The 45,060-nt window shown below is 57.3% G+C and carries 42 protein-coding genes and 2 tRNA genes (1 of these 44 running past the window's edge); 13 read left to right on the top strand and 31 right to left on the bottom strand.

The window, feature by feature from the left end:
• From LD28_RS0115245 to LD28_RS0115210, 8 genes are all read left to right on the top strand, one after another.
• A partial coding sequence (locus LD28_RS0115245; protein WP_033137795.1) for an STAS domain-containing protein occupies positions 1-186 on the top strand: 186 nt, incomplete at its 5' end.
• A 22-nt stretch (positions 187-208) separates the two neighbouring features.
• Entirely contained in the window at positions 209-2,419 is a 2,211-nt protein-coding gene (locus LD28_RS0115240; RefSeq protein ID WP_033137791.1) for a chemotaxis protein CheA, read from the top strand.
• 10 nt (positions 2,420-2,429) lie between these two features.
• The gene (locus LD28_RS0115235) at positions 2,430-4,355 is read left to right on the top strand and encodes a methyl-accepting chemotaxis protein (protein WP_033137790.1); all 1,926 of its coding nucleotides are present in this window, start codon (positions 2,430-2,432) and stop codon (positions 4,353-4,355) included.
• A gap of 12 nt (positions 4,356-4,367) precedes the next feature.
• The gene (locus LD28_RS0115230; protein WP_033137789.1) at positions 4,368-4,937 is read left to right on the top strand and encodes a chemotaxis protein CheW; all 570 of its coding nucleotides are present in this window, start codon (positions 4,368-4,370) and stop codon (positions 4,935-4,937) included.
• Positions 4,938-4,980: 43 nt separating this feature from the next.
• A complete protein-coding gene (locus tag LD28_RS0115225; protein WP_033137788.1) occupies positions 4,981-6,738 on the top strand; it encodes a methyl-accepting chemotaxis protein in 1,758 nt (585 codons plus the stop codon).
• Positions 6,739-6,797: 59 nt separating this feature from the next.
• On the top strand, positions 6,798-7,601 hold the full coding sequence (locus tag LD28_RS0115220) for a CheR family methyltransferase (RefSeq protein ID WP_033137787.1): 804 nt from the start codon (positions 6,798-6,800) through the stop codon (positions 7,599-7,601).
• 4 nt (positions 7,602-7,605) lie between these two features.
• Positions 7,606-8,097, top strand: coding sequence for a chemoreceptor glutamine deamidase CheD (gene cheD, locus LD28_RS0115215; protein WP_033137786.1), 492 nt, complete (start codon positions 7,606-7,608; stop codon positions 8,095-8,097).
• Positions 8,094-9,152 (top strand): protein-glutamate methylesterase/protein-glutamine glutaminase, encoded by a 1,059-nt coding sequence (locus LD28_RS0115210; protein ID WP_033137785.1) that lies wholly within the window; start codon positions 8,094-8,096, stop codon positions 9,150-9,152. The genes cheD and LD28_RS0115210 overlap by 4 nt, the downstream gene beginning before the upstream one ends.
• A 95-nt stretch (positions 9,153-9,247) precedes the next feature.
• Here LD28_RS0115210 and pnp read toward each other — a convergent pair whose 3' ends face one another.
• The 15 genes from pnp to rlmE all read right to left on the bottom strand — a co-directional run bounded on the left by pnp (position 9,248) and on the right by rlmE (position 24,644).
• The gene (gene pnp / locus LD28_RS0115205; protein WP_033137784.1) at positions 9,248-11,395 is read right to left on the bottom strand and encodes a polyribonucleotide nucleotidyltransferase; all 2,148 of its coding nucleotides are present in this window, start codon (positions 11,393-11,395) and stop codon (positions 9,248-9,250) included.
• Between the two features lie 168 nt (positions 11,396-11,563).
• Entirely contained in the window at positions 11,564-11,833 is a 270-nt protein-coding gene (rpsO, locus tag LD28_RS0115200; protein ID WP_005298162.1) for a 30S ribosomal protein S15, read from the bottom strand.
• 144 nt (positions 11,834-11,977) lie between these two features.
• Positions 11,978-12,928 carry a tRNA pseudouridine(55) synthase TruB gene (truB, locus tag LD28_RS0115195; RefSeq protein WP_033137783.1) on the bottom strand — a complete coding sequence of 317 codons (951 nt, stop codon included), beginning with the start codon at positions 12,926-12,928 and terminating at the stop codon, positions 11,978-11,980.
• A gap of 1 nt (position 12,929) precedes the next feature.
• Positions 12,930-13,367, bottom strand: coding sequence for a 30S ribosome-binding factor RbfA (gene rbfA, locus LD28_RS0115190; protein WP_033137782.1), 438 nt, complete (start codon positions 13,365-13,367; stop codon positions 12,930-12,932).
• 55 nt (positions 13,368-13,422) lie between these two features.
• The gene (gene infB, locus LD28_RS0115185) at positions 13,423-16,119 is read right to left on the bottom strand and encodes a translation initiation factor IF-2 (RefSeq protein ID WP_033137781.1); all 2,697 of its coding nucleotides are present in this window, start codon (positions 16,117-16,119) and stop codon (positions 13,423-13,425) included.
• A gap of 20 nt (positions 16,120-16,139) precedes the next feature.
• Positions 16,140-17,642: a transcription termination factor NusA gene (nusA, locus tag LD28_RS0115180; protein ID WP_033137780.1), complete on the bottom strand. Its 1,503-nt coding sequence runs from the start codon at positions 17,640-17,642 to the stop codon at positions 16,140-16,142.
• 14 nt (positions 17,643-17,656) lie between these two features.
• The gene (rimP, locus tag LD28_RS0115175; RefSeq protein ID WP_033137779.1) at positions 17,657-18,115 is read right to left on the bottom strand and encodes a ribosome maturation factor RimP; all 459 of its coding nucleotides are present in this window, start codon (positions 18,113-18,115) and stop codon (positions 17,657-17,659) included.
• Positions 18,116-18,281: 166 nt separating this feature from the next.
• Positions 18,282-18,358 (bottom strand) — tRNA-Met (locus tag LD28_RS0115170).
• A 92-nt stretch (positions 18,359-18,450) separates the two neighbouring features.
• Positions 18,451-18,535 (bottom strand) — tRNA-Leu (locus tag LD28_RS0115165).
• Positions 18,536-18,544: 9 nt separating this feature from the next.
• Complete coding sequence (gene secG, locus LD28_RS0115160) at positions 18,545-18,871, bottom strand: preprotein translocase subunit SecG (protein WP_033137778.1); 327 nt, start codon at positions 18,869-18,871, stop codon at positions 18,545-18,547.
• Positions 18,872-19,636 (bottom strand): triose-phosphate isomerase, encoded by a 765-nt coding sequence (gene tpiA / locus LD28_RS0115155; RefSeq protein WP_033137777.1) that lies wholly within the window; start codon positions 19,634-19,636, stop codon positions 18,872-18,874. It lies immediately after the preceding gene.
• 131 nt (positions 19,637-19,767) lie between these two features.
• A complete protein-coding gene (gene glmM, locus LD28_RS0115150; protein ID WP_033137776.1) occupies positions 19,768-21,102 on the bottom strand; it encodes a phosphoglucosamine mutase in 1,335 nt (444 codons plus the stop codon).
• A 15-nt stretch (positions 21,103-21,117) separates the two neighbouring features.
• On the bottom strand, positions 21,118-21,963 hold the full coding sequence (folP, locus tag LD28_RS0115145; RefSeq protein ID WP_033137775.1) for a dihydropteroate synthase: 846 nt from the start codon (positions 21,961-21,963) through the stop codon (positions 21,118-21,120).
• A 59-nt stretch (positions 21,964-22,022) separates the two neighbouring features.
• Positions 22,023-23,969, bottom strand: coding sequence for an ATP-dependent zinc metalloprotease FtsH (ftsH, locus tag LD28_RS0115140; protein ID WP_033137774.1), 1,947 nt, complete (start codon positions 23,967-23,969; stop codon positions 22,023-22,025).
• Positions 23,970-24,014: 45 nt separating this feature from the next.
• Entirely contained in the window at positions 24,015-24,644 is a 630-nt protein-coding gene (rlmE, locus tag LD28_RS0115135) for a 23S rRNA (uridine(2552)-2'-O)-methyltransferase RlmE (RefSeq protein ID WP_033137773.1), read from the bottom strand.
• Between the two features lie 97 nt (positions 24,645-24,741).
• Between rlmE and yhbY the strand changes: the two genes are divergently transcribed.
• The gene (gene yhbY, locus LD28_RS0115130) at positions 24,742-25,038 is read left to right on the top strand and encodes a ribosome assembly RNA-binding protein YhbY (RefSeq protein ID WP_005338829.1); all 297 of its coding nucleotides are present in this window, start codon (positions 24,742-24,744) and stop codon (positions 25,036-25,038) included.
• A gap of 103 nt (positions 25,039-25,141) precedes the next feature.
• On the top strand, positions 25,142-25,723 hold the full coding sequence (locus tag LD28_RS0115125; protein WP_033137772.1) for a hypothetical protein: 582 nt from the start codon (positions 25,142-25,144) through the stop codon (positions 25,721-25,723).
• Between the two features lie 76 nt (positions 25,724-25,799).
• Here the strand turns inward: LD28_RS0115125 and greA are convergent, their stop codons facing one another.
• The 3 genes from greA to pomA form a co-directional block, all read right to left on the bottom strand.
• A complete protein-coding gene (greA, locus tag LD28_RS0115120) occupies positions 25,800-26,276 on the bottom strand; it encodes a transcription elongation factor GreA (RefSeq protein ID WP_033137771.1) in 477 nt (158 codons plus the stop codon).
• 156 nt (positions 26,277-26,432) lie between these two features.
• Complete coding sequence (locus LD28_RS0115115) at positions 26,433-27,317, bottom strand: flagellar motor protein MotB (protein WP_033137770.1); 885 nt, start codon at positions 27,315-27,317, stop codon at positions 26,433-26,435.
• 8 nt (positions 27,318-27,325) lie between these two features.
• A complete protein-coding gene (pomA, locus tag LD28_RS0115110) occupies positions 27,326-28,084 on the bottom strand; it encodes a flagellar motor protein PomA (RefSeq protein ID WP_033137769.1) in 759 nt (252 codons plus the stop codon).
• A gap of 211 nt (positions 28,085-28,295) precedes the next feature.
• Between pomA and xseB the strand changes: the two genes are divergently transcribed.
• From xseB to dxs, 3 genes are read left to right on the top strand one after another with little or no spacing between them, the layout of a single operon-like run.
• On the top strand, positions 28,296-28,547 hold the full coding sequence (gene xseB, locus LD28_RS0115105; RefSeq protein WP_033137768.1) for an exodeoxyribonuclease VII small subunit: 252 nt from the start codon (positions 28,296-28,298) through the stop codon (positions 28,545-28,547).
• Positions 28,548-29,438: a (2E,6E)-farnesyl diphosphate synthase gene (ispA, locus tag LD28_RS0115100; RefSeq protein WP_033137767.1), complete on the top strand. Its 891-nt coding sequence runs from the start codon at positions 28,548-28,550 to the stop codon at positions 29,436-29,438.
• A gap of 21 nt (positions 29,439-29,459) precedes the next feature.
• Entirely contained in the window at positions 29,460-31,328 is a 1,869-nt protein-coding gene (dxs, locus tag LD28_RS0115095) for a 1-deoxy-D-xylulose-5-phosphate synthase (RefSeq protein WP_033137766.1), read from the top strand.
• A gap of 76 nt (positions 31,329-31,404) precedes the next feature.
• Here dxs and LD28_RS0115090 read toward each other — a convergent pair whose 3' ends face one another.
• The 13 genes from LD28_RS0115090 to glyA form a co-directional block, all read right to left on the bottom strand.
• Complete coding sequence (locus LD28_RS0115090) at positions 31,405-32,346, bottom strand: ABC transporter permease (protein WP_019445927.1); 942 nt, start codon at positions 32,344-32,346, stop codon at positions 31,405-31,407.
• A 4-nt stretch (positions 32,347-32,350) separates the two neighbouring features.
• Positions 32,351-33,325: an ABC transporter permease gene (locus LD28_RS0115085; RefSeq protein ID WP_005343520.1), complete on the bottom strand. Its 975-nt coding sequence runs from the start codon at positions 33,323-33,325 to the stop codon at positions 32,351-32,353.
• Between the two features lie 99 nt (positions 33,326-33,424).
• Positions 33,425-34,981 carry an ABC transporter substrate-binding protein gene (locus LD28_RS0115080; protein WP_033137765.1) on the bottom strand — a complete coding sequence of 519 codons (1,557 nt, stop codon included), beginning with the start codon at positions 34,979-34,981 and terminating at the stop codon, positions 33,425-33,427.
• A gap of 70 nt (positions 34,982-35,051) precedes the next feature.
• Positions 35,052-36,776, bottom strand: coding sequence for a dipeptide ABC transporter ATP-binding protein (locus LD28_RS0115075; protein WP_033137764.1), 1,725 nt, complete (start codon positions 36,774-36,776; stop codon positions 35,052-35,054).
• Positions 36,777-37,263: 487 nt separating this feature from the next.
• Positions 37,264-37,758, bottom strand: coding sequence for a phosphatidylglycerophosphatase A family protein (locus tag LD28_RS0115070; RefSeq protein ID WP_033137763.1), 495 nt, complete (start codon positions 37,756-37,758; stop codon positions 37,264-37,266).
• Positions 37,755-38,714, bottom strand: a complete 960-nt coding sequence (gene thiL / locus LD28_RS0115065) for a thiamine-phosphate kinase (protein ID WP_033137794.1) — start codon at positions 38,712-38,714, stop codon at positions 37,755-37,757. The genes LD28_RS0115070 and thiL overlap by 4 nt, the downstream gene beginning before the upstream one ends.
• Before the next feature lie 57 nt (positions 38,715-38,771).
• Complete coding sequence (gene nusB / locus LD28_RS0115060) at positions 38,772-39,185, bottom strand: transcription antitermination factor NusB (protein ID WP_033137762.1); 414 nt, start codon at positions 39,183-39,185, stop codon at positions 38,772-38,774.
• Between the two features lie 14 nt (positions 39,186-39,199).
• Positions 39,200-39,670 carry a 6,7-dimethyl-8-ribityllumazine synthase gene (gene ribH / locus LD28_RS0115055; protein ID WP_005338866.1) on the bottom strand — a complete coding sequence of 157 codons (471 nt, stop codon included), beginning with the start codon at positions 39,668-39,670 and terminating at the stop codon, positions 39,200-39,202.
• A 247-nt stretch (positions 39,671-39,917) separates the two neighbouring features.
• A complete protein-coding gene (ribBA, locus tag LD28_RS0115050; RefSeq protein WP_033137761.1) occupies positions 39,918-41,027 on the bottom strand; it encodes a bifunctional 3,4-dihydroxy-2-butanone-4-phosphate synthase/GTP cyclohydrolase II in 1,110 nt (369 codons plus the stop codon).
• Between the two features lie 136 nt (positions 41,028-41,163).
• The gene (locus tag LD28_RS0115045) at positions 41,164-41,817 is read right to left on the bottom strand and encodes a riboflavin synthase (protein ID WP_033137760.1); all 654 of its coding nucleotides are present in this window, start codon (positions 41,815-41,817) and stop codon (positions 41,164-41,166) included.
• Between the two features lie 55 nt (positions 41,818-41,872).
• Entirely contained in the window at positions 41,873-42,982 is a 1,110-nt protein-coding gene (gene ribD / locus LD28_RS0115040) for a bifunctional diaminohydroxyphosphoribosylaminopyrimidine deaminase/5-amino-6-(5-phosphoribosylamino)uracil reductase RibD (protein WP_033137759.1), read from the bottom strand.
• Between the two features lie 325 nt (positions 42,983-43,307).
• Positions 43,308-43,757 carry a transcriptional regulator NrdR gene (nrdR, locus tag LD28_RS0115035; RefSeq protein WP_005338880.1) on the bottom strand — a complete coding sequence of 150 codons (450 nt, stop codon included), beginning with the start codon at positions 43,755-43,757 and terminating at the stop codon, positions 43,308-43,310.
• A 151-nt stretch (positions 43,758-43,908) separates the two neighbouring features.
• On the bottom strand, positions 43,909-45,060 hold the 3' portion of the coding sequence (gene glyA, locus LD28_RS0115030; RefSeq protein WP_033137758.1) for a serine hydroxymethyltransferase. 102 nt of this gene lie beyond the right edge of the window; 1,152 of the gene's 1,254 nt are visible here — the last part of the coding sequence; the start codon falls outside the window, past its right edge; the stop codon is at positions 43,909-43,911.

Here is a 45,060-nt window from a genome sequence, read left to right as displayed (position 1 = left end):
GCTGTATCCGAGATAGACAGCGCAGGGCTGCAATTATTGCTGGTGGCAAAAAAAACGGCACTGCAGCAAGGCTCCTCCCTGGCGCTGGTCTGGCACAGCAACGCCGTGTTGGAACTGCTGGAGCTGTGCCAGCTCTCGGCCTTTTTTGGCGACCCCACCCTCATCACCCATGGCGAACGGCCCTGAGCCACCATGACAAGGAGTCACCGTGAGCATCGATCTTGAACAGGCTTTGCAAACCTATATCGCCGAGGCGCGCGAGTTGCTCGAAGAGATGGAGTCTACCCTGCTCTCACTGGAGGCTGACCCTGACAATAGCGAGCTGATTGGCGCCATCTTCCGCGCGGCTCATACCATCAAGGGCTCTGCTGGCCTGTTTGGCTTGCAGCCAATCGTGGGGTTTACCCATATCGTCGAAGACTTGCTAGACCAGCTCCGCAATCAGCGGCTCCCCGTTACGTCGCCCCTGATCAAGGATCTGCTGGAGAGCTGCGATCACATCCAGATGCTGATCAGCGTCGTTGCAGAACAGGGAGGAGTACTGAGCGATAGCGATGCCAACCAGGATGAACGACTGAGGCTCGCCCTCACCCGTCACCAGTGCGTCCCCCATGCCACGCTGCCTGATACAGTGCACATACCTGAACCCAAGATCGAAAAAGAGGGAGGCATGACCAGCTCCGCCTCCTTGTGGCATATCTCCCTGCGTTTTGGCCCCGATGTGCTGCGCAACGGCATGGATCCGGCCGCATTTCTGCGCTATCTCGGCACACTCGGCACCATCAGCTCAGTGGAGACCATCCATCAAGCGATACCTGATTGGGATCAGTTCGATCCGGAAAATTGCTACCTCGGCTACGAAATAGACTTTGACTCTCAGGCAGACAAGGCTGCCATCAGCGATGTCTTTGAATTTGTCAGAGATGATTGCCAAATCATCATTTTGCCGCCCAATAGCAAGATCACCGAGTTCATCAACCTCATCAACTCGCTGCCAGAAGATAACGTCATGCTGGGGCAGTTGCTGGTCAATACAGGCGCCCTGACAGCCGAAGAGCTGGCCAACGGTCTGCAGACACAGCAAGCGACCCCCGCAGAGCAGGCTCCCAAACTCGGGGAAATCCTGATTGCGCAGGGCGCCGTCAACGAAGCCGTTGTCGATGCAGCACTAAAAAAACAGAACCAGACCAAGGAGAGCAAGAATAAAGAGGGTCGCTACGTCAGGGTGCATGCAGACAAACTGGATGATTTGATCAATCTGGTCGGTGAGCTGGTGGTAGCCAGCTCAGGGGCCAACCTGCTGGCCCAGCGCACCCGAGAGAGTCAGCTACAGGAAGCCACCTCGGTCATTGCCATGCTGGTGGAAGAGATCCGCGACAGTGCCCTGCGCCTGCGAATGGTGCCCATCGGCGATACCTTCAACCGCTTCCAACGGGTGGTGCGCGATGTCAGCCAGGAGCTCAACAAGGATATAACCCTGGTGATCTCCGGAGCCGAGACCGAACTGGACAAGTCTGTGGTAGAGAAGATCGGCGACCCGCTGATGCATCTGGTCAGAAACTCGATGGATCACGGCATCGAATCAGCAGAACAACGGCTGCAGGCAGGCAAACCCCCCCGCGGTACCTTGAATCTCAATGCCTATCACGACTCCAACAGCATCGTCATCGAAATTCGGGATGATGGTGCAGGCCTCAACAAAGCCAGGATCCAGCAAAAAGCCATCGAGCGTGGTTTGATCAGCGCCACTACGATGCTGACAGATCAGGAGATATACAACCTGATCTTCGAACCGGGTTTTTCCACCGCCGAGGCTATCACCAACCTCTCCGGTCGCGGGGTAGGCATGGATGTCGTCAAACGGAACATAACCGCCCTGCGCGGCACAGTCGATCTCGACAGTATCCCGGGAAAAGGGACCCGCGTGCAGATCCGCTTGCCTCTTACCCTCGCTATCATCGATGGCTTTCTGGTGCGGGTTTGCGATACCCACTATGTCATTCCACTCGATATGGTGATCGAGTGCGTTGAATTAACCCAGAGTGCGCTGGCCGACACTCTGGGCCGCAATTACATCAATTTGCGTGGAGAGGTGCTGCCCTTTATTCGCCTGCAACACTACTTCGATACCCATGGCTGCAAGGGACGTCGCGAGAATATCGTTGTGGTCAGTCATGCGGGCAAAAAGTCAGGTCTGGTAGTCGATGAACTGCTGGGCGAATTTCAGACCGTTATCAAACCGCTAGGGAAATTATTTCAGCGCCTGCAGGGGATTAGTGGCTCCACCATTCTGGGAGGTGGCGAAGTTGCGCTTATTCTCGATATTCCCTCATTAATCCAGCACGCGATAATTCAGGAGTCCGGACAGCTAAACCGGTTGACCGTATCGCGCAACCAGCCTCAATCCAGTATCAACTGAGGGGTCCATCATGTTTAAAAACTCCACCATCAAACTGCGCCTCATCGTTCTGCTCTGCATGCTCTGCCTGCTACTACTGGCTGTTGGCGGCCTTGGTTTATATAACATGCAGAGCAGCAACACCGGACTGCAGCGCGTATATAACGACCGGGTGGTGCCCCTCAAACAACTGAAGACGATCTCTGACAGCTATGCTGTTTCGATCATTGATAACCTCAACAAGGTCAATGCTGGCCTGATCCCGGCAGAAGAGGCCCTGAGCCAGATCAAACAGGCCCAGCAGCAAATTAAGCTGGAATGGCAACAATATCAGTCAACCACCCTGACCAAAGAGGAACAACGGTTATCTGGCGAAGCCAGCTCATTGTTCAATGCGGCCAATGAGGATATAGGAAGACTGGAAAAATTCCTGGCAACCCAGCACGGCACGATTACCGGCATGGTGAATAATTTTGATGGTGCGCTCTATGGCTCCATCGATCCGATAGGAAACAAGATCACCGAGCTGGTCAACCTGCAACTGGATGTGGCCAAATCGGAATATACCGCAGCACAATCCTGGTATGACGTCATGCTGATCACGATGGCAGCCGTCATTGTGGTGGGTATGGTACTCGCAGCCTGGTTTGGCACCATGCTGATTAAGAGCATCATCACTCCAATTGAGCAGGCCCTGCGCGTTGCCAATAGTCTGGCCGCTGGCAACCTGGACGTTTCAATCCAGATTGAATCCAACGACGAAGCCGGTCAGCTCCTGATGGCCATGGATAATATGGTCAAAAAACTGGGGGCATTAATTACCGATATAGAAACTCTGGTCACCGCAGCCGTTGAGCAGGGCGATTTTAGCCACAAGATCGCGCTGGAAAATCGTCAGGGCTATATCAAGCGGGTATCTGAATTGCTCAATCGCCTCTCCCATGTGACCGACACCAGTCTGGAAGATGTGATGCGCATAGCGACGTCACTCTCCCAAGGGGACCTGACCCAACGCATCGAAGCACCCTACCCCGGCATTTTTGGCCAAACCAAAGATGGCCTAAACCAAACCATCACAGCACTGACCAATATCATCGAAGAGGTCCGCAACGCAGCGGATAACCTGACCAACGCCTCCAATCAGGTGAGCAACACGGCGCAGGCGCTGAGCCAAGCCACCAGTGAACAGGCTGCTAGCGTAGAGGAGACCAGCGCCTCTATCGAGCAGATGAGCGCCAGCATCAACCAGAATACCGAGAACGCCAAGATCACTGACAGTATGGCCAGCAACTCTGTGCTAGAGGCTAGCGAGGGCGGGCAATCAGTGCAGCAAACGGTCACTGCCATGCAGCAAATCGCCAAAAAAGTCAGCATCATTGATGACATCGCCTATCAGACCAACCTGCTGGCCCTCAACGCCGCCATTGAAGCCGCCCGCGCCGGAGAGCATGGCAAAGGCTTTGCCGTAGTCGCAGCCGAGGTGAGAAAACTGGCGGAGCGCAGCCAAATCGCCGCTCAGGAGATTGGCGAACTTTCTTCTGACAGTGTCAGCAAAGCGGAGCGTGCTGGCAGCTTGCTGGAAAGGATTGTGCCCTCTATTCGCAAGACCTCGGATCTGGTGCAGGAGATTAATGCGGCCTCCGGGGAGCAGGCCTGTGCGGCCAACCAGATCAGTCTGGCAATGAGCCAACTCAATCAAGTAACACAGCAAAACGCGGCCAGTAGTGAAGAGCTGGCAGCTACCGCTGAGGAGATGAGTTCGCAAGCCAGCGAACTGCAGCAGACCATGGCCTTTTTCGCTCTGGAGAAAAATGCGGTGGTCAACAGCAGATCCCATGAGGCAGGTCATAAGCCCCCCCCTCCCAGAGGGGGCTTTATCGCCCCCCCACAGCGGGCTAACCAACAGCAGCAACCATCAACACAATCCATTGATAAAGCGGAATTTGTCCGTTTCTAACCGGAGGCGCGCATGCAAACATCCACCGACATCACGGTGCCATCAGTAGCCGCTGACGAGAGCAGTGGCGAAGCCCAATACCTGACATTTCTGATCAATAACGAAATGTTTGCCATCAATATCTTGGGGGTCAAAGAGATCATCGAGTACGGCAATATCACTCCGATCCCGATGATGCCAAGTTTTATCCGTGGGGTAATAAACCTGAGGGGGGCTGTAGTGTCAGTGGTTGATCTTAACGCCCGCTTTGGCAATTCCCCTTCAGTCATCACCCGCCGCAGCTGTATCGTCATCATAGAAGGGATGGCACAACAGGGCGATGAACCAGCAGGCCAGGATATTGGCGTTGTGGTGGACTCGGTTTCAGAAGTGCTGAGCATCCCGCAAGACGAAATTGAACCACCACCCAGCTTTGGTGCCCGCATACGGGCCGACTTTATCAGCGGGATGGGCAAGGTAAACGGTAAATTCGTCATCCTCATCGATACAGAAAAAGTCCTGTCACTCGAAGAGATGGCACAACTCAGTGAACTGGTCCCGCCACAGGCAAGGTTGCCGCAAGGCAATCTGCAGGTCTCCTGAGCAGGCCCCTACTTTCCATGACATGCAGCACAAGGATACGCTCATGACCCAATCACTCTTTGGCAAACTCTTCGGAAACGGCGCGGCCGAAGCCATGCAACATACACAGTTGCTTAAGGCTATCGAGCAGATCCAGCATGCCATTACACAAGAGCAGAGCCCGGCACCGATAGATCTTTCAACGCTGGATGGATCACTGCGAGAGATCGGCCACGCAATCAACGATGTTGTTAAACAGCTAACCGGCAAGCTGGAGAGCTGCCACAGCGAAATTCGCGCCAGTCAGGCACAGCACTATGAAAACCGCTTGGTACGCAAAGCGCTTGATTGCGCCAGCACCAACGTGATGATCGCCGATACAAACCTGGATATTATTTACATGAATGAATCGGTCACCGGGATGCTCAACCAGGCCGAAGCAGATATCAAAAAAGAGCTCTATAGCTTCAATGCCAATCAGCTGATGGGCGCCAATATCGATAGTTTTCATAAAAATCCCGGTCATCAGCGCGCCATGTTGGCCAAACTGAGCAGCACCTACCGCACCCAGATCCAGCTAGGGGGACGAACCTTCTCCCTTATTGCTAACCCAGTCTTCAACGATACTGGCGAGCGAATGGGGTCCGTTGTTGAATGGGCAGACCGGACCAAGGAGGTGATGATAGAGAAAGAGATGTCCGACATCGTGCAGGCGGTCATAAATGGTGAATTACACCGCCGCATGGAGCTGACCGGCAAGAGCGGCTTCTTTCAGGCGATGGGAGAAGGGATCAACCAGATTGCCGAAGTGATCGACGGCACTCTCAACGAGGTTATCCGGATCGTACAGTGTCTGGCGAAAGGGGATCTGACCCAGCAGATCGAAGCCGACTATCCCGGCATTTTTGGCACCACCAAGGATGCGCTCAACACAACCATCGCTTCTCTGACCAAGATTGTGACCGAGGTACGCGGTGCATCAGACAACCTATCCAGCGCGGCCGAGCAAGTGAGTGCCACCGCACAATCAATCAGTCAATCCAGCAGTGAGCAGGCCTCCAGCATGGAGGAGACAAGCGCCTCCATCGAGCAGATGAGTGCCAGCATCAACCAGAATACCGACAATGCCCAGGTCACCGATGGGATGGCCAGCAAAGCAGCAAAAGAAGCGGTGGAAGGTGGAGAAGCCGTCAAACTCACCGTCGATGCCATGAAACAGATCGCCAAGCGGATTGGCATCATTGACGACATTGCCTACCAGACCAATTTGTTAGCGCTCAATGCTGCCATCGAAGCGGCTCGCGCTGGCGATCACGGTAAAGGCTTTGCCGTCGTGGCTGCAGAGGTGCGCAAACTGGCCGAACGTAGCCAGGTCGCGGCACAGGAGATTGGTGAGCTGGCTTCCAGCAGCGTCGAAATGGCAGAAAAAGCGGGCCGCCTGCTGGATCAGATGGTGCCCTCCATCAACAAGACCTCGGATCTGGTACAGGAGATCAGTGCCGCCTCAAATGAACAATCGACGGGGGTCAGTCAAATCAACCTTGCAATGAGTCAGCTGAGCCAGGTCACGCAGCAGAACGCCTCTTGCAGCGAAGAGTTGGCAGCCACCGCCGAAGAGATGAGCAGCCAGGCCGAGCAATTGCAGCAAGCCATGGAGTTTTTCACTCTGGAAGAAGTTCGCAAGGATGGCCGAGCCCACATCACGACACGTAACTCAGGCCCCAAAGGGCGCTTCATTACCGAGGGAAACGCCTCTGGTAATGAACGACCCTCAAATCAGTCGCGACCACCACTCAACGACACCGATTTTGTCCGATTCTAGTCGCGAGGGAGAGGCATAGCCTCTCCCACTTCAGACACTACAGGTAGAGGGAAAGGATTTTGTATCAGACCCAGCTGCATGATGATGAGTTCTCCCGTTTCCAACGCTGGCTTCATCAAACGGCGGGGATCGAGCTGTCTCCCGCCAAGAAAGCGCTGGTCGCCAGCCGCCTGGCAAAACGGCTCTACCACTATGAGCTGAATAGTTATGACGATTACTTTCAGCTCATCATGAACGACCGCAGCAGCGAACTGCAACTGGCGCTCGATCTGCTCACCACCAACGAAACCTACTTTTTCAGGGAGCCCAAACACTTCGAGTTTCTGACCCGGGAAGTGCTTGCGCACTTCCCGACTGAACGCACCTTGCGGATCTGGAGTGCCGCCAGCTCCTCCGGGGAGGAGCCTTACAGTCTGGCAATGACCCTGGCGGAGAAACGCGGCATCCTCAACTGGGAGGTCGTGGCTTCGGATATCTCGTCCCGAGTGCTGGAACAGGCGACGAGTGGCCGTTACCCCATCGAGCGAGCCCACAACATTCCGTTGCCATTCTTGATGAAGTACTGCCTCAAGGGCATCGGCCTGCAGGAGGGCATCTTCATCATCGACCGCAAGCTGCGGGACAAGGTGAATTTCATGCAGATAAACCTCAATCAGGAGCTGCCTGACATCGGCATGTTTGACGTCATCTTCATCAGAAACGTGATGATCTATTTCAACAAAGAGACCAAGGGGCAAGTGTTGCAGCGGCTGGTGCCCAGACTCAAGCCAGGTGGCTATCTGCTGGTCAGCCATGCAGAGAGTTTGCATGGTTTGGATCATGGGCTGCAGCTCGTCTCTCCCTCTATTTACCAGAAGAGATAACCGCATGGCACGGGAGGTAATTCTGCAACCGGGTGAACTCTTCTTTGGCAAGGAGGATGTCGTCCTCAAAACCGTGCTGGGATCCTGCATTGCTATCACCCTGTGGCATCCGGAACAGAAGCTGGGCGGTATGTGTCACTACATGCTGCCGAGTCGAGGGCGGCCAACAACCCAGCTGGATGGCCGCTACGCCGATGAAGCCATCACCCTGTTGTTACAAGCAGTTGAGCAATACCCCGCCCCCATCGGCGAATATGAGGTCAAGCTGTTCGGGGGCGGCAACATGTTTGATGAACCACAATACGCCAAACGCGATAACAATGTGTCCACCAGAAATATTGAGGCAGCCTGGCAACTGACCCGACACCTTGGGCTTGATATCAAAGCCCATCATCTTGGCCATAGCGGCCACCGAAGTCTGATTTTTGAACTCAGCAACGGTAGTGTCTGGCTCCGCCATCATCGTCTGCCACATCAACGGGAGTCGCGAGAATGAAGCAAATCCGGGTCATGCTGGTGGATGATTCCGCCGTGGTGAGACAGGTATTGCAAGCGGTGCTGGAGCAAGAGCCCGATATCCGAGTGATTGCTACAGCATCAGATCCCCTATTTGCACTGGAAAAGCTGAAGAAAGAGTGGCCCGATGTCATCGTGCTTGATGTGGAGATGCCACGCATGGACGGCATCACTTTTCTCACCAAGATCATGACGGAGCATCCGACGCCAGTGGTGATCTGCTCCTCCCTCACCGAAAAAGGGGCCGAGACAACGTTACAGGCAATGGCTGCTGGCGCGGTGGATATCATCACCAAGCCGACCATAGGGATAAAAAGCTTTTTGCAAGAATCAGCCCACGATCTGGCCATGGCGGTGCGTGGCGCCGCCCAGGCCAACCTCAAACGCGTGGGCAAGCCCTCCTCTGTACCGGTCAGCACCAAGCTCAACGCGGATGCCATGCTGGCACCCAACCAGCACGCTATGGCACAAACCACCGAACGGCTTATCGCCATCGGCACCTCGACCGGCGGCACCCAGGCGCTGGAAGCCGTACTGACGGCCCTGCCCCGGGTCAGCCCCGGTATTGTCATCGTGCAGCACATGCCGGAGAAATTTACCGCCATGTTTGCCGACCGGCTAAACGGGGTCTGCCAGATAGAAGTGCGGGAGGCCAAAAACAATGACAGGGTGATCCCCGGGCTAGCGCTGATTGCCCCCGGGGGCAAGCATATGCTACTCAAGCGGAGCGGGGCCTACTATCACGTTGAGGTAGTCGACGGGCCGCTCATCAACCGCCATCGTCCCTCGGTGGATGTGCTGTTTCGCTCCGTCGCCAAGTATGCCGGCAAGAACGCCACCGGCATCATCATGACCGGCATGGGGGATGATGGCGCCCGGGGATTACGTGAGATGCTGGAGGCCGGCGCCAACACCTTTGCCCAGGATGAGGCTTCCTGCGTGGTCTTCGGCATGCCCAAGGAGGCGATCAAGCTGGGAGCCGCCCGCCATGTACTTCCCTTGCAAGAGATGCAGTACGCCATCCTCGGCAAGTAGGCTCGCTCGCGTTTAAACCATAAAAAAGTCCGGCTCCCCAAGGGGAGCCGGACTTTTTACATCAACCGGAACCAGTCCGGTATCAGGCGAGCAGATTACTCTGCAGCAGGCGCTTCTTCAGCGGCCGGAGCGACGTCAGCAGCAGGTGCAGCAGCTTCGGTCGGGGCGTTCGCTTCCTTGATGGAGAGACGTACACGGCCCTGACGGTCCACTTCCAGTACCTTCACCTTGACCACGTCACCGATGGTCAGGTGGTCAGCCACGTTCTGCACGCGCGCGTCGGTGATCTGGGAGATGTGTACCAGACCATCTTTGCCTGGCAGGATGTTGACGAATGCACCGAAATCGGCCAGACGGACAACTTTACCTTCATAGATGCGGTTCACTTCGATCTCGGCAGTGATGGCCTCGATGCGACGGATAGCTTCCATGGCAGCTTCGTTGGCCACGGCGGAGATACGTACAGTACCATCATCATCCAACTCAATGTTGGTGCCGGTCTCTTCGGTCAGCGCACGGATCACGGAACCACCCTTACCGATCACGTCCTTGATCTTCTCAGGATTGATCTTGATGGTGTGGATGCGCGGTGCGAAATCGGAGATCTCGGCACGCGGAGCCTGGATAGCTTCGTCCATCACTTTCAGGATGTGCAGACGAGCGCCACGAGCTTGCTTCAGGGCAATCTCCATGATCTCTTTGGTGATGCCTTCGATCTTGATGTCCATCTGCAGCGCGGTTACACCTTCGGTGGTACCGGCTACTTTGAAGTCCATATCGCCCAGGTGATCTTCGTCACCCAGGATGTCGGACAGCACGACGAAACCTTCTTCTTCCTTCACCAGACCCATGGCGATACCGGCAACGGAGGCCTTGATCGGCACACCGGCATCCATCAGCGCCAGAGAGGAACCACACACTGAGGCCATGGAGGAGGAACCGTTGGATTCGGTGATTTCAGACACCACGCGCACCACATACGGGAACTCGGCGGCGCTCGGCATCACGGCTGCAACGCCGCGCTTGGCCAGACGGCCGTGACCGATTTCACGACGCTTCGGGCTACCCATCATGCCGGTCTCACCGACGCAGTATGGCGGGAAGTTGTAGTGCAGCATGAAGCGATCAGCACGGTTGCCGGTCAGCTCGTCGATGTTCTGGGCGTCACGCTCGGTACCCAGAGTGGCAACTACGATGGCCTGAGTTTCACCACGGGTGAACAGGGCAGAACCGTGAGCACGGGGCAGAATGCCGGTACCTACGCTCAGGGCGCGGATCATTTCCGGATCGCGACCATCGATACGCGGCTCGCCACGTACTACGCGACCACGAACGATGCGGCTTTCCAGGCTGTGGAACTCTTCGCCGATCTTCTTGGCATCTTCTTCCACGCCGGAAGCGATAACTTGCTCAACCACACGGCCCTTGATGGCAGCGATGGTTTCGTAACGAACAGCCTTCTCGGTGATGCGGTAGGCTTCACCCAGTTCGGCGGTCGCCAACTCGGCAACCTTGGCTTTCAGCGCTTCGTTGACGGCAGGCGGAGTCCAGTCCCACGGCTTGGTGCCGACGGCAGCGGCAAACTCGTTGATCGCATTGATCACGGTCTGCATCTGGTCGTGACCAAATACCACGGCGCCCAGCATCACCTCTTCGGAAAGGATGGCCGCTTCGGACTCAACCATCAGTACCGCGTTGGCAGTACCGGCAACCACCAGATCCAGATCGCTCTGCGGCAGTTCGGTGGTAGTCGGGTTCAGCACATACTGACCATTCATGTAACCCACGCGAGCAGCGCCGATCGGGCCGCCAAACGGGATACCGGAGATGGCCAGTGCAGCAGAGGCACCGATCATGGCAACGATGTCGGGGGATACAGCAGGATTCACGGACATGACGGTCGCAACGACCTGAACCTCATTGAGGAAGCCTTCCGGGAACAGCGGACGAATAGGACGGTCGATCAGACGGGAGATGAGGGTCTCGCCTTCGCTCGGACGGCCTTCACGACGGAAGAAACCACCCGGGATACGACCAGCAGCATAGGTACGCTCCTGGTAATTGACGGTCAGCGGGAAGAAATCACGGCCGTGATCGGCCTCTTTCTTGCCGACTACGGTCACAAATACGCAGGTATCGTCCATGCTGACCATAACGGCCGCAGTGGCTTGACGGGCCATCACACCGGTTTCCAGAGTGACGGTGTGTTGACCGTACTGGAATGACTTTACAATAGGATTCACGTGAATTTCCTTTTTACAATTTGGCTCTTTAAATTCGCGCACAAGTATACTTGATTCGATGCAAAAGGTAAGCGGCGACGCGAATTCTGTGAGGCAGGCAACGGCTTGAAGAGCAATAAAAAAAGGGGAACCTGATGGTTCCCCTTTTTCGCGAAATCTGATGGTCGATTAACGACGCAGACCCAGCTTGGCGATCAGAGCAGCGTAACGCTGAACGTCTTTACGCTTCAGGTAGTCCAGCAGCTTACGACGCTGGGAAACCATGCGCAGCAGACCGCGACGACCGTGGTGGTCCTTGGAGTGCTCTTTGAAGTGACCTTGCAGATGGTTGATCTGGGCAGTCAGCAGGGCAACTTGCACTTCGGGGGAGCCAGTGTCGTTGGCGCAACGAGCGTTGTCAGCAACGATTTGAGCTTTGATCTCAGCATTTAGAGACATAGGTGTACTCCAGTAGAGTGTTTAAAGGTTCACAGCCAATCTCTAATTCAGCCGTGAAATGAGGGCGGTATCATAATCGTCCCCGCCCCTTTTCGCAACGATAAAGACGTGCAACGGGCAAGAGAGGATGATACCGCCTGAGGATCACTCCTCGTCGTGATAACGCACCAGTCGCTTGGGCGCGACACGGCCATCATCATCAATCTCGCCAACCCCGATAAACTCGCGCTCCGGGCCGACTGTCATGCGAACCTGACCACTTTGTGGCGCACCCGCCACCTGCACAGCCTGGCCCTGATTCACATAGGCAGCCACGACAGCCAGCATGTTCACCTCGGGCAGGGAAGCCACGGCGGTGTCCATCGGCAGCAACAGCGGATCCAGTTGCTCGCGCGGCGGGATGCTCTCGGCCTTGGCCTGCTCGAAGATGCACTCGAGCTGATCCAGGGTCAGCATCCGCTCGTACGGGTAGCTGGCGACCTGGGTACGGCGCAACTGGGTCACGTGGGCGCCGCAGCCCAGCACTTCACCCAGATCATCCACCAGAGAGCGGATGTAGGTGCCCTTGCTGCAGTGCACTTCGAGGCGCACTTCATCACCTTCAAAGCTCAGCAGTTTGAGCTCGAATACGGTGATGGGACGGGCTTCGCGCTCGATTTCGATACCTTCGCGGGCATATTCGTAAAGCGGACGGCCGTTGTGCTTGAGCGCGGAGTACATGGACGGCACCTGCATGATGGGGCCGCGGAACTGGTCCAGCGCCTCAATCAGGGTACCGACAGCCACGTTCACCGGACGGGTGGAGACCACCTCGCCATCGGAGTCGCTAGTGTTGGTACGCTCGCCCAGTTTGGCGGTTACCTCATAGCGCTTGTCCGCTTCCAGCAGATACTGGGAGAACTTGGTGGCCTCACCGAGGCAGATCGGCAGCATGCCGGTCGCCAGCGGGTCCAGGGCGCCGGTGTGACCGGCCTTGGCGGCGTTGTAGATGCGCTTGACCTTCTGCAACACATCGTTGGAGGTCAGGCCGGTCGGCTTGTCCAGCAGCAGAATGCCGTGCACATCACGGCCCTTGAAACGACGTCTTCGGGTCATCTCAGGCTTTATCCTCAGTCGTGTCATCCGGTGCGGATGCAGCTTCTTCGTCACGGCCGGATTCGGCCATGCGACGCTTGTCTTCACGCACAGTGTTGGTCACCAGGTTGGAGAGACGCATCCCCTCGACCAGGGTCTGGTCGTAGTAGAAACGCAGCTCGGGCACTACGCGCAGACGCATGGCGCTGCCCAGCAGACTACGGATGTATCCGGCTGCTTCGGTCAGACCCAGCAAGCCTTCCTTGATGCGCTCGGCATCATTTTCCAGCTGCAAGAAGGTGACGTAAATCTTGGCATAGTTGAGGTCACGGGACACTTCCACATCGGAAACAGTCACCATGCCGATACGCGGGTCTTTCACCTCGCGCTGCAGGATCAGCGCGATTTCACGCTGGATCTGCTGTCCGACCCGACGGGTCCGGCTGAATTCTCTGGCCATATTCTATCCTGCGATAAAAGGGGGCCGCGGCCCCCTATTTTGTCTAACTCTCGGCTTACAGAGTCCGTTGGATTTCAACAGTCTCGTAAACTTCGATCTGGTCGCCTTCGCGCACGTCGTTGTAGTTCTTGACCGCGATACCACACTCGTAGCCGTTGCGAACTTCGTTGACGTCATCCTTGAAGCGACGCAGGGATTCCAGCTCGCCTTCATAGATAACCACGTTGTCACGCAGAACGCGAATACGGTTGGAACGCTTGACCACACCTTCGGTAACCATACAACCGGCAACCGCGCCGAACTTCGGAGACTTGAAGACGCTACGCACTTCAGCCAGACCGATGATCTCCTGACGATACTCAGGGGCCAGCTTGCCGCTCATGGCCTGCTTCACTTCGTCGATCAGGTCATAGATGACGGAGTAGTAACGCAGATCCAGGCTCTCGGCTTCGATGACCTTGCGCGCAGAAGCGTCGGCACGGACGTTGAAACCAACCAGGATGGCGCTGGAAGCAGCAGCCAGGGTTGCGTCGGTTTCGGTGATACCACCTACGCCGGAACCCACGATCTTCACCTTCACTTCGTCGGTGGAGAGTTTGACCAGCGCATCGCAGATCGCTTCCACAGAACCCTGTACGTCGGCCTTGATCACCACGTTCACTTCGGACACTTCGCCCTCGGTCATGTTGGCGAACATGTTTTCCAGCTTGGCCTTCTGCTGGCGAGCCAGCTTGACTTCGCGGAACTTGCCCTGACGGTAGAGCGCCACTTCACGGGCTTTCTTCTCGTCACGGACAACGGTGGCTTCGTCACCGGCAGAGGGAACGCCAGACAGACCCAGAATTTCCACCGGCAGGGAGGGACCCGCTTCCTTGATCTCGCGACCCAGTTCGTCACGCATGGCGCGAACACGGCCGTACTCGAGACCACACAGGACGATGTCGCCCTGACGCAGAGTACCTTCTTGTACCAGTACGGTAGCAACCGGACCACGACCCTTGTCCAGGAAGGATTCGATCACGACGCCGTTGGCCATGCCATCGACAACCGCTTTCAGTTCCAGCACTTCAGACTGGACCAGGATGGCTTCCAGCAGATCGTCGATGCCTTCGCCAGACTTGGCAGAAACGTGCACGAACTGGCAATCTCCACCCCAATCTTCAGACATGACGTTGTAACGGGCCAGCTCGGTCTTGACGCGATCCGGATCCGCTTCAGGCTTGTCGATCTTGTTGACCGCAACAACCAGCGGTACACCGGCAGCCTTGGCGTGCTGGATTGCTTCGATGGTCTGCGGCATAACGCCGTCATCGGCAGCAACAACCAGAACCACGATATCGGTTGCCTTGGCACCACGAGCACGCATGGAGGTAAACGCAGCGTGACCCGGAGTATCCAGGAAGGTGATCATGCCACTGTCGGTTTCGACGTGGTAAGCACCGATATGCTGGGTAATACCACCGGCTTCGCCAGCAGCGACCTTGGCTTTACGAATGTAGTCGAGCAGCGAGGTCTTACCGTGGTCAACGTGACCCATGATGGTCACGACCGGAGCGCGCGGCTTGGCTTCAGAGGTCTCGTCACGATCGGACAGTACCGCCTCTTCCAGCTCGTTCTCACGACGCAGCACAACCTTGTGACCCATCTCCTCGGCGACCAGCTGAGCGGTCTCCTGGTCGATCACCTGGTTGATGGTGGCCATGGCGCCCATCTTCATCATCGCCTTGATGACTTCAACACCTTTGACGGCCATCTTGTTGGCCAGTTCGGCCACAGTGATGGTCTCGCCGATGACGACGTCGCGGTTAACCACGGCAGCCGGCTTGTTGAAGCCGTGCTTCATGGCGTTCGGAGTGGCGACCTTGCCACGCTTGCCCTTGCGGGCACGCGGGTTGCGGGAGTCGCGGTCATCTTCACGACGACCAGCCTTTTTCGGGGCTTTGACAGCTGCAGCTGCGGTACGACGGCTGGTCTCTTCTTTCCGATCCAACTCGTCTTCTGCGGCTTGCGCATGCTTGTTGGTAGTCAGATGGTAGTCGCTGCTCTCTTTGGCGCGAGCGGCTTCTTCTTCAGCCCAACGGGCCGAGTTCTGTTCCGCCATGAGACGAGCCTCTTCGGCTTTCTTCGCGGCGAGTTCTTCAGCTTTTTGCAAAGCTGTTTGTTCCTGTTGGCGCTTCAGTTCTTCTGCTTCGCGCTTGGCCATCTTTTCTGCCTCTTGCTGAGCTGTGCTACTGGCTGCTTTGGCGGGCTGTGAAGCCTGTCGAGCCTTTGATTGTGCCTCGATCCGCGCCTTTTCCTCAGCTTCACGACGAGCCTGCTCAGCCTCACGGCGAGCCTTCTCTTCAGCGTCGAGGCGAGCCTTTTCTTCGGCCTCGCGACGAGCTTTTTCTTCTGCTTCCAAACGCGCTGTTTCCTCGGCTTCCGCCTGGCGCTGTTCATCTTCCAGCGCCGAGCGTCTTACATAGGTGCGAGACTTGCGCACTTCTACCTGCACTTCCTTGTTCTTGCCGCCAGTACCCTGAACACTGATGGTGCTCTTGGTCTTGCGTTGCAAGGTCATGCGGGCAGGAGCGGCGACCTCGTCACCCCCATGCTGTTTCTTCAGGTGTGCCAGCAGAGTCTGTTTTTCAGACTCGCTGACCATGTCGTCGGCCTTGCTCTTGCTGATACCGGCATCGACAAACTGCTGGAGAAGACGATCAACCGGTGTGTCGATGTCAGTGGCAAGTTGTTTGACTGATACTTCTGCCATTCATTTTCCTCCGTTTGATCTTACTCGGACTGCTCTTCTCCGAACCAACAGATATTGCGAGCAGCCATAATGAGCTCACCTGCCTTCTCGGCAGTCAGCCCTTCAATATCAGCAAGGTCATCGATACCTTGCTCAGCCAAATCTTCCAGGGTGCCCACGCCACGGCCCGCCAGAGCGTAAGCCAGTTCGCGGCTCAGACCGTTCAGATTGAGCAGCTCTTCGGACGGCTCGACGCCATCGAAAGACTCTTCCTTGGCCAGTGCCTTGGTAGTCAGGGCATCTTTGGCGCGCTTGCGCAGCTCTTCGACCATGTCTTCATCCAGACCATCGATAGCCAGCAGCTCGTTGACCGGTACAAAGGCGATCTCTTCCAGAGTGGAGAAGCCCTCTTCCATCAGCAGACCGGCGAAATCGTCGTCGATATCCAGGGTGCTGGTGAACAGGTTCATGATGCGGTCGTTTTCGGCCTGGTGCTTGGCACGCATGTCCTCAACGGTCATCACGTTCAGTTCCCAACCGGTCAGCTGGGAGGCCAGACGCACGTTCTGACCATTGCGACCGATGGCCTGAGCCAGGTTGGCAGCTTCCACGGCGATATCCATGGTGTGGTTGTCTTCATCAACGATGATGGAGGCCACATCGGCAGGCGCCATGGCATTGATCACGTACTGGGCCGGGTTGTCATCGTACAGCACGATGTCGGCGCGCTCACCGCTCAGCTCGGCGGAGACAGCTTGCACACGGGCACCACGCATACCGATACAGGCACCGATCGGGTCGATACGACGATCGTTGGTCTTCACCGCGATCTTGGCGCGGGAACCCGGATCACGGGCAGCACCCATGATTTCGATCATCTCTTCACCGATTTCCGGTACTTCGATACGGAACAGCTCTTTCAGGAAGTCCGGGCTGGAACGGCTGACAAACAGCTGAGAACCACGGGCTTCCGGACGTACAGCGTAAAGCAGGCCACGGACGCGGTCGCCCGGACGGAAGGTTTCACGCGGCAGCATGTCATCACGGAAGATCACGGCTTCAGCATTGCTGCCCAGATCCAGAATGACGTTGTCGCGGTTGCTCTTCTTGACCACACCACTGATGATGGTGCCTTCTTTATCTTTAAACTGATCAACTACTTGTGAACGCTCGGCTTCGCGCACTTTCTGCACGATAACCTGCTTGGCGGTCTGGGTAGTGATACGGTCGAAGGTCACAGAGTCGATCTGGTCTTCAACATAGTCACCAATCTGGATGTCCGGCTGATCAATCTGCGCCGCTTCCAGGGTGATTTCAGCGTAGGCGTTTTCCATTGCAGCTTGATCTGCAATAACTACCCAACGGCGGTAAGTTTCGTAGTCACCGGTCTTGCGATCGATTTCAACCCGAACTTCAATCTCGCCTTCGTATTTCTTCTTGGTCGCAGTCGCCAGCGCGGTTTCCAGTGCCTGGAAAATCTTCTCGCGGGGTACCGCCTTCTCGTTGGATACTGCGTCAACGACCAGCAAAATCTCTTTATTCATATCCGATAGCCTCGTTAACCAAAGTTCGGCACTATGTTCGCTTTTTGGATATTGGTGAAAGCCAACACGTCGTCCTTACCATCTACTGTCAGGGTGATCATGTCGCCTTGCACAGCTTTGATTACGCCTTTGAACTTGCGGCGGTTGTTTGTTGCCATCCGAAGCGTTACCGCCGCCTCTTGGCCAACGTATTTTTCGAATTGGGCAACCTTGAACAGGGGACGATCCAGGCCTGGGGAGGACACCTCGAGGTAATACTCCTCGGTGATGGGATCTTCGACGTCCATGATGGCGCCAACCTGATGGCTGACTTCAGCACAGTTCTCGACTGTTACACCCTGCTCGCCGTCGATATAGACACGCAAGGTGGAGTGTTTACCCGCACGGATAAACTCAATACCCCAAAGTTCAAAACCCAAGGCAACGACCGGAGCCTCGAGCAGATCGGTCAAACGTTGTTCCAACGTAGCCAAAGTCACCCTCCGAAAAACAAAAAAAGGGCATAAAGCCCAGATAGAGATCGATTCAGAGTAAATTGCACATAACAAAAAGCCCCGATGTCAAATCGGGGCTTGGCGCTTTACCCTGATTGTCGCCTCGCAGCGACCGCCTTCCTGAGCGTAGGAAATGCGTGAAATTTGGTTGCGGGGGCCGGATTTGAACCGACGACCTTCGGGTTATGAGCCCGACGAGCTACCATGCTGCTCCACCCCGCGTCCGAAATCGTGCGAGATTATAGCCACTTCACTCTCTCGATACAAGACTGACTGGCTATAATACACTCGGTTTCCCGAGTTCACTGCTTAATTGGTGCCGTGGGCGGGACTCGAACCCGCACACCCTAGAGCACTACCCCCTCAAGATAGCGTGTCTACCAATTCCACCACCACGGCAAAACTCATTTACTGGGGAACGTCAGTATCTTTGTTTACTGGCGCTTTGGTCTGCTCAACCTGTTGGGTTTGTTGCAAATTTTCCCACTCACTACCCTGCTTCACCTTGTTGCTAGACAATGAGCCAAGCACCAAGCTAATCAAAAAAAACAGAGTAGCCAAAATCGCTGTTGTTCGGGTCAGGAAACTGCCTGAACCACCGGAGCCGAATACTGTGTTCGATGCCCCTGCGCCGAAGGAGGCGCCCATATCAGCCCCTTTACCTTGCTGAATCATCACCAGACCAATCAGAGCCAGTGACACCAGCAGATAAACGACTAAAAGAATCTCGTACATTTAACTTGCACCCTTTGCCGCTTCAACAATTCCTAAAAACGCATCGCTATCGAGGCTTGCTCCGCCAATCAATCCGCCATCAATGTCGGGCTGGGCAAACAAATCTCTCGCGTTGGTCGGCGTTACGCTCCCACCATAGATGATTCTAACTTTCTCACCTATTACCGGAGTATCCTCCGCCAAGCGACCACGTATAAAGGAATGAACCTCTTGTGCCTGCTCGGGTGTGGCGCATTTACCTGTACCTACAGCCCAAATCGGCTCGTAGGCGATGATAGCATTATCGAAAGCCATCGCGCCATTTTTCTCTATGACGATATCCAGTTCTTCGGCGATCACCTCAAAGGCTCTTCTCGCCTGCCTCGCCGCACCTGACTCACCTAAACAGAGGATGGGAATCAAGCCTGCCGCTCTGGCTGCCGCAAACTTCTCTGCGACGATAAAACTGGTCTCACCAAAGAGACGCCTGCGCTCGGAGTGCCCTACCAATACGTAACGACACCCTGCCTCAACCAGCATCTGACACGAGATTTCTCCTGTGTAAGCGCCAGTGTTGTGCTGACTCACATTCTGAGCCCCCAACCTTATTACTTTCTGCTCATTGAGCAGTGAAGCGGTAAAGTCGAGATGCACATGGGAAGGGCAGAGAACCACATCTGCTTTACCGTCAACGCCGTTCAGGCACCGACTCGTAAACTGCTCTAACTGCGACCTACTACCGTGCAACTTCCAGTTGGCTGCTACAAACGGCTTGCGATGTCCCATCGGCAACTCCCTTGCGAAAGCGGGGCTGATAATATCCAGAGGATGCTCAGCTGACAAGTGCTATTTTTAAATTTTTGAATCGTTTGAACAAGATACAACCAGGGCGGCTAAAAAGCCGCCCTGGTTGTTCATTAAAACGCCGATTCAACCTGTTTGGCGATGCGCTGAGCCATGTCACGCACCTGCTGCTCATGCTCACCTTCGACCATGACCCGGATCAGCGGTTCGGTACCGGATTTGCGCAACAGAACGCGGCCACGACCAGCCAACTCCTGTTCCACCTTGGCCACCTCAGCCATGACAGCATCAGCCGCCAGCGGATCCTTGCCTTCGGCAAAGCGAACATTCACCAGCACCTGCGGGAACTTGCTCATGCCGGAGCGCAGCTTGGCCAGCGGCATCTCGGCACTGCGCATGGCAGTCAGCACCTGCAAGGCGGCCACGATGCCATCACCTGTGGTGGTCTGATCCAGACAGATAATGTGGCCGGAGTTCTCGCCACCGATGCGCCAGCCCTTCTCTTCCATCATCTCCAGCACATAGCGGTCACCCACCTTGGCACGTGCAAACGGAATGCCCAGGGTCTGCAGCGCCAGCTCCAGACCCATGTTGGCCATCAGAGTGCCGACTACGCCACCTTTGAGGCGACCATTGCGCAAGGCATCGCGGGCAATGATATAGAGCACTTCATCACCGTCGATGAGATAGCCGGTATGGTCGACCATGATCAGACGGTCGCCGTCACCATCAAAAGCAACCCCCAGATCGGCCTTGCACTCCAGCACCTTGGCAACCAGCGCTTCAGGCGCAGTCGAACCGACACCATCGTTGATGTTGAGGCCATCCGGGGCACAGCCCATGGTGATCACGTCAGCGCCCAGTTCACGGAAAACCGACGGCGCAATGTGATAAGTGGCACCATGGCCACAGTCGACCACCATTTTCACCCCATCCAGATTCATGTAGGAGGGGAAGGTGCTCTTGCAGAATTCGATATAACGGCCAGCTGCATCATCAATGCGCACCGCTTTGCCAAGTTCGGCAGACTCAACGCACTTGAGCTCGTGATCCAGCTCGGCTTCGATAGCCATCTCGACATCATCAGGCAGCTTGGTGCCATCTGCGGAGAAGAACTTGATGCCGTTGTCATAGAAGGGGTTGTGGGAAGCACTGATGACGATACCGGCTTCGGCACGGAAGGTGCGAGTCAGGTAGGCAACCGCCGGAGTGGGCATGGGTCCCATCAGAATGGCTTTGAGGCCTGCAGCGGAGAGTCCCGCTTCCAGTGCAGACTCCAGCATATAGCCAGAGATGCGGGTATCTTTGCCAATCAGCACCTTTTTGGTGCCCTTCTTGGAGAGCACCTTGCCGGCAGCCCAACCCAATTTCATCACGAAATCAGGGGTGATCGGGTATTCGCCAACCTTGCCGCGCACACCATCGGTACCGAAATACTTTCTTGCCATTGTCTGTTCTCTTTATTATCTGGAAATAAAATCTTGTCCCGTCATTACCTGCCAGCCGACGCGCAATGCGTCCATGGTCTCCCGCACATCATGTACCCTGATGATGCGGGCACCATGCTGCATGCCGATAAGGGCGCATGACAGACTGCCCGCCAGACGCTCATCAACCGGACGGCCCAGCAAGTTGCCTATCATAGACTTTCGCGACATCCCCACCAATAGCGGCAAGCCATAATCCATCAGTTCCTTTTGAGCCGCCAATAGTTGATAGTTGTGAGCAAGGGTCTTGCCGAAGCCGTATCCCGGATCCAGCAACAGAGCTTCGCGCTTGATACCGGCCGCTAGACAAGCAGCAATGCGTTCCTCAAAAAAGGCGCGCACCTCCCCGACCAGATCGTCATAGTGGGGCTCGACCTGCATGGTTCTCGGCTGCCCCTGCATATGCATCAGACAAACCGGGACAGCGGCCTCGGCCGCCGCCTGAAGTGCTCCTGGCTCTTGCAACGCCCGCACATCGTTGATCAGATGGGCACCGGCCTTGCAACCCTCCCGCATCACCACCGCCTTGGAGGTATCGAGGGAGATCATCACATCCAGCTCACGGACCATCTGCTCTACGACAGGAATGACCCTGTCCAGCTCCTCCTGCTCGCTCACATCGGGCGCACCAGGGCGGGTTGACTCACCACCGATGTCGATGAGGGTCGCACCGTCAGAGACCATCTGCCGCGCATGGGCCATTGCCCGTTCAAACTGATTGAAATTGCCGCCATCGGAGAAGGAGTCGGGCGTTACATTGAGGATCCCCATCACATGGGGACGATCGAGGGAGAGGCTGAGCCCCTTGCTGGTTAACTGCATTTTCACGTCCATCTGATAAAGAAAAACCCCGGGCAAGCCCGGGGTTTGGAGAGTTACGATTATTTGGCCGGAGCGTCGTTGGCTTTGTCAATAGTGACATCCGCCACCGGTGCAGCCTCATCGGCCGGTTTGACCTCAGCAGCCACGGTGGAACCGCCTTGCGGGGTATCACCGTGCTCGTCATGCCAGTTGCTGGGAGCACGTACCTCGCGACGCGCCATCAGATCATCAATCTGTTTGGCGTCGATGGTCTCGTACTTCATCAGCGCATCTTTCATGCTGTGCAACACGTCCATGTTATCCAGCAGGATCTGCTTGGAACGGGCGTAGTTGCGATCGATAACCTGCTTGACCTCGGCATCGATGACGCGAGCGGTATCGTCGGACATGTGCTTGGCCTTGGCCATGCTGCGACCGAGGAACACCTCGCCATCTTCTTCCGCATAGAGCATTGGGCCGAGACGCTCGGACATACCCCACTGGGTCACCATCTTGCGTGCAATGTCTGTTGCCCGCTCGATGTCGTTGGAAGCACCGGTAGAGACTTTCTCGGCACCGTAGATCAGCTCTTCTGCCAGACGACCGCCATACAGGCTGGAGATCATTGACTCCAGATGCTGCTTGGAGTGGCTCCAGCGATCCTGCTCCGGCAGATACATGGTCACACCCAGCGCACGACCGCGCGGAATGATGGAGACCTTGTAAACCGGGTCATGATCCGGAACCAGACGGCCAATGATGGCGTGACCGGCTTCGTGATAGGCAGTCATCTCTTTCTCGGACTCTTTCATCACCATGGAGCGACGTTCGGCACCCATCATGATCTTGTCCTTGGCCTTCTCGAACTCGGCCATGGAGACCACACGGCGGCTCTCACGAGCAGAGAAGAGGGCCGCTTCGTTGACCAGGTTGGCCAAGTCAGCACCGGAGAAACCGGGAGTACCACGGGCAATCAGCGCCGGATTGACGTCATCCGCCAACGGAACTTTGCGCATGTGCACTTTCAGGATCTGCTCGCGACCACGGACATCCGGCAGACCGACAACAACCTGACGGTCGAAACGGCCCGGACGCAGCAGAGCCGGATCCAGTACGTCAGGACGGTTGGTGGCAGCAATGACGATGATGCCTTCATTGCCTTCGAAACCATCCATCTCGACCAGCATCTGGTTAAGAGTCTGCTCACGCTCATCGTGACCGCCGCCCAGACCGGCGCCACGCTGGCGACCGACCGCATCAATTTCATCGATGAAGATGATGCAGGGGGAGGATTTTTTGGCCTGTTCGAACATGTCACGTACCCGAGAGGCACCGACACCGACGAACATCTCCACGAAATCGGAACCGGAGATGGTGAAGAACGGCACCTTGGCCTCGCCTGCAATGGCCTTGGCCAGCAGGGTCTTACCGGTACCAGGAGGACCGACCAGCAGCACACCGGTCGGGATCTTGCCACCCAGTTTCTGGAACTTGCTCGGATCGCGCAGATAGTCGACCAGCTCCTTCACCTCATCCTTGGCTTCATCGCAACCTGCAACATCAGCAAAGGTGGTCTTGATCTGATCTTCACTCATCAGGCGAGCCTTGCTCTTGCCAAACGACATGGCACCTTTGCCACCGCCGCCCTGCATCTGACGCATGAAGAAGACCCAGACACCGATCAGCAGCAGCATCGGGAACCAAGAGATGAAGATAGAGGTCAGCAGAGACGGCTCTTCCGGCTTCTCACCCATCACTTTGACATTGTGATTGAGCATGTCGTTGAGCAGCTGGGGATCCGGCGCAGGGATGATGGTAGTGAATCGTTCACCAGTACGCTTGACGCCATTAATGACCTTACCGTCCATCCGTACTTCACGGATCTGCTCTTGGGTCACCTCTTTAACGAAGCTGGAATAGTCCAGCTGGCGACTGGTGGTATCGCTGGGGCTGAAGCTATTGAACACCGACATCAAAACGACGGCGATGACCAGCCACAGGATTAAGTTTTTCGCCATGTCACTCAAATCAGTAACCTCGCAGACTGACAGTTAACGATGAAGGTTAGGGTACTACAGTTTAAAACCGGTAGCCACAATGTAGACTTCCCGAGATCTGGCGCGGGATGAGTCTGGTTTACGAATTTTGACAGCGGAGAAAAGTTTACGAATTTCATTGAGATAGGCATCAAACCCCTCTCCCTGAAACACCTTCACCACGAAACTGCCGTCACTGCGCAATACCTGATTGCACATGTCCAGAGCCAGCTCGACCAGATACATGGCGCGAGCCTGATCCACCTGCTGGGTACCGCTCATGTTGGGCGCCATATCAGACATCACGACATCGACCTTGTCGGGACCCACTCGCTCCAGCAAGGCGCCGAGCACAGTTTCCTCCCGAAAGTCCCCTTGCAGGAAATCGACACCAGCAATGGGATCCATTGGCAAAATGTCACATGCGATGACGCGACCCGAGTCACCAACCTGTTCAACCGCGAACTGGGACCAGCCACCGGGGGCTGCCCCCAAATCCACGACGGTCATGCCGTTTTTCAGCAAGCGATCCTTGCCCTGGATCTCGTCAATCTTGAAAACAGCACGAGAACGCAGGCCCATTTTCTGGGCTTTTTTGACGTATTGATCGTCGAAATGTTCTTTTAACCAGCGAGTTGAACTGGGGGAACGTTTTTTCTGGGTCATGATAATCGACTTTAAAAAACCACAAGGGTTATTAGTATTAAGGGCTAAGTGGGGGTAGAATACGCCCCTTTCAACCCTGACTTATGAAGAAATTGCGATGATTCTCAACAATAAACAGAAACAGTACCTCAAGGGCCTTGCCCATAGCCTCAAGCCTGTCGTCCTGCTGGGTCAGCATGGTCTGACCGAAGGTGTACTGGCCGAGATCGATCTGGCACTGAACCATCACGAGCTGATCAAGGTTAAGGTTGCCTCTGAAGATCGCGAAATGAAACAACTGGTTATGGATGCTATCGTCCGTGAAACCGGTTCAATCAAGGTACAAAGCATGGGCCATGTGCTGACCATTTATCGTCAAGCCAACGAACCCAAAATCCAGCTGCCCCGCAAGTAAAAGGAAAGAGCATCGCTCTTTCCTTATTCCACTTCTTCCCGAGTCGCTTGCCAAAGTAGTCGCAAAGCCCTTAACCTGCGATGAATACTTCCGGACACGCATTATGGCTCACCATCTAATTCTGACCGACGATGAGCTGGCCATGCTGCGGGACTTGGGGAGCAATCAGGACACCCCTGTTCTGAGTGGTCACCTCGACGCCCCCATGCTTGGCTTGCTGCAAAAAGCCGAACACCTTGTACTCGAAGCCCGCTTCGCAGGCCATCAGCTACGTTTTCCTCTGACGTTTACACAAGGGGAAGCCGGCTTTGTCGAGCCCCGTCTGTCTGCACCTATCATCAGGGAGCTGGGGTTTGCGCAACCTCGCGCCTGGCGCCTCACGCAAAAAGCCAAGCTTTGTAGCGAACTGGGCCTGTTTCAGGTTCTTAGCCTCTCCCTCAACGGCATCATCGTGGAAAATTTGCCAACCGACATGGTGGCCGATACCCCCATCAACGGTGAGCTCTGCATCGAGCAAGAGATCCCTCTTCCACTGCAGGGTCGACTGGTCAGGCGCATCAAGGTCACTGCCGACCATGCCACTTGGGCGCTGAGCTTTCAGATGAGCGAGAGCAACATCGAACGACTGCGCCACTGGTTGTTCCAGCGTCATCAGGACGCCTTTACCGAGGCTTATCTCTCCTGATCGTTATCAGTAGTGATACCAACAAAGACAAACAGGGGAGCGCGAGCCCCCCTGTGTCATCATGCATGGCATTCGCTTAGATATAAGCGACTTCCAGCACTTCGTATTCCACATCGCCAGCAGGCGTCTTGACGATAGCCACATCGTCCACTTCCTTGCCAATCAGGGCTCGGGCAATCGGTGAGTTGACGGAGATGAGGTTCTGTTTGATATCAGCCTCATCGTCACCCACAATGCGGTAGATCACCTCTTCCTCTGTCTCGCTCTTGAGCAGAGTCACCGTCGCGCCAAAAATAACGCGGCCGTTGTTGGTCATCTTGGTGACATCGATCACCTGCGCATTGGAGAGCTTGGCTTCAATCTCCTGAATGCGACCTTCACAGAACCCCTGCTGCTCGCGGGCAGCATGGTATTCGGCGTTTTCCTTCAGATCGCCGTGCTCACGGGCATCGGCAATCGCTTCGATAATCTGGGGACGAAGCTCGCTCTTGAGATAATCGAGCTCTTCGCGCAGCTTCTCAGCGCCGCGAACAGTCATCGGAGTATGATTCATAGTCGAAACCTGGGTTGCTTGAAAATAGAAGCTGCGGCTATCTGCAAGGAGGCCGCAGCAATCGGTTCGGATGAGGCATCTTAATATGAAGCCAACACAAAATCCATGTCAGCCCCCTGATGCAGATCCCGCTTTATCACTCACCCTGATAAATTCTTACTTCACTTCCGGAACCGAGATCGGTGCCGAGACTGTCGGTTTTCCCTGCATGATGGAGATCTCCACCCGCCGATTCATCCGGCGATTTTCCGGGGTAGTGTTGGGCACCAATGGTTGGGAGTCTGCCATCCCCTGGACCACCAGCCTGCCCTGGTCAAAGCCCGGGACCATGATCATCTGGTGAGCGACCGCTACCGCTCGCTGGGTAGACAGCTCCCAATTGGACTGAAACAGTTCATCATGAGTGGCAATATTATCGGTGTGGCCGGAAATGGTAATTTCACCCGGCACATCGTTGAGCAGAGCCGCGACCTTGCGAATCACCGGCCAGAACTGGGGCTGCAGAAACGCCGAACCGGCAGGGAACGACGCTTTTTCCCTGATCCGGATAATGATCTGCTGTCCCAACGCCTCGATCTCGATGGCGCCATCCTTGATCTGCTCTTTCATCTGCTCGGCAAGCGTCTTGGCGAGCTCACTGGACTGCTGCTGCGCATCCTGAGCGGTATCACCCCCCGTCTGTTTGCCGTCCGTCTTGTCCTGCCCGCCCGCCTGATCCGACTCGCCGGGCAGAAATTCCAGCTCGGTCTGGGTCATATCGATAGTCTGCTGCATCACGGTATCAATCGGGGTGGGTTCAGGCCGACCAGGCCGGAACTCCTGGGCAATCACCGAGGTTCCCTTGGGAATATCCTTCACCTCCAGAATATTCTGCACTCCGAACGCCTTGTCCATGGAGCCAGCGATCTGCTTGAACTTCTGCACATCCATCTCGGCAAAGGAGAGCAGCAAAACGAAAAAGCACATCAACAACGACATCAAATCAGCGAAAGTACCCATGTAACCGGGAAGACCCGGCGGCGGGCATTTGCAATCGGACATAGTGCCCCCTATTCGGCGCCGGTACTGCGTTTGGACTGATTCAGATAGTTCTGCAGCATGGACTGGATCACCCGCGGGTTCTGGCCATCCTGAATCCCCATAATGGCATCGAGGATCAGCGTGCGGCTAAGTCGCTCCTCACCACTGCGCAGTTCCAGCTTGTCGGCGATGGGGATGGCGATCATGTTGGCCTCAATAGCGCCATACAACGTTGTCAGCAATGCCACTGCCATGGCAGGACCGATAGACTTGGGGTCACTCATGTTGGCCAGCATGGCCACCAGTCCAACCAGCGTACCTATCATCCCCATGGCCGGGCCCAGATCTCCGAGCGAGCGAAATACCTTGATGGCGATGACATGTCGCTCGGCGGTCAACTCGATATCTTTCTCCAGCACGGCACGCACCACATTGGCATCGTGACCATCCACCAGCATATCGATCCCTTTTTTCATGAAAGGATTGGGGATCTCTGCCGCCTCCAGTGCCAGAAACCCCCCTTTACGAGCCGCGTCAGCCAGTTCAACCGCTTTGGCAATCAGATCGTCGAGCTTGTCACCCTTATACATAAAGGCTTTACCCGCCACCTTGAATGCCATCAGGAACTGCCCCAGGTTAAATTTCATCATGGCGATGAAGATAGACCCCAAAATGGTGATATAGACGGAGGGCATATCCACGTACATGCTCATGGGGCCGCCCAGCAACATGCCATAAACCACCACTCCGAACCCCAGCACTATCCCTATCAGACTGCCTAGATCCACGTCCCTACTCCTGTCACCGGTTCTTATACATAGTCATAGTTTGTTGAATTTTCTGCTATTGCTACCCAAGCGGCAAGCGTCCATCCACTCAGAATGATGTCTCATTATCGACCAATTTATCGGGAGTTTGAGAGGCCGCTGTTTTTCTGCCTCCCCCCGATGGGCGGTCGATGTTAATATAAGCCGTTTTTTTCAATCCCCGAGGATGGACATGGCCAGTAAGAAAATCGACCGTATGAGTTTTGATGCCACTCTGGAAGAGCTGGAAACCATCGTTCATCAACTGGAACAAGGTTCCCTCCCCCTGGAAGAGGCGCTCAAGCAGTTCGAGCAAGGCGTTCATCTGGTACGGGCCGGTCAGCAGAAGCTGGAGCTGGCTGAACAGAAGATCCAGATCCTGCTCAGTCAAGCCGATGGCAGTGATCAGCTTGCCCCTTTCCAGCCAGAACAAGGAGAAGAGTGAGTGGCGCTGGACCATTTTTCCCGTCTGCATCGTCAACGTATTGACGAGGCACTGTCAGCACAACTTGCATCCTTGCCCGCCATGGCACCGCGTCTGCGCGATGCCATGAAATATGGCCTGCTGCTGGGTGGCAAGCGGGTGCGCCCCTTCCTGGTCTATGCCGTCGGTGAAATGCTGGGGGTAAAAAGCGACCTGCTGGATGGCCCCGCTGCCGCCGTGGAGTGCATCCACGCATACTCCCTGCTGCACGATGACCTGCCCGCCATGGATAACGACGACCTGCGTCGTGGTCAGCCAACCGTTCACAAGGCATTTGATGAAGGTACTGCCATTTTGGCCGGTGATGCGCTGCAGACCCTGGCGTTCTCCATTCTGGCTGACCACCCTATGCCCGATACACTGATGGCCAACCGGGTGCGGATGCTGAGCACCCTCGCCCGCGCCTCCGGCTATCTGGGTATGTGTGGCGGTCAGGCGCTGGATCTGCAGGCCGAAGGGCGCCAAATCTCGCTGGCCGAGCTGGAGCAGGTACACCGCCACAAGACTGGCGCGCTGATTGAGTGCGCCGTAGCGCTCGGTGCCCTCTGTAAAGTCGATATCGATGAAGCCACGCTGGCTGCGTTGCAAACGTACGCCTCCGCCATCGGGCTCGCCTTCCAGGTGCAGGATGACATCCTCGACATCACGGGCGATACCGCAACCCTGGGCAAACCGCAGGGCTCCGACCTGGCACTGGAGAAAAGTACCTATCCGGCCCTGCTCGGACTCGAACACGCCCGTGAGCTGGCTCGCGAACTGCACGGTAAAGCCTTAACAGCCCTGCAATCCCTGCCCTACAATACCGACATTCTGGAAGCGTTTGCCGATTACATCATCGAGCGAACCCACTAAACGCTGGATAACAGTAACAATATGAGCGTTGATATTAGCAATTTCCCCAACCTGGCCCTCGCGGACACTCCGGTCGAGCTGCGTTCCCTGCCCAAAGATCGGCTGCCGGTGCTGTGCAACGAGCTGCGCGAATATCTGCTGCGCTCTGTCAGCCGCTCCAGCGGACACTTTGCCTCCGGACTCGGCACTGTCGAACTGACCGTGGCCCTGCACTACGTCTACAACACTCCGTTCGATCGGCTGATCTGGGATGTGGGCCATCAGGCCTATCCCCACAAGATCCTGACCGGACGCCGTGATCGGATCCACACCATCCGTCAGAAGGATGGTCTGCACCCCTTCCCCTGGCGCGGCGAGAGCGAGTACGACGTCCTCTCCGTCGGCCACTCCAGCACCTCCATCGGTGCCGCCCTCGGCATGGCGGTCGCCGCTGAGAGCGAAGGGCTGGGTCGCAAGGTGGTTGCGGTGATCGGGGACGGCGCCATTACTGCGGGGATGGCGTTTGAAGCACTCAACCACGCTGGCGATGTCCACAAGGACATGCTGGTGATCCTCAACGACAACGAGATGTCCATCTCCGAGAACGTCGGCGCCCTCAACAACCATCTGGCCCGGGTCATGTCCGGCAAGCTCTACACCACCATCCGCGAAGGCGGCAAGAAGGTGCTGGCGGGTCTGCCGCCGGTCAAGGAGCTGGCCAAACGGGCCGAAGAACACCTCAAAGGAATGGTGGTGCCCGGCACCCTGTTCGAGGAGTTCGGCTTCAACTACATCGGCCCCATCGACGGTCACGATATCGAAGCGCTGGTCGAGACCCTGCGCAACATGCGCAACCTCAAGGGTCCGCAACTGCTGCACGTCAAGACCAAGAAGGGCAAGGGCTACGAGCCGGCGGAAAAAGACCCCATCGGTTATCACGCCGTGCCCAAGTTCAATCCGGACGAGTGCTCCCTGCCCAAGGCGAGCGGGGCCAAGCCCACCTTCTCGGCCATCTTTGGCCAGTGGCTGTGCGACATGGCCGCCAAAGACGAGAAGCTGGTCGGCATCACCCCCGCCATGCGCGAAGGCTCAGGGCTGGTGAAATTCAGCCAACAATATCCGGATCGCTACTTCGACGTGGCCATTGCCGAGCAACATGCGGTCACTTTCGCCGCCGGTCTGGCCATCGCCGACAAGAAACCGGTGGTCGCCATCTATTCGAGCTTCCTGCAGCGCGCCTACGATCAGGTGATCCACGATGTGGCGCTGCAAGATCTGCCGGTGCTGTTCGCCATCGACCGGGCCGGTCTGGTGGGGGCCGATGGCCCGACCCATCAGGGAGCGTTCGACATCAGCTTCCTGCGCACCGTGCCCAATATGGTGGTAATGACGCCGTCCGACGAGAACGAATGCCGCCAGATGCTCTATACCGGCTATCTCCATCAGGGCCCTGCCGCCGTGCGTTACCCGCGCGGCAGCAGCCTGAGCGATGCGCCCGTCTCGTCAGAGATGCAGGCGCTGGAACTCGGCAAAGGCCGCATAGTGCGAGAGGGCAAGGGCACCGCCATTCTGGCCTTTGGTACCCTGCTGCACCACGCGAAAGCGGCCGCCGAGGCGCTGGATGCCACTCTGGTGGACATGCGCTTTGTCAAACCGATGGATGAAGCACTGGTGCTGTCGCTGGCGGCCAGCCACGATCACTTCGTCACAATCGAAGACAACGCCATCATGGGCGGCGCCGGTTCGGCGGTGAACGAGCTGCTGATGCGCAACAAACAGTGCAAGCCGGTGCTAAACCTCGGCCTGCCGGATCGCTTCGTGGAACAGGGCACCCAGCAGGAGATCTATGCCCTGCTCGGTCTGGACGATGCAGGTATCCAGCGCAGTATCGAAAGCTGGCTGCAAGCCTGACCTGCTGCGAGTTAAAGAGCAAATAATAGAAGGGCGCCTGATGGCGCCCTTCTTGTATATTCACTTCCGACCGGAGTTAACCCTTGTAAATCTTCGGGTTAAACACATCCCGCAGCCAGTCACCCAGCAGGTTGATGACCAGCACCAGCACCACCAGACAGATGCCCGGGAAGGCGGTGATCCACCAGGAGCCGGAGAAGATGTAGTTGAAGCCGACGCTGATAAGCGAACCGAGCGAGGGCTGATCAACCGGCATGCCCAGACCGAGGAAGGAGAGCGCTGCTTCACTCATGATGGCGTTGGCTACCTGCACGGTGGAGATCACCAGAATTGGCGACAAACAGTTGGGCAGAATGTGGCGGAACATGATGCGCGGGGCGCGGAACCCCATCACCTTGGCCGCTTCCACATACTCCTTCTTCTTCTCCGCCAGCACAGAGGCGCGCACGGTACGGGCGTACTGCGGCCACTCTGCAATACCGATGATCACCACCAGCATCATGATGGCGAACTTCGAGTAGAACTCGGAGCCAAAGGTTGCCTGAAAGATGGCGGAGATGATGATCGCCACCATCATGGTGGAGAACGACAGCTGCACGTCGGCAAAGCGCATCAGCAGGTTGTCGATACGACCACCGAAGTAACCGGCAATCAGACCGATGACGATACCGAGCACCAGCTGCAACGCCACCGCAAACAGGCCGATGGTGAGGGAGATACGGGCGCCATAGAGGATGGTGCTCCAGATATCCCGCCCCTGGTTGTCGGTGCCGAGCCAGAAGCGCTCCTCGCCACCTTCGAGCCAGGAGGGGGGCAACTCGGCATCCATCAGATCAAAACTGGTCTGGTCATAGACGTTGTGCGGGGCGAGCCAGGGGGCCAGCAGCGCCGCCAGCACAAATACCACGAACACCGCAAAGCTGAACATGGCTACCTTGTCCCGCAGGAAGTAGTAGACGATGTCAGAGTTCTTGAAACGTGCCCAACGGCTTGGGCTTGCAGTTACAGCATTAGTCATGCGCTTACCCCTTGGCAGTCAGGTTAACGGTCGGGTTGATCAACCCGTAGAGCAGGTCGACCAGGGTATTGGTCACCACGAAGATCAGTCCCACGAAGATGACGTAGGCGGTGATCAGCGGAGTATCGACCCGGTGGATCGCCTCAAGGAACAGGAAGCCGGTTCCAGGCCACTGGAACACGCTCTCGGTCAGGATGGTGTAGGCCACCATGGTGCCGATCTGCACCCCGCCGACGGTAATGACCGGCAGCATGGTGTTCTTCAGGGCGTGCTGGTAGTAGACCTTGTTGTTGTCCAGCCCCTTGGCACGGGCGAACTTGACGTACTCGGAGGAGAGCTGCTCCAGCATCTCGGAGCGCACCAGCCGGATAAACAGCGGCAGCATGATGGAGGAGAGCGACACCGCGGGCAGGATCAGGTGCTTGATGCCATCCCAGGTGAAGAAGCCCGACTCCCAGCCCAGCAGGTTACGGGTCTCGCCACGGCCATAGGCCGGCAGCCAGCCCAGCTGGATGGAGAAGAGGTACATCAGCATGATTGCGGTCAAAAATACCGGGATCGAGATACCGATACTGCTCCCCGCCATGATGATCTTGGTGGGAATGCTGCGCGGCCGGATCGCCGAGTAGACTCCCAGCGGAATGGAGACCACGACGATGATCAGTGCGGCGGCAAACACCAGCTCAAGGGTAGCCACCAGCTTGTCGAGGATCACCTCGAGAGCGGGTCGCTTGAAGAAATAGGAGGTACCCAAATCCCCATGCACCGCATTTTTCAAAAAGCGGCTGTATTTGATGAGGAAGGGATCGTTAAGGCCCATCTTCTCGCGCAACTCGTGACGCTGGGCTTCGGAGACGGATTGTCCCACCAGCTCGCGCAACGGGTCACCCAGGTTATCCTGGATGGAGAAGGCGACCAGGCTGATGACGAACATCACTATCACGGCCTGATAGAACCGTTTCAGCAGGAATGTAAACATGCTTGTCCTTCTACGTGGCCTGTGTCGTGGCACAGGCTTCTGTTAGCAGGCGGAGTGGCCAGCTGACCACCCCGCCCCGTCCTTCCTTGTGACGTTCGCTTACTTGCCGACCACCAGATCGCCGAAGTAAGGGAAGTTCATCACGTTGACCACCGGCTTGATGTCGACGTTCTTCTTGGCGCCATAGGCCAGATCTTCCCAGTGCAACGGCACATAGGCAGCATCTTCGATCACCATGGCTTCCACCTTCTTCAGCATCTCGGCACGCTTGGCCGGATCGGTCTCGGCATTGGCCTGCACGATCAGCTTGTCAGCCTCGGCGTTGGCATAACCGGCGCAGTTGTACTGGCCCATACCGGTCTTGGCATCCTTGGTGAAGGTCAGGAACTCGAAGAAGTTCGCAGTATCTTCGGTATCGGAGTGCCAGCCGATCATCTGCATGTCCGCAGCGCACTTGTCAAACTCAGGCCAGTACTGGGCCACCGGCATGGTTTTCAGATCAACCTTGATGTTGATCTTGGCCAGCATGGCGGAGACCGCCTGGGCAATCTTGACGTCGTTGACGTAACGGGCCGCCGGGGAGATGAAGGTCATCTTGAAGCCCTTCTCGTAGCCGGCCTCTTTCATCAACTGCTTGGCCTTGGCCAGATCATACTGGGGCACCAGCGCCTCGTTGTGACCGGCATAGCCTTTCGGGCTCAGCTGGCCAGCAGGGGTACCGAAGCCCTTGTTGATCTTCTCGACGATACCCACCTGGTTGATGGCGTAGTTGATCGCCTGGCGCACGCGCTTGTCTTTCAGCGCCGGGTTGGTGTTCTGGTTCAGCTCGATGATGATGGCGCGAGTACCGGACAGGGTCACCAGCTGGGAGTCCTTGCCATTCTTCACGCGCTCCAGATCGTTCGGTGCGACCGGGTAGATCACGTCCACGTCACCACCCAGCAGGGCGGCCACTCGGGTCGCATCTTCCTTGATCGGCACCACGGTCAGGTTCTCGACGTTACCCTTGGAGGCCTTGTCCCAGTAGTTGGCGTTGCGGGCATAATCCAGTTTCACACCCTGCTCGCGGAACTTGACGGTGAACGGGCCAGTACCGGAGACGTGGGTAGAGGCATAGGAGTCGCCGTTTTTGACGATCTCGGCCTTGTCTTTGCCCGCGTCGGTCTTGCCGGTGTAGAACTTGGAGTCCATCGGGAAGATGTAGGTGACGGTCTGCAGCACCAGCGGGAAGGGCTTCGCGGTAATCAGATCGACGGTGTAGTCATCTACCTTCTTCACTTCACTGATGGGGTCGAAGATCGCCTTGAAGTCGACGGAGGATTTCAGGCGGTTGACGGTCCACACCACGTCGTCCGCGGTAAAGTCGTTGCCGGAGTGGAACTTGACTCCTTTGCGCAGGTGGAAGCGGACGGTCTTGTCATCGACACGCTCGAACTTTTCGGCCAGACGGGGCTCGAACTGCAGGTCCTGGGTGTAACGCATCAGGGGATCGAATACCAGGTGCGACATCTCCAGCGTCTGACCGGAGAGCTGCTCCTGCGGATCCAGCGACGTGGCATCGGAGGCGACACCCACCTTGATATCAGCGGCTGAGACACTGAAGGCGAAACCGGCGGCAAACAGCGCCAGGGCAATCTTGGACAATCCTTTCTTCATCTTGTTCTCCATGCTTTTGGCTTTTTTATGACACTTTTTTTGACAAGCAGACCGGCGCACCGGCGCTCTCCTAGCTTGCGATTTCCAGCCCCTCGCGGGACATTCCCTTAAACTCCGGCATGAGAGAGATCAGCTTGCGGCTGTACTCATGCTCGGCATTGGTAAAGAGTTTCTCGGTCTCGGCCACTTCCACCAGATGACCGTGCTGCATCACCCCGATGCGGTCACACATCTGGCGGATCACCGGCAGATCGTGGCTGATGAACAGCATGGTGAGCTTGAGCTCCTGCTGCAGATCCTTGAGCAGGTTGAGGATCTGGGCCTGCACCGAGACATCCAGCGCCGAGGTGGGCTCGTCGCAGATCAGGAAGCGCGGGCGAGTGGCCAGGGCGCGGGCAATGGAGATGCGCTGGCGCTGGCCGCCGGAGAACTCGTGGGGATACTTGACCCCGGCACCGCGACCCAAGCCCACGTGATCCAGCAGATCCCCGACAATCCCCTCAATCTGGCTCTCGCTGCTAGCCAGCTGGTGGAAGCGGATCGGCTCGGCAATGATGTCGCGCACTTTCATGCGCGGGTTCATTGACGAATAGGGGTTCTGGAACACCATCTGCATCTGGCGGCGCAGCGGGCGGCGCTCGCGCTCGCTCTTGAGGGCGGTCAGATCGATCCCCTCAAAGAAGATCTTGCCGGTATCAGGCGGATAGAGGCCGGTGATGGCGCGGGCAATGGTCGATTTGCCGGAGCCCGACTCCCCCACCAGACCGAAGGTTTCACCCTCGAAGATCTCGAAGCTGATGTTGTTGCAGGCGCGCACATACTGGCGACGGCTCGGGAAGATGGAGTCCTTGGTGACGAACTTCAGATCGACGTTCTCCACCCGCAGCAGCGCCCCTTCATAGGCGCGCTCGTCCTGACTCTGGCCAAGCCAGTGGGTCTTGAGGTCGATATTGGTATCCGGCGCACTGGCATCCTCGATATAGGAGACCAGCGGGAAACGCACCAGCTTCACGTCGGAGCGGGGTACCGCCGAGATGAGACTGCGGGTATAGGGGTGATTGGGGCTGCCCAGTACCTGTTCGGTCAGGCCAAACTCCACCAGATCGCCGCGATACATCACCGCCACCTTGTCGGTGACGTTGGAGACCACCCCCATGTCGTGGGTTACCAGCATGCAGCCCACCTGACGCTCTTTGCAGAGGGCGCGGATAAGCTGGAGGATCTGGTCCTGAATGGAGACGTCCAGCGCCGTGGTCGGCTCATCGGCGATGATCAGCTCCGGATCGCAAGAGAGGGCGATGGCAATGACCACCCGCTGACGCATACCACCGGAGAACTGGTGCGGATACTGCTTGATGCGCAGCTCCGGCTGCGGAATGCCCACCGCCCCCATCAGCTCCAGCGCCTTGGCAAAGGCCGCTTCACGGGAGAGCCTGGTATTGGCCAGAATGGTCTCCACCAGCTGATGCTCAACGGTGAACAGCGGGTTGAGGGAAGTCATGGGGTCCTGGAAGATGAACCCGATACGGGAGCCACGGATGGCCCGCATCTCGTTCTGGCTCTTGCCGGAGATGAGCTCGCCATTGAGATAGATATCGCCACGGGCAATGTGCCCGGGGGGACTGAGCAGATCGATGACGGCGTTGCCGATGGTGGACTTGCCGGCGCCGGATTCTCCGACCACCCCGACAATCTCACCCTTTTCGATAGAGAAAGAGAGATCCTTCACCGCGGCCAGCACCCCGTAGCGGGAGGGGTACTCAATCCGCAAGTTCTTTACTTCGAGCAAGGACATGTTTACCTCTGCGGGGGACATCCGTCCCAAATAATTCGTCCGTAAATCAGCCGCAGATGCCGGTTGTTACCTTGGGCAATATTTGCTCAATCCTTGAGGCAGCGAAACCAGCGATCCGGGCGGGTTTTTTGCATTTTTTTGGAATAACCCGCGAGTAAATTAGACGGTTTGACCACGGGTGTAAATGATTGAGTTATACAATTCCGCCATGTTTTGTACAGATAACCACCGCTCCCATAGCTAAAAATGATGACTACAGTCACAAAAACGGCCCACATATCCACATATCTATCACTAGCATTACTTTAATTTCAACAACAACGCAACAAGCAGCATTTATCACTATTTCATAAACGATCGCAGGCCCCGAATGAGTAGTGAATATTTATGTGAAATGGATGATAAACGGCAGCATATGCCGATGAATGAAAATTAAGCAGATATAAATCGGGGGATGCCAGAACGGTCATCCCCCGGAAGGTGGCACTCAGCCGAGCCAGAACGCCAGTAATTGCATACAAAACAGGGCAAACAGGCCAGCGATCAGATCGTCCAGCATGATGCCGAGCCCGCCGTGGATCCGGCGATCAAACCAGGAGATGGGCCAGGGCTTGAACACATCAAACAATCGGAACAGCGCGAAGCCCGCCACCACCCACTCCCAACCAGCCGGTGCGGCAATCATGGTGACGCCAAAACCGATCACCTCATCCCAGACGATGGCGCCATGATCCGGCATGCCGATGGCATCGGTGGCGCTCTGGCAGATACGGATCCCCACCACAAACCCGACCGCCAGCAAGGCGATGAACCAGTGGGTCGGCAGACCGCTCACCAGCAGATAGAGCGGAATAGCCGCCAGGGTGCCCATGGTGCCGGGCGCCTTGGGGCTGAGACCGGAGCCAAATCCCACCGCCAAAAAATGAAGCGGATTCTTCAGATCCAGTCGTGTCAGCTCGGGCTTTATCCTGAACAAACTCATGCGAAGTGATCCCACCCTTTCAGTTGCAACTCGACCGCCTGGTCGCCACGCAGGTAGTCGATGCCCGGCTCGCCCGCCACGATGCGGCCGATGCGGCTGAACTTGACCCCGCTGTGGGCCAGCGCCGTATCCAGCGCGCCGCGATGCTCCTCCGGTACGGTAAAGCAGAGCTCGTAATCATCGCCACCGGCCAACGCCAGTTGCCACGCCTCCTGCTCGCTCACCGCATCCTGCAGCACCGGCGAGAGCGGCAGCAGATCGAGGTCGATCTGGGCCCGCACGCCGGAGGCCTTGAGGATATGGCCAAGATCCGATGCCAGACCGTCGGAGAGATCCAGCGCACTGCCCGCCAGCCCGCGCAGCGCCTGACCGGCCAGAATGCGGGGATGGGGGTGGTCGAGCCGTGGCAGCACGGCGGCCAGCTGGTTCTCGTTGAGATTGCGTTTGCCCAGCAGATGGGAGAGCGCCAGCGCGGCATCCCCCAGGGTGCCGGTGACATAGATGCCATCACCGGCTTTGGCGCCGCTGCGCATCAGGGCGCGCCCGGCAGGCACCGACCCCTTCACCGAGATGGTGATGGAGAGTGGCCCGCGGGTCATATCCCCGCCCACCAGCGCGACGTTGTAGTACTCGGCCAGCTCCAGGAACCCTTCGGCAAAACCGGCGACCCAGCCTTCGTTGATGGCAGGCAGGGTCAGCGCCAGCGACACCCAGCGCGGTTCGGCTCCCATGGCGGCGAGATCGGAGAGATTGACCGCCAGCGCCTTGTAGCCGAGATCCACCGGATCCATGTCGGGAAAGAAGTGTACGCCGCTCACCAGGGTGTCGGTGCTCACCGCCAGCTGGGTATCGGGGGGCAGGGTCAGCAGGGCACAGTCATCTCCAGGGCCCATCACCACATCCTTGCGGGCGTGGGGGACCTTGAAGTACTTATCAATCAGCTCAAATTCACCCATACAGTAAAAAGCCAGCAATAAGCTGGCTCCTCTCTTAGATGCTGACGGACAGCAGGATCAACGCTTGTTCAGCGACTTGATCACCTTGTCCAGTACACCGTTGACAAACTTGTGGCTGTCATCGGCAGCAAAGGCTTTCGCCAGCTCGATCGCTTCGTTGATGACCACGCGCGGCGGTACATCATCACGACGAGTCAGCTCGTAGGTCGCCAGACGCAAGATCGCCTTGTCCACCATGTCCACTTCTTCCAGCGGACGGGAGAGGTAAGGTGCGAAGACCTTGTCCAGCTCGTTGCAGTGGAGGGCTACCCCGAACAGCAGATCGCGAAAATAGTTCAGGTCTACACCCTTGGTGTCCTGATCGATCTTGAACTGCTCTTCGATGTCACCCACGTTAGCCTTGGTCATCTGCCACTGGTAGATGGCCTGGGTGGCGCAATGGCGGGCTTTACGGCGCTCGGACGGTTTCAATGTACTTCTCCTCGTTACACGTCCAGTTCTTTCAGGACGTTGATCATTTCGAGCGCTGCCAGTGCAGCCTCTGCACCCTTGTTACCCGCCTTGGTACCTGCACGCTCGATGGCTTGTTCAATGTTTTCAGTGGTCAGCACGCCGAAGGCAACGGGAATTTCATATTCCATCATTACCTGAGCCATGCCCTTGCTGTTCTCGTTTGCCACCAGATCGAAGTGGTAGGTGCCGCCACGGATGACAGTACCGACCGCCACGATGGCGTCGTATTGACCACTCTTGGCCAGCTTTTTGATGACCAATGGCATTTCAACCGCGCCCGGCACTTTTACCAGTGTCAGGTTGCTGTCCTGCACTTGACCTTGACGCTTCAGTACGTCCACCGCACCGTTCACCAGACTGTCGTTGATGAAGCTGTTGAAACGGGCAACAACAATAGCAACGCGCGCCTCAGGAGCGGCGATATTTCCTTCGATAACCTTCATTGGAAATCCTGTATCTGTGCAATCAAAAGGGCCGGAGTCAAAAGTGCGCACATTCTAGCACAACAGACCCACGACAAAAACCATGGCCGCAACACGCAGCCATGATCGCCATGTAATCGTCTCGGCAAGCCGGATCGCGAACGCGGATCCCGCTACCGACCTCGGCTATTCGCCGACGTATTCCACTACTTCCAGACCGAAACCGCCCAGAAGGGGATGGTAATTCTCTGCTGGAACCTTGAGTCCTTTACTCGCCGACGTACTCAACCACTTCCAGACCGAAGCCACCGAGGGCGTGATACTTCTTCGGCGAGCTCAGCAGGCGCATCTTGCTCACGCCAAGGGCTTTGAGGATCTGGGAACCGACGCCAACCCGGCGCGAAGTGCCCTGCCACTTGGCTCCTTCCGGTGCCAGCCCCTTGTCGGCGGCTTCAAAGCCCTTGACCCGGGCCAGCAGCTCCTCACCGTGGGATTCCGCCCCCAGGATCACCAGCACACCGCCCTCGTCGGCGATACGGGCCATGGATTTGGGCAGCGGCCAGCTGCGGGCGGCGTGACGGTCGGTCAGCAGCAGATCGCTCAGCACATCGTGCAGGTGCACCCGCACCAGCGTCGGCTGGTCGACCTGTACCTCACCCTTTTTCAGGGCGAAGTGAACCTGATTGTCGATGGTGTCGCGGAAGGTGATGAGGTCGAACTCGCCAAACTCGGTAGGCAGCTTGCACTCAGCCACTTTCACGACCGTGGTCTCGTGCTGGTTGCGGTACTCGATAAGGTCGGCGATGGTGCCGAGCTTGATGCCGTGCTGCTCGGCGAAGATCTCCAAATCCGGACGGCGCGCCATGGTGCCATCTTCGTTGAGGATCTCGACGATGACAGAGGCCGCCTCGTAACCGGCCAGACGGGCCAGATCGCAACCCGCTTCGGTGTGGCCGGCACGGGTCAGCACGCCGCCATCTTGCGCCATCAGCGGGAAGATGTGGCCCGGCTGCACCAGATCGGCCGCCTTGGCATTGGGCGCCACTGCAGCTTGCACGGTCACCGCGCGATCGGCAGCGGAGATACCTGTGGTCACCCCTTCGGCCGCTTCGATGGTCACGGTGAAGGCGGTAGAGAACTGGGCATTGTTGCGATCAACCATCAGCGGCAGCGCCAACTGCTTGCAGCGATCCTGAGTCAGGGTCAAGCAGATGAGGCCACGGCCGTAACGGGCCATGAAGTTGATATCCTCCGGACGGACGCAGGAGGCGGCCATGATGAGGTCGCCTTCGTTCTCCCTGTCTTCGTCATCCATCAGGATCACCATCTTGCCAGCCTTGATATCGGCAATGATTTCCTGGGTTGTGCTCAGCGCCATGGGCTACTCCATCAATGTGCTTGGGGGTTGAGCCAGCAGGCTCAACGCAAATGCGAGTGTATGTTGCTCTAGATTGGGGCGCGCGGCCCCATTTCAATCAGAGCGGGATCACAGAAAATCGCTTTGGTGGCCTGACTTAGAGAAAACCGGCCTTGGCCAGCGTCTCCATGGTCAGGGTCGAGGCACTGCTCTCCTGACCCTTGCCCATCATCAGCCGCTCCAGATAACGGGCGATCTGATCCACCTCGAGGTTGACCTTGTGGCCCGGCTTCCAGCTGGCGATGGTGGTCTCCTGGGCGGTGTGGGGCACGATCGTCAGGCGGAACAGATCCCCCTGCACGGCGTTGACGGTGAGGCTGATACCGTCCACCGCGATCGACCCCTTCTCGGCGATGTAGCGGGAGAGCTCCCCCGGCGCCTTGATCCAAAACTCGATGGCGCGGCCACTGCTGGAGAGGCTTTTCACCTCCCCGACCCCATCCACATGGCCGGAGACCAGATGGCCGCCGAGGCGGGAGGTGGGCATCAGCGCCTTCTCGAGATTGACCCGATCGCCCACCCTGGCCGTGGCAAAGCCGGTGCGCGACAGGGTTTCCAGCGACACGTCGGCGGTATAGCTTTTGTCGCCCAGCGCCACGACGGTGAGGCAGACGCCGTTGGTGGCGATGGAGTCGCCCAGCTTGACGTCGCTAAAATCCAGGCTCGGCGCGTGCACGGTGAGGGCCATGTCATCGCCCTGACGGCGCAGCTCGGCCAGGGTTCCCACCGCTTCGATAATTCCGGTAAACATGCAGATCACCTTGCTGATGACGGGGGCAGACTATGCCCCCTTGAACATTGATAAATCAGGCTATTTTGGCGGTAATGCGAATATCCTGGCCGACCATGCGCACATCCTTGATGTTGAGCTTGGGCGCCTGGAACAAGCGGGTCAGACCGGGCAGATGGAACAGACCACGCCCCTCATCACCCATCAGTTTGGGCGCCTGATAGAGCACCAGCTCATCCACCAGCCCCTTATCCAGCAGGGCGCCGCACAACCGGGGCCCCGCCTCTATCAGTACCGAGTTGACGTTCTGCTTGGCCAGCAGCATGAACAGGCTGACCAGATCCAGCTTGCCATCCAGCAGCGGCAGCTCCAGCTGCTGCACCCACTCGGGCCACTCGCCGGATGCCTTGTGGCGGGCCAGCAGCACCGGACTCTCGCTCTGGAACAGCGGCAGATCGGGGGTGAGCCGGTTTTGCGAATCGACGATGACCCGAAGCGGCTGGCGCAGGGTCTCTTTGGGGTAGCTCGCCTTGACCGAGGGGGGCAACTCGTCCCAGCGCACAGTCAGAGAGGCGCCGTCAGCCAGCACCGTCTCGGCGCTGGAGAGCACCGCATCGTGGCGGGCCCGCAGTCGTTGCACGTCGCGGCGCGCATCCGGGGAGGTGATCCACTGGCTCTCGCCGCTCGCCATGGCGGTGCGGCCATCGAGGCTGGCCCCCAGCTTGACGGTCACCCGCGGGAAGGCGGTACGCATCCGCTTGAAAAAGCCCGGGTTGAGCGCTTCAGCTTCGCTCGCAAGCAGGCCGAAATCGGTCTTGATGCCCGCCTCGGAGAGCATCCGCAGCCCGCGTCCGCCCACCTGGGGATTGGGATCGACCATGGCCGCCACCACCCGGGCCACACCGGCGTTGATCAGCGCCTCGGCGCAGGGGGGGGTACGACCATGGTGGGAACAGGGTTCGAGGGTCACATAGGCGGTGGCGCCACGGGAATTGTCACCGGCGGCGCGCAGGGCATAAACCTCCGCATGGGGCTCGCCCGCCTTCTGATGCCACCCTTCGCCGACCATTACGCCATCTTTGACCAGCACGGCACCGACACAGGGGTTGGGGGCCGTAGTGTAGCGGCCGCGGCGGGCCAGTTCGAGGGCCCGACTCATCCATTGGTAATCATCTTGACTAAACATCCGGGCTCCTTTGACAAAACATCCCAGCATGGTTGGCTCATTGGTGCGTTGAGTTCGCCGGTTCAATGAATAACGCGACCTCCCCCTTTCGCGACATCAGGGTAGACCCCGCCCAAGAGGAGAGTCGGGCACGCCGTTGAATCCCCGCCTCACAGGTTCAGGGATATCCTCTGCCGCCTTGCAATCCGTTATTTTTTCACCAGTGAAACAAGGTTGATTTGGCTTGTTGCACCGATGGGACAATTCGAGCGCGGCCTCGCGGGCGGGGTCTGGCTGCAAGCGACACATCACAGCGCCGATCCGACACCTGCACAGGCATTACGCGTTACTTCTCCAGCTTGGCGATCTCTTCGCCAAATTCGCGAATATCTTCGAAGCTGCGATAGACGGAGGCAAAGCGGATATAGGCCACCTTGTCCAGACTCTTGAGCTCATCCATCACCAGATTGCCCACCAGCTCGGAGGCGACTTCGCGCTCGCCGGTGGCACGCAGGCGGGATTTGATATGGTTGACCGCTTTTTCGATGGCCTCCATGCTCACCGGCCGCTTCTCCAGCGCCCGCAGGATGCCAGCGCGCAGCTTGTCTTCGTTGAACGGCTCGCGCGAGCCGTTGGACTTGATGACGCGGGGCATCACCAGCTCGGCCATCTCGAAGGTGGTAAAACGCTCGTGACAGAGCAGACACTCACGACGGCGGCGCACCTGATGGCCTTCTGCCACCAGACGGGAATCGATCACCTTGGTATCAACCGCACTACAGAATGGGCAATGCATCGGACCTCCGGCGTTAATGGAACAGGGACCGGCCCAGCGGGCCAGGATCTTAGGTCGGCCAGTGTAGCACGGCCATCCAAAACCGGTAAAAGCCAGAAAAAACAATGCCACCCGAAGGTGGCATTGGTCTCAAACCGAACAGTCCGGCTTATCAGCCATAGACCGGGAAGCGGCGGCAGATCTCCAGCACCTTCTCGCGTACGGTGGCCAGCACGGCATCGTTGTCGTGGTTGTCCAGTACGTCGCAGATCCAGTGAGTCAGCTGGATGGACTCGGCTTCCTTGAAACCGCGGCGGGTGATGGCCGGGGTACCGATCCGCACACCGGAGGTGACGAACGGGGAGCGCGGGTCGTTGGGCACAGAGTTTTTGTTGACGGTGATGTTGGCTTTGCCCAGTGCGGCGTCAGCCTCCTTACCAGTCAACTCGCGGCCAATCAGGTCAACCAGCATCAGATGGTTGTCGGTACCGCCGGAGACGATCTTGTAACCGCGCTCGATAAAGGTCGCCGCCATCGCCTTGGCGTTTTTCACGACCTGAGCCTGATAGGTCTTGAACTCCGGCTCCAGCGCCTCTTTGAAGGCAACGGCTTTACCGGCGATGACGTGCATCAGCGGGCCACCCTGACCACCCGGGAAGACGGCGGAGTTGAGCTTCTTGTAGAGCTCCTCGTCGTCAGCGGCGGAGAGGATCAGACCACCACGCGGACCGGCCAGGGTCTTGTGGGTGGTGGAGGTGACCACGTGGGCGTGGGGAACCGGGTTCGGGTAGACGCCAGCGGCGATCAGGCCAGCCACGTGGGCCATGTCGACGAACAGGTAGGCACCGACCTTGTCGGCGATTTCGCGCATGCGAGCCCAGTCAACGATGCCGGAGTAGGCGGAGAAGCCACCGATCATCATCTTCGGCTTGTGCTCGACAGCCTGACGTTCCATGTCGTCGTAGTCGATCTTGCCGGACTCATCGATACCGTAAGGCACGATGTTGTAGAGCTTGCCGGAGAAGTTGACCGGAGAGCCGTGAGTCAGGTGACCACCGTGGGCCAGGTTCATGCCCAGTACGGTGTCGCCCGGCTGCAGCAGAGCCATGTAGACGGCGCTGTTGGCCTGGGAGCCGGAGTGCGGCTGCACGTTGGCGTAAGTGGCACCGAACAGCTCTTTGGCGCGCTCGATGGCCAGGGTTTCGACCACATCCACATACTCGCAACCACCGTAGTAACGCTTGGAGGGGTAACCTTCGGCGTACTTGTTGGTCAGCTGGGAGCCCTGGGCTTCCATGACACGGGGGCTGGTGTAGTTCTCAGA

The organism is Aeromonas finlandensis (genome assembly GCF_000764645.1).
GTDB classification, from domain to species: Bacteria; Pseudomonadota; Gammaproteobacteria; order Enterobacterales; family Aeromonadaceae; genus Aeromonas; species Aeromonas finlandensis.
This window is presented reverse-complemented; position numbering and strand designations above follow the sequence as displayed.

Bases quoted from the DNA above. Each gene is read 5' to 3' on its own strand.
- LD28_RS0115235 (WP_033137790.1), top strand. From the start codon at position 2,430: ATGTTTAAAAACTCCACCATCAAACTGCGCCTCATCGTTCTGCTCTGC.
- LD28_RS0115230 (WP_033137789.1), top strand. From the start codon at position 4,368: ATGCAAACATCCACCGACATCACGGTGCCATCAGTAGCCGCTGACGAG.
- LD28_RS0115225 (WP_033137788.1), top strand. From the start codon at position 4,981: ATGACCCAATCACTCTTTGGCAAACTCTTCGGAAACGGCGCGGCCGAA.
- cheD (WP_033137786.1), top strand. From the start codon at position 7,606: ATGGCACGGGAGGTAATTCTGCAACCGGGTGAACTCTTCTTTGGCAAG.
- LD28_RS0115210 (WP_033137785.1), top strand. From the start codon at position 8,094: ATGAAGCAAATCCGGGTCATGCTGGTGGATGATTCCGCCGTGGTGAGA.
- rpsO (WP_005298162.1), bottom strand. From the start codon at position 11,833: ATGTCTCTAAATGCTGAGATCAAAGCTCAAATCGTTGCTGACAACGCT.
- truB (WP_033137783.1), bottom strand. From the start codon at position 12,928: ATGACCCGAAGACGTCGTTTCAAGGGCCGTGATGTGCACGGCATTCTG.
- rbfA (WP_033137782.1), bottom strand. From the start codon at position 13,367: ATGGCCAGAGAATTCAGCCGGACCCGTCGGGTCGGACAGCAGATCCAG.
- infB (WP_033137781.1), bottom strand. From the start codon at position 16,119: ATGGCAGAAGTATCAGTCAAACAACTTGCCACTGACATCGACACACCG.
- nusA (WP_033137780.1), bottom strand. From the start codon at position 17,642: ATGAATAAAGAGATTTTGCTGGTCGTTGACGCAGTATCCAACGAGAAG.
- secG (WP_033137778.1), bottom strand. From the start codon at position 18,871: ATGTACGAGATTCTTTTAGTCGTTTATCTGCTGGTGTCACTGGCTCTG.
- tpiA (WP_033137777.1), bottom strand. From the start codon at position 19,636: ATGGGACATCGCAAGCCGTTTGTAGCAGCCAACTGGAAGTTGCACGGT.
- glmM (WP_033137776.1), bottom strand. From the start codon at position 21,102: ATGGCAAGAAAGTATTTCGGTACCGATGGTGTGCGCGGCAAGGTTGGC.
- folP (WP_033137775.1), bottom strand. From the start codon at position 21,963: ATGCAGTTAACCAGCAAGGGGCTCAGCCTCTCCCTCGATCGTCCCCAT.
- rlmE (WP_033137773.1), bottom strand. From the start codon at position 24,644: ATGACCCAGAAAAAACGTTCCCCCAGTTCAACTCGCTGGTTAAAAGAA.
- yhbY (WP_005338829.1), top strand. From the start codon at position 24,742: ATGATTCTCAACAATAAACAGAAACAGTACCTCAAGGGCCTTGCCCAT.
- LD28_RS0115125 (WP_033137772.1), top strand. From the start codon at position 25,142: ATGGCTCACCATCTAATTCTGACCGACGATGAGCTGGCCATGCTGCGG.
- greA (WP_033137771.1), bottom strand. From the start codon at position 26,276: ATGAATCATACTCCGATGACTGTTCGCGGCGCTGAGAAGCTGCGCGAA.
- LD28_RS0115115 (WP_033137770.1), bottom strand. From the start codon at position 27,317: ATGTCCGATTGCAAATGCCCGCCGCCGGGTCTTCCCGGTTACATGGGT.
- xseB (WP_033137768.1), top strand. From the start codon at position 28,296: ATGGCCAGTAAGAAAATCGACCGTATGAGTTTTGATGCCACTCTGGAA.
- dxs (WP_033137766.1), top strand. From the start codon at position 29,460: ATGAGCGTTGATATTAGCAATTTCCCCAACCTGGCCCTCGCGGACACT.
- LD28_RS0115090 (WP_019445927.1), bottom strand. From the start codon at position 32,346: ATGACTAATGCTGTAACTGCAAGCCCAAGCCGTTGGGCACGTTTCAAG.
- LD28_RS0115085 (WP_005343520.1), bottom strand. From the start codon at position 33,325: ATGTTTACATTCCTGCTGAAACGGTTCTATCAGGCCGTGATAGTGATG.
- LD28_RS0115080 (WP_033137765.1), bottom strand. From the start codon at position 34,981: ATGAAGAAAGGATTGTCCAAGATTGCCCTGGCGCTGTTTGCCGCCGGT.
- LD28_RS0115075 (WP_033137764.1), bottom strand. From the start codon at position 36,776: ATGTCCTTGCTCGAAGTAAAGAACTTGCGGATTGAGTACCCCTCCCGC.
- LD28_RS0115070 (WP_033137763.1), bottom strand. From the start codon at position 37,758: ATGAGTTTGTTCAGGATAAAGCCCGAGCTGACACGACTGGATCTGAAG.
- thiL (WP_033137794.1), bottom strand. From the start codon at position 38,714: ATGGGTGAATTTGAGCTGATTGATAAGTACTTCAAGGTCCCCCACGCC.
- ribH (WP_005338866.1), bottom strand. From the start codon at position 39,670: ATGAAGGTTATCGAAGGAAATATCGCCGCTCCTGAGGCGCGCGTTGCT.
- ribBA (WP_033137761.1), bottom strand. From the start codon at position 41,027: ATGGCGCTGAGCACAACCCAGGAAATCATTGCCGATATCAAGGCTGGC.
- LD28_RS0115045 (WP_033137760.1), bottom strand. From the start codon at position 41,817: ATGTTTACCGGAATTATCGAAGCGGTGGGAACCCTGGCCGAGCTGCGC.
- ribD (WP_033137759.1), bottom strand. From the start codon at position 42,982: ATGTTTAGTCAAGATGATTACCAATGGATGAGTCGGGCCCTCGAACTG.
- nrdR (WP_005338880.1), bottom strand. From the start codon at position 43,757: ATGCATTGCCCATTCTGTAGTGCGGTTGATACCAAGGTGATCGATTCC.